Here is a 55,490-nt window from a genome sequence, read left to right as displayed (position 1 = left end):
GTGCCGCCGCGGTGGCCAGGTTGCGGCGGCTGCTGCCGTACGTGTCCAGGGTCAGTGGCGCTCTGCTCGTGCTGGCCGGGCTGTATGTCCTGTATTACGGCTGGTACGAGCTGCGCGTCCTCGCCGGACAGGTCACCGATGACCCGATCGTGAACGCCGCGACCACGGTGCAAGGCGTTCTCGCGGGCTGGCCGGCCATCGGCGCGGGCTGGATCGCCGCCGCGCTCGCCGCGCTCGCTCTCGCGGCGTTCGCGGTGCGCGTGGTGCGGCGGCGACGGGCTCGCGTGTCCGGCGGGGATGCCGAAGAGCTCGCGTCAGGCTGATCCCTGCGAGTCCAGGGCGATCAGGCGCCGCGCGGCGACTCTGGCTCCGTCGACGCGCGTCTCGGACGCGATGGGGCCGTTTCGGCTCCCGGCCTCGTGTTCCGGATCGGCAAAGGCTTCGTGCGCATCCAGATGACCGTCGCTGTCAACACGAGTGCTCCCACCACCGTGGCGATCGCCCTGAGATCGGCGCGGTCAGGAGCAGGGGGCTCCTGCTCGGCGTCCACGCGGGTAGGCGTTCCCAGGGCGGCGATCAGCTCCGGGGTGAGTTTCGTGCCCTGCGTCCGGTCAGAGAGCCGTAACGGCTGCTCCCCCGCCGGTAGTCGCAGGTTGCCCGAGCACAGCGTCGTGGCCGGTCCCGAGTCGGCGGAACGGGCGAACACCAGGTAGCGTCCGCCCTTCACGAACGTGTATCCGCAGGCCGATCCCTGTGCCCTGGTGGACACCTCGAATTCCGTTTCGGGCTCGCCCTTGTAAAGGTGGTCGGTGCGAAAGGTCGCGGTGATTAAGCCGCCGCCCAGCAGCGGTTCGTCGACCCGGACAGCTGTGGCGGTGGCTGAGAAAACGGCCGCCGCCTCGTCCACGTGCTGCTGCGGCGTCCGCGAAACGCATTGGCAGGCCGAGCGGGCCCCCGCTGTGCCCCCCGAAACCGCTGACAAGGCGGTAATCAGGAAGAGCGTGGCAAGTATCCGGAATATCACGCCCTTCAAACGTGGCACGGACCTGATCGGTTCACCCGACACCAGAGCGGCGGCTCACAGGCGCACGGTGACGCCCGCGGAGGCGACGGCCAGCTCACCGGAGTACGATCTGGCCGCCGCGGCCAGCGCGGGCTCGGGCGGGGTGCCGGGCCACAGGTGCGTGAGCAGCAGCCGCGCCGCGCCGGCCGCCGCCGCGGTGCGTCCCGCCCCGAGGGCGCTGGACAGGTAGGGCGCGTCCTCCTGCGGCACGTGCTCGGGATAGGTCGCCTCGGCCAGCAGCAGGTCGGCGTCCTTGGCGAGATCCACCAGCGCGTCGGCCGGGCCGGTGTCACCGGTGTAGGCGAGCGTCTTGCCGCCGCTGCTCAGCCGCAGCCCGGCGTTCGGCACGTGGTGCGGCAACGCCCAGGTGTCGAGCCGGAACGGGCCGATCTCCAGCGTCCGCGACGCCACCAGGTCGTGCGGCACGAAACTGCCGGCCAGCATCCGCGGCTTGTCCAGCAGCAGCACGGCGTCGAGGGCGCCGGCCGGCGCGTACACCGGCAGTGCCGGTGGGGGCTCGTCTCCCAGCGCGCGGGCGCGCAGCAGGGGGTTCAGGTCGGCGCAGTGGTCGGGATGGCCGTGGCTCACCAGCACCGCGTCGATCTCCTCGGCCGCGGTCGACTCCAGCAGCCTGGGCAGCGTGGCGTAGCCCGGATCGATCAGCACCCTGAACCCATCGGACTCGACGAGATATCCGCTGCACGCCTGCCCGGCTCCGGGCCACGCCCCGCAGCCTCCCAGCACCGTAAGCCTCAATGCGATCTCCTGACCCGCCTGGAACTCCCGTCAAGGACAATGCGGATCTTATTCGCACCGAGCCCCGAACGTGGCGGGCGGGGACTGCCGCGACGGACGGAATCCGGGTACCGGAGGGGGCCAAGCGGCACGACCGGGCCCGATCATGGGGAAGCCGGGGCGGCGTGGATCGGGACTATGCTGAGGCCTTGTGCGGTCGGTTGAGAACACGAACTCCGGGGACACCGGTCGCTCGTCGGCGCACGAAACCGGGCCTTCCGCCGACGAGGGGCAGACCAGCAGCGGCGTGGAGCGCGCCCTGCAGGTGATCTTCGCCGTGGCCGCGGCCAAGGAGCCCGACATCGGCGTGTCGGAGCTGGCGCGGTCGCTCGGGCTGAGCAAGGCCGTCGTGCACCGCGTGGTGCGCACCCTCGTCGCCGCCGACTTCTTCTCCTTCGACGAGCGCACCCGGCGCTACCGTCTCGGGCCCGGCGCGGTGAGCGTGGGCCTGGCGGCCATGGCGCAGATGGAGGTGCCGCGCATCGCCCAGCCACACCTCGAACGCCTCGTGGCCCGCACGAGGGAGACCGCGACGCTGTCCGTCCGCTACGGCTACCAGCGGATGTACCTGACGCAGGTGCTGTCTCCGCAGGAGATCCAGATGTCGGTGCAGCTCGGCCGGCTCTACCCCCTGCACGCGGGCGGCTCGTCCAAGGCCATCCTCGCCGCGATGGAGCCCGACGAGATCCGCTCCTACCTCGCCTCCGGGCCGCTCGACGCGCTGACCTCGATCACCATCCAGGAGTCCGACCGCCTGCTCGAGGAGCTCGAGCTCACCCGGCGGCGCGGTTACGCGGTGAGCCTGGGCGAGCGGCAGCAGGGCGCGGCCTCGGTGGCCGCTCCGGTCTACGAGGCCACCGGCCGTGTCTACGGCTCCATCTCGGTCTGCGGTCCGGTCAGCCGGCTCAGCGCGGGCGAGACCGAAGAGTACGGCCGGCTCGTCAGGCAGGCGGCGGCCGAGGTCTCACGGCAGCTCGGCTACCGTCCCGCCCAGCCGTAGCGCAACCCGCATCCCCGCAGGTCTAGGCCTTGCGCAGGGGATGCGTCGAGCCGGAGTTCAGCGCCCACATCGGGCGCTTCGCCTCCTGCGCGGCGACGCTCCCCGTTCCGTCGCCCTCGGGCGGCTCGATCACGCCGCTGATGTAACCGGTGAGCAGGCCCGCTTCCGCGAGCAGGCCCGCGACGTGGGGGTTGGCGGCTCGGTAGTAGATGCGGGTGCCGTCGCGGCGGGTGCTGACCAGCCCGGCGGCGCGCAGCTTGGCCAGGTGCTGGGAGATGGCGGCCACGTGTGCGCCGATCTTGTCGGCGAGCTGGCCGACGCCGTACTCCTGGATGGAGACCGCGTGCAGGATCTGGAACCGGGTCGGGTCGGCGATCGCTTTGAGCAGGTCCACGATCGCCTCGACGGACACGACCGGCGAATCTGAAGGAACTTGCGCAACCATGCAAGAATTCTAGACTGGAGCTCAGCCTCCCACCACTGCGCATCAGGAAGGCGGTGACACCAGTGACCACGACCGTGGTGATCGAACGCTTGCCTACGACGCCGACACCCGAAGCTCGCTGGATGAGGTGTATCAGCAGATCGGCATCTCGCTCGGCACCACCGCCATCAAGCAGGAGATCGGCTACCTCCTGCTGCGCTGGGCGCTGCTGCCCGCCTTCGCCATGGTCGCAGCCTCCCTGCTGTTCGCCGTGAAACCCCCCTGAAAGGTCGCTTCATGTCCGCCTCTCCCACTCGTCAAGCCTCCGCCTGCCGTACCCGCCTGTACCGCAACGGGGTCGTGGCCGCCGAAGGCTTCCCGATCGCCGAGGTCTCCGACCACCTGGCCGACCCCTCGGCCACCGTCTGGTTCGACCTGTGCGCCCCCACCCCGGCCGAGCTCGGTGCCATCAGCGAGGAACTCGGCCTGCACGAGCTGGCTGTGGAGGACGTGCTGCACGACCGGCAGCGGCCCAAGCTCGACGTCTACGACAGCCACCTGTTCCTGGCCGTCTACGCCGTTGGCCTGGACACCGACAGCGGCCTGCTGCGCTCCACCGAGATCGACATGTTCGTCACCCGCCAGGCGCTGGTCACCGTCCGCGAGAGCGACGACTTCGACATCGACGCGGTGGTCAAAGGCTGGGACGCCAGCCCCGACCTGGCCAAACACGGCGTCGGCTACCTGCTGCACGGCCTGCTCGATGCGGTCGTCGACGGCCAGTTCGAGCTCATCCAGGCTCTGGACGGCCAGGTCGAGCAGTTGGAGGAGTGCCTGTTCGATGACCGGCCTCTCGGCAAGGACTGGCAACAAGGCGCCTTCGCGCTGCGTAAGAACCTGGTCGACTTCCGCCGGGTGGCCCTGCCGATGCGCGAGGTGGTCAACAGCCTGCTGCGGCGCGACGTGCACGTCGTCGAGCCCACCCTGGTGCCCTACTACCAGGACGTCTACGACCACGTGCTGCGGGTGACCGAGTGGACCGACTCGCTGCGTGACCTGCTGGGCAACATCCGTGAGACGCACCTGACCCAGCAGGGTTACCGGCTCAACACCATCATGAAGAAGGTCTCCAGCATCGCCGCGATCATCGCGGTGCCCACGATGGTCTTCGGCTTCTATGGCCAGAACGTGCCCTACCCGGGCTCGGGACAGTCGATCGGGTTCTGGACCTCCACGATCATCACCGTCCTGGCGTGCTGCCTGCTGTATTGGGTCTTCCGCAAGAAGAACTGGCTATGACCAGCGTGCGGCTCACCCCCGTCAAGGGAGCCGATTTTTACTTGACCCGCTCCTCAATTGAATATAAGTATAACTCCATGGAAAATAAGGTCAGGCGTCCGTACCGCATGGGTGCCCGTGCCGCGGCCATGAAGGTCACGCGTACGCGCGTGCTGGAGGCGGCGGCCGCGCTGTGGATGCAGCGGTGGTACGACGACGTCACGCTGCAGCACGTCGCCGATGAGGCGGGTGTGTCGGTGCAGACGATCGTCAACCACTTCGGTGGCAAGGATGAGCTGGCCGAGGCCGTCACCGACTGGGTGGCGTCACAAGCGGCGGTCACCCGTCAGACGCCGACCGGTGATGTAGCGGCGATCGTGGCCACGCTGTTCGAGGACTACGAGCGGCACGGCGACGCCAACGTGCTCTGGATCGCGCAGGTCGACCGTGTCCCGGCGATCGCCCGGGCGGCCGCTCACGCGCGCGGCCAGCATCGGGCGTGGCTGGAACGGGTTTTCGCCGACCGCCTCCCGGCCCCGGGCCCCACCCGCGAGCACGCGCTGAACCTGCACTACGCCGCCACCGACGTCTACCTGTGGAAGCTGTGGCGGCGCGACCTCGGCCTGTCGCGTGAGGACGCCGAACGTGCCATGTGCGACCTGTTGATCTCGATCGACCCCGCGGAAGAGGAACCATGAGCAGCAATTTCCTGTTCGCCACCTGGGCAGGCGGCGGAGCCGTGCCACCCGTCCTGTCGGTCGCCCGCGCGCTGCGCGAACGCGGCCACGGCGTCCGGGTGCTGGCCGACAGGTCGCTGCACGAGGAGGTCGCCGCCAGCGGCGTGGAGCCGATCGCCTGGACGACGGCGCCCCAGGGCGACGTCACCGATCCGGTCAAGGACGTCATCAAGGACTTCGAGGCCCGCACGCCACTGGGCGAGTTCGCGCGGCTGAGGGATCGCATTGTCTGTGGCCCCGCGGCCGATTACGCCCGGGACACGCTGGCCGAGTTGCGTGCCCGCCCGGCCGACGTACTGGTCGCCGAGCACATGCTGCTCGGCGCGCTCACTGGCGGCGAGGCCGCCGGGATCCCCGTGGCCTCGCTGGCGACGAGCCTTTATCCGTTCCCCACTCCTGGGGCGCCACCGCCCGGTCCATGGCCTCGCCCCCGCCACGGGCGTGCTGGGGCGCCTGCGTGATCGGGTTCTGACCCAGCTGATCCTCAAACCGTGGGGGAAGGGACTGCCGGCGCTCAACGCCGCCCGCCTCGCCAACGGCCTAGCGCCGGTGGACTCGGTCATCGACGCGTTCGATCGCGTCGACCGGCTGCTCGTGCTGTCCCCGCGTGCACTCGACTACCCCAGCCGACGCTTGCCCGCCCACGTGCGGCACGTCGGCCCACGGCTCGACGACCCGGCCTGGGCCGGGGAACTGGAGCTGCCGGCGGGTGACGCACCGCTGGCGCTGGTCGGCCTGAGCTCATCGTTCATGGACCAGCGCATAGTGCTCGAGCGCATCGCCGAAGCCCTCGGCACGCTGCCGGTGCGCGGGCTGCTGACCACCGGCCCGGCCGTGGACCCGGCGACGGTCCGCGCGTCCGGCAACGTCCTGGTCACCGCGGCATCCCCGCACAGCATCGCGCTGCGCCACGCCGCGGTGACCATCACGCACGCCGGCCACGGGACGGCCGTCAAGTCCCTGGCCGCCGGGGTCCCCCTGGTCTGCGTGCCGCTCGGGCGAGACCAGCGCGAGGTGGCACGGCACGTCGAATTCGCCGGCGCCGGGATCACGGTGAGCAAGAGCAGCTCACCCCGCACAATCGCCCGCGCGGTCGACCGGGTCCTGCACGACCCGTCCTACCGCCGCGAAGCGCAGCGGCTGGCGGCCGAGATCGCCGCCGAGACGGCCACCGACCGAGCAGTCACCGAACTCGAGGCCCTCGCCGAACGAGCGACCGACAGAGACGAGGGCGCCCTCGGGTGCGAGACGGCCGAATCGTCCAAACCATCACAGACGTTGGCCGCCCGGTGGACGCGGTGCGTTGACCTGACAGGAATCACTGATTAGCCTCTGAGCGGACCAGCGTTCGCTATAGCGGAACATGGAGCGAAGGTGGAAGACGGCCCGCTGACCGGACTGAGGGTGCTGGACGTGTCCACCATCCTCGCCGGACCGCTGGGCTGTCAGATCCTCGGCGACCAGGGCGCCGAGATCATCAAGGTCGAGCACCCGGTCAACGGAGACGGCACGCGAGGGCACGGCCCGTCGAAGGACGGGGTGCCGCTCTGGTGGAAGGAGATCTCCGGCGACAAGCGGGCGCTCGGGCTGAGCCTGTCGGCTCCCGAGGGCGCCGGCATCCTCCGGCGGCTCGCCGCGACGGCCGACGTGCTGGTGGAGAACTTCCGGCCGGACACGCTCGAAGGCTGGGGGCTCGGGCCTGAGGTCCTCCACGAGGCCAACCCCCGGCTGGTCATCGTCCGGATCACCGGCTTCGGCCAGCAGGGGCCCTACGCGGCCCGCGCCGGGTTCGGCACGCCGGCCGAGGCGATGAGCGGCTTCGCCCACCTCACCGGCGAGGCGGCGGCCCGCCGACCCTGCGGGCGTTCGGCCTGGCCGACAGCATCTGCGGGATCACCGCGTCCTTCCGCTTCACCGGACGGCGCCTCGGCGCCGACACCGACGAGATCCTCCTGGACGAGCTCGGCCCCGACACCGAGACGGTGGAGGACCTGAGCGCCAGACGGGTGATCGCTTGACAGACGCCGGCCTCACCGGCGTCCAGACCAGTGACGAAGGACGAGAAGCGTTGAGCCGAGAAGAGTTGGGGCGAGAAGCGTTGAGCCGAGGAGAGTTGGGGCGAGGAGAGTTGGACGGTGCCACCACGACCGACCTGCTGCTGCGGGCGGTCCGCGACGGGATCCGGATCTACGATCTGGGGCGCCCCCTGACGATCGGGATGCCGCAGTCGCCCAACCACCCGGCCTTCTGGCACGCGCTGCCGCGCCGGCACGGCGACATGGTCCGGGCCGACGGCGGCTCGGCCGCCAACGACGTCATCACGATGGGCACCCACGTCGGCACGCACATCGACGCCTTCGCCCACGTGTCGCAGGACGGCAGGCTGCTCGACGGGTCCGACGCCGTGGAGGCGAGCCGGGGCGGCAGGTTCGCCGCCCTCGGGGCCCACACCATCGCCCCGATGCTCCGCCGCGGTGTCCTGCTCGACGTGCCCGCCACCCTCGGCACGCCGGAGGGCTGCGCGCCCGGCTACGAGATCACCCCTGACGACCTGGCGGCGACCGTCGAGCGGCAGGGCACACCCATCGGCGCCGGCGACGTGGTCCTCATCCGCAGCGGCTGGGGGCGCCTCTTCGGCGACCGCGACGCTTACACGGGCCTGGAGTCGGGCGTGCCCGGAGTCGGCGAGGCCGGGGCGGCCTGGCTCGCCGACCACGAGGCGCACGCCGTCGGCGCCGACACCATCGCCTTCGAGCGGCTCAAGCCCGGCAGCGGCCACGGCCTGCTGCCGGCGCACCGCGTGCTGCTCGTCGAGCGGGGCGTCTACATCATCGAGACGATGGCGCTCGACGAGCTCGCCGCCAACGGCGTGCACGAGTTCGTCTTCGTGCTGTCCCCGCTGCCCATCTTCGGCGCGACCGGGTCGCCCGTCCGTCCCCTGGCGGTGGTCGGCCATGGGTGAGACACCGGTGCTCGCGGCCGAACTTGCCCGCTTCGCGGCCGGGACCCTGGCCGGGCCGTTGCCGGACGAGGTGACCGACAGCGTGCGCCGGCGGATCCTCGACGTGCTCGGCCTCTGCGTCGCCGCCTACCGGCTGCCGACCAGCGCCGCCGCCGCCGGCTACGTGGCCGACCAGGGCGGGACCCCGGAGGCCGGCGCGGTCGGCGTGGCGGCCGGCCTGCCCGCCCCGCAGGCCGCCTTCGCCAACGGGGTGCTCGCCCACTCCCTCGACTACGACGACACGCACCTGCCGTCCGTGCTCCATCCGAGCGCGGCGGTCGTCCCGGCCGCGCTCGCCGCCGCCCAGGCGTCCGGAGCCTCGGGGGCCGACACGGTCGCCGCGGTGGCCGCCGGGCTGGAGGTCACCGTACGGCTCGGCATGGCCGGCTACGACAGCGAGCTCGGCAACTCGGTCTTCTTCGAGCACGGCCAGCACGCGACCTCCATCTGCGGCGCCATGGGCGGCGCGGTGGCGGCGGCCCTGCTGATGGGGCTGGGCGTCGACGGCGTCCAGCACGCGCTCGGGATCACCGCGTCGTTCGCGTCGGGCATCATCGAGGCCAACCGCACCGGCGGCACGGTCAAGCGGCTGCACTGCGGCTGGGCCGCGCAGTCGGCCGTCACCGCGGCGGGGCTGACGCGGCGCGGCTTCACCGGCCCGCCCACCGTCCTGGAGGGCCGCTTCGGGTTCTTCGAGGCGTTCCTGCGCGGCGAGACCGACCTCGGCCAGGTGCTCGACGGGCTGGGCGAGGAGTGGGCGGTGCCCGGGATCTTCTTCAAGCCCTACCCGGCCAACCACTTCACCCACACGGCCATCGACGCGGGCATCGCGCTGCGTGCGCGGGGTGTCCCGCTCGACCGGATCGAGCACATCGAGCTGCGCGTGCCGGCCGCGGTGATCCGTACCATCGGCCAGCCCCTCGACCGGAAGCGGGCCCCGGAGACGGGCTACCAGGCTCAGTTCAGCGGGCCGTACGCGGTGGTCGCCGGGCTGATCGGTGGGTCCGGGCTCGGCGTGGGCCTCGACGACTTCAGCGACGAGCTGGCCCGCGACCCGGCCCGCCGCGCGCTGATGGCCCTGGTCGACGTCGTCCCCGACGAGCGCTGCGACGCCATCTTCCCGCACCAGTTCCCCGCGGTGGTCAGGGTGCGCGCCGACGACGGCCGCGAGTGGACCGAGGAGGTGCTGGCCAACCGGGGCGGCCCGGCCCGGCCGCTCTCCGACGCCGACCTCGCGCGCAAGTTCCGCGAGAACGTGGCCGGACGGCTGCCGGAGGAGTCCGCCCGGACCGTGCGCGACCTCGTCATGCGACTCGACCGCCTCACCGGCGTGTCGGAGGTCATGCGCCCGCTCACCCGGCTGACCGAGATTCCCCCTTCTGCCCCCTAGGCCTTCTACCCGCCAGGCCTTCTACCCGCCAGGCCTTGTGCTCCCTAAGCCTTCTGCCCCAAGGCTTCTGCCCGCTAAGGAGAACCAAGTGGCATCGTTCGATGTGATCGTCACCAATGTCGGGGTCGTCCGGCACGACCGGCCCGAGCCGGAGACCGCCGACATCGGCGTCCTCGACGGCCGGATCGTCCGGGTCGCGCCGGGCCTCGACCCGGCCGGGGCCCACACCGTCGTGGACGGCGGCGGCAAGCTGGCCTTCCCCGGCGCGGTGGACGCCCACCAGCACTGGGGCATCTACAACCCGCTGGCCGTGGACACCGAGACCGAGAGCCGGGCCTGCGCCCAGGGCGGCGTGACCTCCGCCCTCACCTACATGCGCACCGGCCGGTACTACCTCAACAAGGGCGGCCCGTACGACGAAATCTTCCCCGAGGTCCTGGACGCCTCCGAGGGCCGCTCGTACGTCGACTACGCCTTCCACCTCGCGCCCATGATGCGCCGCCACATCGACGAGATCCCCGCCCTGGTGCGCGACCACGGGGTGACGTCGTTCAAGGTGTTCATGTTCTACGGCAGCCACGGCCTGCACGGGCGGTCCGCCGACCAGAACGCCTTCCTGATGATCCCCGAGGGCGAGCGCTATGACTACGCGCACTTCGAGTTCGTCATGCGCGGCATCCAGGCGGCCCGCGAGCGGTTCCCCGAGCTGGCCGGCGAGATCTCGCTCTCCCTGCACTGCGAGACGGCCGAGATCATGAGCGCGTACACGCAGATGGTGGAGGAGGAGGGCAGGCTCACCGGTCTGGAGGCCTACAGCGCCTCCCGTCCCCCGCACTCGGAGGGGCTGGCCGTCAGCATCGCCTCCTACCTGGCGCACGAGACCGGGCTGCCCACGATCAACCTGCTCCACCTGTCGTCGGCCAAGGCGATGGACGCGGCGCTGCGGATGGCCGAGGCGTTCCCGCACATCGACTTCCGCCGCGAGGTGACCATCGGCCACCTGCTCGCCGACATCACCACCGCCAGCGGCATCGGCGGCAAGGTCAACCCGCCGCTGCGCCCGCGCGAGGACGTCGAGGCGCTCTGGGCCCACCTGCTCGACGGCAAGGTCGACTGGGTGGTCAGCGACCACGCCTGCTGCCGCGACGAGCAGAAGTTCGGCGAGCCGCGCGACGACGTCTTCCTGGCCAAGTCCGGGTTCGGCGGCGCCGAGTATCTGCTGCCCGGCCTGATCAGCGAGGGCTCCCGGCGCGGTCTCTCCTACGGCGACGTCGCCCGGCTGCTCTCCTGGAACCCCGCGCGGAGGTTCGGCCTCCGGACCAAGGGCGCGATCGCCGAGGGTCTCGACGCCGACTTCTGCCTCGTGGACCCAGACTCGACCTGGACCGTGCGCGCGGAGGACTCCGAGTCCACCCAGGAGTACACGCCGTTCGAGGGCTTCGAGCTGACCGCGAGGGTGACCGACACCTTCCTGCGCGGCCACCGGGTGCTGGAGGACGGCAAGGTCGCGGGCGACCCGCAGGGCCGCTACCTGGCGCGGCCGGTCACCGGCTGACCCGCCACGCCGGGCGGGAACGGGCCGGGACCAGTCCGGTCGCGCGGGCGGGATCAGCGCGCGGGCGAGGCCTCCCGCGTCCCCCCAGCGTCGTCCCCGTCGGGTGCCGCGCCGGCGGCGTGGTCGAGCGGGTGCGCGACCTCGTCGGCCGGCATCCGGGCGAGCAGGATCGCCCCGACGGCGATGGGCAGCGGCAGGAGGCCCGCGATGACGAACGTGGCGCTGAGCCCGATCGCCACGCTGACCGGCCCGGCGAGCGCCATCGACACCGGCATGAACACGAGCGAGACGAAAAAGTCGAGGCTGGACACCCGGCCGAGCAGGGCCGGTGGCACCCTGCGTTGCAGCAGGGTGCCCCAGATCACCATCGGAGCGCTGAACAGGGCGCCGATCACGAACGCCCCGAGGGCGATCACCCAGACGTCGCGAGCCAGTCCGATCAGCACGAACGGCAGGCAGGCGAGGCCCCACATCAGGATCATCGAGGTCAGGTAGCGCTTCGGCAGCCGGCGGGACGCCATCGCCAGCGAGGCGAGCGCGCCGCTGACGCCGAAGGCGGCCATCACGATCGCGTGGTCCTTGGGCCCGCCGCCCGCGCCGTCCTTGACCGCGAACGGGATGAGCACCTCCATCGGCCCCATCGTCACGAGGATCATCAGCGAGGCGAAGACCAGCGTCGCGAGCAGCCAGGGTGTCCTGACCATGTAGGTGAAGCCCTCGCGCAGGTCCGCGAGCATCGACCGCGCCGGATGCACCGCCGGGTCGGCGCTCTGGTCGCGCCGCACCGGAACGGGGCGCAGCATGACCAGGAAGGTCGCCGCCACCACCTGCGTCACGGCCCCCACGGCCAGCGCGGCGCCCGGCGAGTAGGCCGCCACCACCAAGCTGGCGACCGCCGGGCCGGCGGCCTGCATGATGACCGGCCGCAACGTCCCCTCAAGGCCGTTCGCGGCGAGCAGGTGGTCGGCCGGCACGATCGAGGGCAGCATCGCGGAGTACGCCGGGTAGTAGAAGCCGCCGCCCATGCCGCGGATCAGCGAGACGACGGCGAGGTGCCAGATCTCGACCACACCGAGCAGCGCGAGCGCGGCGACCACGACGGCCGCGCCCGACAGGACCGCCTCGGTCACCAGCAGGATGCGCCGCTGCGGCACCCGATCGGCGACCACCCCGCCGAGCAGGGCCGTGGCGACCATGCCGACGGCGAAGCCGGTCGACACGATCGACAGCTCGCCGGCCGCGCCGCCGAGCGCGATCACCTGCCACACCATGGCCATCAGCCACAGGCCCTCGCCCAGCATGGACGCCGTCAGCGACCCGGCGAGCAGGCGGTACTGCCCGTGCCGGAACGGCCGGAGCGGCCCGCGCAGCCAACGCCCGGCGGTCGGTTCGGTCATGTCGGATTCCTCCAGCGCGCGCCATCGGGTCAAGGCCAGTAGACACGAGTGAAGACCGATCGGCCGTCAGGAACTCATCGCCCCGGGCCTCACGCCGTGTCCGGGCCCAGCGAAGTCAGGCGGGCCCGCGCGGCAGACCGGTCGTGAGGAAGGCTCGAGTGCTGGATGGCCAGCAGGCCCATGGGGCCTACCTGGATTCGAACCAGGGAAGAAGGAAGCCCTCGAATGGCCTCACGACCGGAACGCGAGGAGAGCGGGAAGACTGGAATCAAAGGTAATCGAGAAGGAAGCCTTCCCATGGCCTCGCGGGTCCTCACGCTATCAGGCGGGGATCAGTTCGTGCAGCGTCCCGGGCGCGTATACCCGTGAGCCCGGCGGGAGACCGGTCGGCGCCTCCAGCCCGATGTAGGTGACGTGCCCGGCCGAGGAGCCTTTCGTCCGCCACAGGTCGGCCAGGTGGCGGACGCGCAGGTAGTCGCGCTCCACGATCGAGCGCACCAGCAGAGAGGTGGTGATCCGGTTTCCCTCCACCTGGTTGAAGCCAGGATGCCCCTTCAGGTAGAGATGCAGCCATTTCACCCGCCACTCGCCGTCGTCGCCGCGGAGGAAGACGAGCGGCAGCGCGACCCGTCCGGAACCGCGCAGGTCAGACTTCATGCGCACGGTACGCGGCTCGAACGGCCGGCCCTCCTGCTCGGCGTCCCTGGTCATGTACCCGAAGAACGCCTCGGCGGCCTCGTCGAACCGCTCCCCGGCGTAGATGTCGACCTTGGGGATGATGATCGGCTGGGTCGCGTCGGCGAGCCGGATGTTGATGAACTCCGACGCGCCGTGAGGCGCCTCGGTGAGGTCGCCGGAGTACTCGGCGAAGCCGTTGGTGTAGTTCGTCCACGAGATGTGCGTCGGATTGTCGTAGGAGGCGTCGAGCATGAGCGCGGACAGGTCGTAGTCGGTGCGCCGCCCGGCCTGGCGCCAGTGGACGAAGAACCTGAGCAGGTCGCCGTCCACCGGGGAGAGCGAGCCGCGGGGCAGGGTGCCGAGCCCGGGCGAGACGGCCTTGCCGGAGAGCGGCAGGGCGACGTCGAGCACGCCGGGATCGACGATCAGCTCGCCGGGGTCGGGGAGGCGGCGGGTGATCTCCTCGTCGAGGATGGCGAGCGCCCTCGACAGGGTCTTCTCCTCGATCGGCGAGCGGAAGTCGGCCGTCGTCCATGCCCTGCCGTACCGGTTGGCGAAGACGCGGCCGGAGGCGGGGGCGAGCCGGTTCTGCAGGTGCTCGCGCAGGGACAGCAGGACGCGGCCGGAGGCGCCCGGCAGGGCCCTTTCCGCGGCGTCGAGCACGGCCGACGGGGAGAGCCCGGTCCGCAGCAGGTGGTCGAGGCGGCGCAGCAGCGCGCCGGGCGCCTTCTCCAGCAGTTCGACGGCGTCGGCGGTACGGCCCGCCGACAGGGCGGCCTCGACGCGGCTGTCGAGACCGGCGGCCCCGCGCGCGCCCCTGGCCGTCTCGAAGACGCGGGCGGCTCCCGGGAACCGCGGGTACTCGTGGGGATGCAGCCGTTCGCCGAGCCGCTTCCACTGCTCGCGGTGGCGCGGGACGTCACCGAGCTTGGCCGGGGAGGCGACCAGGTCCAGGGCGTGCAGGAGGGCGCGGCGCTCGGCGCGGCGGAACGAGCGGAACCTGGTGTGGGTGGCCAGCGTGACATCGCCGCCGGACAGGCCGCAGGCGAGCCGGAGCACGTCGGTCACCGTGTCGGCGAGCAGCGGCCGGCCGGCGGCCAGCCGCGCCTCGTTGACGACGGCGCGGTTCTCGCGCACGGGGACGTGCTCCGGCTGGTCGGCGCAGAACGAGGCCAGGCGGCGCAGCGCCGTCAGGTCCTCGGCGGCCGGCGGCGCTTCGGAGCCCGCCAGCGAGAAGTAGAGCGCACGCGCCTCCGACTCCAGGCTCCCGCCCAGCTCCAGCACGGTCACCCGGTCCCCGGCCAGCGGGATCAGCTCGGCGTGCGCGGCCAGCAGGTCGGCGTAGGCGTGCTGGTAGCGCCCATAGCCCGGCAGGGTCAGCAGGTCGAGCGTCGGCGGCCGGACGCGCTCGACGGCGACCGGGTCCAGCAGGGCCTCGCGCAGCAGGCCGGCCCAGAACTCCAGGGTCTCGGGCACGTTCGCGGGGAAATCGATGAAGTAGGCGTTGTGCTGGACATGGTCGCCCACCAGGCCGCGGACGGCGGCCAGGACCCTTACGCCGAGATCCACCACGGTCTCGCCGGGCAGCGTCGTCAGGCGTTCGAGCAGGTCCGCCGAGCACGTGAAACCGACGCTCAACAGCGCGGCGTCGAGCTGGCGGGCGGCCACCTCTCCCCAGCCTGGGGCCGAGCCGGCGGGAGCGTCGACGGGGACTCGTAACCGCCTGGCGATGACCAGGCTTTCCAGATTGTCCACGAGCGGCACTCTATAGCCGCAACACGCCCGTGTTCTGCGGGTTTTCCGGCGGGCGACCGAGTCACGGGCGCTGACGTGACGGCATGCCCGCCGGGCCGGCGCGCCGACCGCACAGGAGCTCCCCGCAGCGGTGCGACCGTCGCCGGCCGGCCGTCTCAGGGGATGAGGGCGATCTTGCCGGTGACGCGGCGGTGGAGGAGATCGTCGAGGATCCGCGCCCCGGACTCCAGCGGGGCGGTCGCCGGGGCGGCGGGGTTCAGGACACCTTCGGCGACGAGGTGAAGGAGCTCGGTGAGCAGGGCGCGCTGGGCGGCGGTATCGGCCATCGACCAGGCGCCCCAGTCGACCCCGATGACCGCGCGGTTGCGGAGCAGCACCTGGTTGAGCGGCAGCGACGGAATGGCCCCCGAGGCGAACCCGATCACCAGATAACGCCCGCCCGGCCGCAGCGACCGAAGTGCGGGTTCGGCCAGGTCACCGCCCACCGGGTCGTAGACCAGGTCGACCCCGCCGGCCGAGAACTCGCGGGCCGCCTCCTTGACGCTCTGGCCGGTGGTGTCGACCACGGCGACGGCGCCCGCGGCGCGCGCGGCCCGCCGCTTGTCCTCGCTCGACGCCCCGGCCAGGACCGTCGCGCCGAGCGCGGTCGCCACCCGCACCGCCGCCAGCCCGACCCCACCGCCCGCGCCCAGAACGAGCACGGTCTCCCCCGCGCTCAGACCGCCCCGGTTCCGCAACGCGAACAGCGCCGTGCAGTAGCTCTGGGCGAACGTGGCGGCCCGGGCGGCGTCCAGGGTGTCGGGGATCTCCACCGCGCCGGCGGCCGGAACGGCGACCTGCTCGGCGAAACCACCCAGCCCGCACACCGCCATCACCCGCGTGCCCACCGCGAGCCCGGTCACGCCCGGTCCGACGGCGCTGACCGTGCCGGCGACCTCGCTGCCCGGCACGAACGGCGGCGGCAGCTTGATCTGGTAGCGGCCGTGGACGAACAACCCGTCGACGTAGTTGACACCCGCGGCCTCGACGGCGATGACGATCTGGCCGGCGGCGGGCTCCGGGGCGTCCGTCTCGGCCACCGAGACCGAGCCCAACTTCTCACAGATCAACGCGCGCATCACGCCACCCTACGCGTCCACCGAACCGCGTTCTACCCGGTACGGCGGGCCGGTGAGTGTGTGCTTGACGGTCCACGGGGTTCCCCATCGGCCGGGCGCGTCGGCCGCGGCAGATCTCCGGGAACCTCCCGGCGCCGTCTTCCCCTCCCGAGCCCCGATCCTTCGCGCGGGCGGTCGCCCGTTCCGGCCGGAATTGGAGCACACGCGGCCATCGTGAGACGATCACCATCGTGACCGGCCTCCCCAGCTCGCCGTGCCGTCGCCTCTGTGCCTCCACGGCGGCCCCCCGCACCCACGCAGCCGCTGGGCGAGCGCCGATACCTGCCCGCGCTCACCTCGCGCATCCGCGCTCCGGTTCGCAGGGCGGCGACGTCGCCGTCATCGGCTCCGGCGGCCGTCTCCTCTCGACCGGGGCCTCCCTGCCGGACGTCAACACTGATCCGGACGTCAACAGTGATCCGGCCCTCACCCGGAGCGGGCGATGAACACGCATCCACTCGACGGGAGCAGGCCGGCCTCGGCGACGGTCCTGGCGCTCGATTCCGCGTCAGCCGGCAGAGGCCGAGGGCCGGCCGAGCCCGAGACCGCCGCCTCGCAGGCCGGCCCGCCGGTGACCAGCGTCGGGCAGCTCGCCGGGCTGCGTCCGCGCCGCCGTGCGCGCGACGGCGGGGAGGCGCCCGGCGCCGACGTCGACCTGGTCGACGCCCTGGACGCGCCGGTCTGGCGCACCGTCGCCGACTGGCTGGCCGACGCCCCCTCCCCGGCCGGTCGGCGGACCCGCCTGCGAGTGCTGGCCGCGTTCCTGCGCTGGCTCCACTCCCTGCGGCCCGCGGTCGAGTTGCTCGCGGTCACCGAGGACCACCTCGACTCCTACCGCGACGCCGCCGCCTCCGGCACGCTCGCCGTGGGCGTGCGCACACCCGGCAAGCCGCTGGGCAACTCCACGGTGGCCAAGAGGAGCGCCACCCTGTGGTCCTTCTACACGTACGCCCGGCTGCGCGGCGCGCCGCGGCCGGGTCCCGCCGCCGGCGCGGAGCCTGCCGAGTCCCGCCGCGCCGGCGTCAACCGGCCGCTCACCCGCGAGGAACGCCGGCTGCTGCGCGAAGGCGTCGCACAACTGGCCGGCGACGGCAGGCTGACCGCGGCCGCCGCCGTCGCGCTGCTGGAGGGCACCGGAGCCCCCATGGGGACCCTGGCCGGCCTGACCACCCGCGGGTTCCGTACCGTGGCCGAGGCCGATGGCACCGAGCACAGCGTCATCACCTACCGCAACCACGGCGGTGACATCGTCGCCGTCCCGGTGCCCTGGCCGGCGCGCCGGCTGCTGGAGGTGCTGCGCCGCAGCCGTCCCGCCGGTGAGCTGCTGATCACCAAGGACGACGGGCAGCCCGCCGACCCCGAGTGGATCGGCGCCGCGCTCACCGACGCCGCCCTCGCCGGCGGCATCCCGCGGGAGCGGGCCGAGCTGCTGCACCCGCACATGCTCTGCGCCACCACGATCGGCGAGCTCCTGACGGGATGGTGCTTCCCCGAACCTTCGCGATAGCGGCCTGCCGGACCCCACCCCCCGGCCGGCGCGCCCAGGACCGGCGCGGACGACGCGGACGACGATGACGCGGACGGGACGGCGTGTCAGTGCGGGAGCGGGCCGGTCGTCTCGATGAACGGCTGCTCGTCGCGACTGTCGTTGGCGCCGAACTGGCCGACGCCCCAGACGGTGGTCGTGCCCGGCACGTGGGCCAGGGCGTGCACCGTCGCCGTGCGCGCAGTCAGCGGGTGCGACAGTTCCAGGACGTTCCACCGGCTGCGGTCCCAGTGCCATACGTACTGGTGCTCGGCAGCGTCCGTCAGCAGCCACAGTCCGCCCCGTCCGTCGCCGGCCACGGCCTGGACGCGGTCCCACATCCGGATCGGAGACGAGGATCGCGCCCACCGGCGGCCGTCCCAGCGGGCCAGGACGACGAGGGGCGCGATGAAGGTCGCGTCGGGCTGGGGCCGGGTCAGCACCGCCCATGTCTCGCCGTCCACGACGGCGTTGCGGGTCACGGTGTAGCCCTTGGGCGGCCTGGGCAGGAAGTGCCAGCGGCCGCCGTCGTAACGGGCGTCACGGAAGCGTCCATCGCCCACCCACTCGTCCACCTTGGTGCTCATCCCCAGCACCCACACGTCATCGCCCGAACCGGCGGTGACGGCCGAACTGCCTGACGTGATGTGCCATCCGGCGGGCAGTTTCACCTGCCGCCAACGCCGGCCCTCCCAGTGGTACAGCCGCGAGCCGTCGAATCCCCAGACGTTGGAAGAGGTCACGCCCGACAGGAGGACATTGCCCGCCTTCAGTCCTTGGACGGCTCTCGACCAACGCCGTCCGTCCCAGTGGAAGGGGCCGTCGCCGCCGCCGATCCACACGTCGTCCTTGGACAACGCGACCACCGAGTCGAAGCCTTCGGTGTCCGGCACGCGCACCTGGGTCCATCGTCGCCCGTCCCAGTGCTGGACGATGCCGACACCGGGGGCGTCCAGGTTCTCGTTGTCGCACCCGACGCCCTCGGGGCCGCAGCTCCAGTCCGCGGACTCGCAGAGCCCGACGGCCCAGGCGTCGTCGGGACCGGTCGCGGCCACGGCAGCGAGATGGGCGATGCTGGGGCCGCCCTCCGGCCAGGCGCGGCAGATCGGCTCGGCGGCGGGCACGACCCGCCAACCGGGATGCGGGACCACGGCTACGGGCGACGGGCCCGGCCGTACGGCCACCCCGGGCCGCCCGGTCGCGGTCGATGGGCCCGTTGGGGCGGAGGAGGCGACGACCGCGGCCGCCACCACGACCATGGCCAGCCGAATCAACGGGCGCCATCGAGAAGGCGTCATGCCACGACACCCTAGAGCGAAAGATCATGAAATATCAGCCAAACCATGGTCCTGTCACTCGGCGAGGCGCGGCGGCTCGGGCTGCCCGTGCTCTGCGGCGCCTTCACCGCGACCGAGGCGGGCTGCCGGCGCGGGGCCGCGGGGTCTCAGCCGGCCGCCGCCGCTTCGAGCAGGTCGCGGACCTCCTCGGCGGTGGTCTCCTGAAGCTCCTCCGCGAGGAGCAGCCAGCGGGTGATGCCGGCCGATTCGAGGAAGGGCAGGTCGTGGCTGGCGATCAGGAGCGCCCCCTGGTAGGAGCCGAGAGCGCTCGTCAGCTGCCGCACGCTGGCCGTGTCGAGGTTGTTGGTCGGCTCGTCCAGCATCAGCAGCTGCGGGGCGGGCGTGGCGAGCATCGTCGCCGCGAGGGCCGCCCGGAAGCGTTCCCCGCCCGAGAGGGTGCCGGCCGGCTGCTCGGCTCGTGCCCCCTTGAACAGAAACCGCGCGAGCTGGGAGCGGATGTGGTTGTCGGTGATCCCGGGCGCCAGGCGGGCCACGTTCGCCGCGACGCTCAGCTCGTCGTCCAGCACGTCGAGCCGCTGTGGGAGGAACCGCAGCGGCACGAACGTCCTGGCCTCGCCCGACAGCGGCTCGAGCTCTCCGGTGAGGGTGCGCAGCAGCGTGGTCTTGCCGGATCCGTTGCGTCCGACCAGCGCGACGCGTTCGGGCCCGTGCACGTGGAGGTCGCCCCGGAGGAGCCGGCCGAACCTCGGGCGCAGCTCGCGCAGGCTCAGGACGGTGCGGCCCGCGGGCACGGCGGTGTGGGGCAGGCTCACCCGGATCTCGGCGTCGTCGCGGATCGCGTCCGCGGCCTCCTCGCGCCGCTCGCGCGCCTCGTCGAGACGTTCCTCGTGCAGGCCGCGCAGCTTGCCCGCCGACTCCTGCGCGGACCGCTTGCGTTCGCCGGCGACGATTCTCGGGGCCCGCCGCTGGGCGTCCATCTTCTTGTTGTGCCGCTGGCGCCGGGCCACCTTGATCTGGGTCTCCTCCAGTTCGCGCTTCTGCCGGCGCACGTCCGCCTCGGCGGCCCGCAGCGTCCGCCCGGCCGCCTCCTGCTGGATGGCCAGCGCCTCCTCGTAGGCGGACCAGCCGCCTCCGTACCAGGTCACCGATCCCGATCGCAGCTCGGCGATGCGGTCCACCCGTTCCAGCAGGTCACGGTCGTGGCTGACCACGATCAGCACGCCGGAGCGCCAGGAGTCGACGGCCTCGCAGAGCCGGCGGCGCGCGACCAGGTCGAGGTTGTTGGTCGGCTCGTCGAGCAGCAGCACGTCGGGACGCTCCAGCAGCAGCGCGGCCAGGCACAGCAGGACCGTCTCCCCGCCGGACATCCGCCCCACGGTGCGATCCAGCTCGACGTCGCCGAGCCCGAGCGAGCCCAGTGTCGCCAGGGCCCGCTCCTCGACGTCCCAGTCGTCGCCGACCGTCTCGAAGTGCTCCTCGCGCACGTCCCCGGTCTCGATGGCGCGCAGCGCGGCGCGCCGCTCGGCGATGCCCAGGGCCTGGTCGACGCGCGGGGTGGTGTCGAGGGTGATGTTCTGCGGAAGGTAGGCGAGGCCACCGCCGATCGTCACCGACCCCTGGGAGGGGCGCAGCCGGCCGGCCAGCAGTCGCAGCAGGGTGGACTTGCCGCTGCCGTTGGCGCCGACGAGGCCGACGCGGCCCCGGCCGACGCTGAGGGAGAGGCCGTCGAAGACGCTCGTGCCGTCCGGCCACTGGTAGGACAGGGCGGAGCAGGTCACGGAGGCGGTGGGCGTGGTGGGGTTGGCCATGATGGTTCTCGCAGTCGCACGGGGTGGATGGGGACTTCGTGTGCGAGCACCACGCGGCGACCGGGCCGGAAGAGGGTGCGGCGGCCCTCCGGAGGTGAGGACGGCTCATGCACCGAGGTCGCATCCACGCGGGGTCACGGGCGGCGGGAAGCCGGCTGCGTGACGCGTACGGACAGGGCCGTACCGCGCGATGGTCGCGGACCTCAGATGCGCAACGTCCACCTCTATCGGAGACGACAGGACCCTGGCACTCTACCCCGGCCGCTCGCCCCGAGTCGCCGGGTTTTCGCCGCCAGGTACGCGCGTCCCCACGGCGGGGCGGGGCGCGCAGCTCGGCGGGCCCGGGATACGTTCGAGGAAGAACCGCAACGCGAGCGGAAGGGGCCGTGCCATGGCCGTGCAGCTGAACCACACCATCGTCGAATCCACCGACCGTGACCGCACCGCGGCCTTCCTGACCGACGTCCTGGGGCTCCGGCCCGCGATTCTGTTCGGCCCGTTCCGCGTGGTCGAGCTGGGCAACGGCGTCTCCCTGGACGTCGTCCAGACCAACGGTCCGGTGCACGCCCAGCATTACGCCTTCCTGGTCTCGGAGGAGGAGTTCGACCAGATCTGGGACCGCATCAAGGACCGCGGCCTCACGTTCTGGGCCGACCCGCACCACGACCAGCCCGAGACCGTCAACACCAACGACGGCGGGCGCGGCCTCTACTGGTCCGACCCGGACGGCCACAACCTGGAGATCATCACCCGCCCGTACGGCGGCTGACATCCGTGCGGGCCGGGATGGGCGCGTCCCGACGGCCTTGGCGACGTCGGCCGGGGGCCACTCCGGCCATGGAGGGGCGGGTGTCTCAGCGCTCGCCCCGGATCCGGCCGGCCAGGTCCACCACGGCGCCGACCACCCGTGGGCCGTCCAGGAGGACCGGGTCGTTGTGGCCCGCTCCCGGCACCTCGACGAGCGTGACCTCTCCCCCTGCGGCCTCGGCGACCGCTCTGCTCAGCCGTGGTGGCACGATCGTGTCGCCCGCCCCGTACAGGATCGTGGTGGGGGCCCGTACGGCGGAGATCTGCTCGGCGAGCGGGAAGCGGTCGCGCAGCAGCGGCCGGACCGGCAGGTAGGGATAGTTGACCTGGCCCGCCGCCGCCAGGTCGGTGAAGGGCGAGCGGAGCACCAGCCCGTCCGGCGGACGCTCCGCGGCGAGCCGGGTCATCACCGCCGCGCCGAGGCTCTCGCCGAAGTAGACGACCCGGGAGTCCCCGACGAACCGCCGAGCCGCGAGGACGTCGAGGAACAGGCCCTCCTCGGTCGGGTCGCCGGGGTTGCCGCCGTAGCCGCGGTAGTCGATCAGCAGCACCGGCAGCCCGTGGGCGGCGAGCGCGCGGGCCAGCGGCGCCCGGTGCAGCCTGTTGCCCGCGTTGCCGCCCGCGATCAGCACGGTCACGTCGTGGTCGCCGGGGACGAACCAGGCGCCCAGCCGGATCCCGTCGTCGGTGGTGAACGACACGTCGCGCGCCCCGGGGATCACCTCGGCGGCGGGCGGCACCGCCTCCCCGTCGGGCAGGTAGATCAGCCGGCGCTGGAACACCCACAGCAGCCCGATCAGGACCGCCACCACCACCAGGACGACGACCAGGGTGCGCACCATCGACGGTCACTCCATCACGAGACGCGGTTTCGCCCCACGGTCGCACAAGTCAGTTCTGGCGTCCCGACGGCCGGTGTGGATCGGCGTGGAGATCGGCGCGGCCTGGCGGCACCTGGAGGCGGTCGGGGTGCTGGGGGCCTGGGCCGTGCCCGGCCTGTTCGTGGCGCCGATCGTGCTGCGCCGGATGGCGCGCGGGGAGTCGGGGTCGAGCGTGGCCGAGCGACGCGAGAAGGCTCTGCGGCGGATCGGGTGAGGCGTCTGCCAGGGGCAGGGCTCCGTCCCGGATCTTCTTGGGACCGGCCCGCGCCGGCTCCGGTGGCGGACCGGCTACCGATCAGATGAGACTTGATCGCTGATCATCCGCAGCAACGCGGTGTGCGTCTCTTGGTCGGCCGCCACGACCAGCCCGCCCGCACCGGTGTGCGGTGGCTGGCCGTGGAGGCCGGTCACCACGCATCCGGCGGCTTGGCACAGGGCGATCCCGCCGGCGAAGTGCACGCTGTCGCGCAGGTGGCCGTCGGTGACGTAGGCGGCTCGCCGGCCTGCGGCGACCCAGGCCACCGCCAGCGTGGTGGAGACGACGCGCGGCCGGAACCGCTCGGCGAACCGGTCGTCGGCGAGAAGGCGGACCGCCCGGAAGTCCGGCGCGTTCGGGAACGGTGGATCGAGGTTGACGTCCACCAGGCGCGAAGCGGGCGACGGCCTGAGCTCCTCATCCACTCCGTCGCTACGGACGCAGGCGCGTTCGCCGTCGGTCCAGAACACCTCGTGGGTGAACGGGTCGGCCGATGCCGCCGCCGTGATGCCGGGCCCCACACGCAGGGCGACGTTCACCGCGACCAGCGTGTTCCGTACGGCGTAGTTCAGCGTGCCGCACAAGGGATCGACCAGCCACATCCGCTCCGTGCCGTGGGCGCCCGCGCGCCCGCTCTCCTCGCCCGTGACGGCGTCATCCGGCCGGGCGGTTCGAATGACGTCCAGGATGACCCTCTCCGCTTCGAGATCGGCGTCTGTGGCGAAGTCACCGGCGGACTTCTCAAACCGTGTCAGCCGAGCGCCGTACATCCCGCGCACCACGGCAGCGCCCGCCAGCGCTGCCGTCACGGCCAATTCCGCATCGGTCCAGTGCTCGGTGGAATGAGGGTCCGGAGCGAGATCGGGGTCGATCCGGCGTCGGGCGAGGTCGACTTGAACGATCTTCACGCTGAGAATGGTATCGACCTTCACGGTGGCCGGCCGGTTGCGCAACGGCCCGGACGGGGCCTCCCCGCCGGTCCGCAACAGACCGCCCGATGACCGGTTGGACGCGGCTTGCCGGCCGGTCTCACCGAGTGGGCGGTGCATCCCGGCCCGGGCGACGAGGAGTCCCGGGCGATCGACGACGGCTGGCGCGTGCGGCGCACCGTCCAGTTCGGCTTGCACGTGCCAGGGCTGGGCTGCGTCGTTGTTGCCGAGGCCGTCCAGGAGGTCCCGCAGCCTGAGCAGGATCTCGCTGACGATCCGGTGGTCGTGGGGCACCCGTCAAGCCGGCCATGGGAGCCGGGGGAAGGGATGGTGTTCGTCCGCCCGAACCCGGGGCGCGCGCCGGCCTGCCGTCAACGAAGCCGGCGTGCTGCTGTTCCCTTCGGGAAGGGCGGCTGGACGCCCGAAACGGGCGGGCCGCTGCGCCCAGCGCGTTGACGACAGGCCGCGTCGCGGAGCGGGCTAATGTCTGGTGGATGGGTGACGCGCGCAGGGCGACGGCGGCGGACGCCGCGGAGCTGGTACGCCTTCGAGGAGTGATGCTGGCCGGCATGTCGGGGCAGGAGCCGGTCGGCGAGGAGTGGCGGGAGAGCGCAAAACAAACGCTGCGCCGGCGGCTGGACGAACCCGACCCGACGATGGTCGCCTTCGTCGTGGAACGGCCCGACCGGCCGGGCGAGCTGGCGGCCTGCGCGGTGGGCGCCGTGGAGTTCCGGCTCGGCGGCCCGAGAAACCTCAGCGGCGTGTCCGGGTACGTCTACAACGTCGTGACCGACGAGGCCTACCGGCGGCGGGGCTACTCCCGGCTCTGCGTGACGGCCCTGCTCGATTGGTACCGCGAGCGCGGGATCGGGACCGTCCACCTGCGCGCCTCCCGGGACGGCGAGCCGCTCTACCGCTCCCTGGGCTTCGTCCGCACGCCCGATCCCGCGATGCGGCTCGGGGATTGACGGACGCCGGCTTGCGGTTCGGCGCCTGACCCTGGCGAGGGTTCACACGAGGCCTGTCCTCGCCTCATTGACAAAATAGATTTTTATGTTCAAGCTTCTTTTGAAAATACATCCACCGAAACGAGTGAGACCTCCATGAGTCACCCCCCGAAAGCACCCGAGACCGTCCCCCTCGCCGCCTCCTCCAGCACGACGGCGCTGCTGTGGTGCGGCGTCGCCGCCGGGCCGCTGTTCGTCGCCTCGGTCGTCGTCCAGGAGCTCACCCGCGACGGGTTCGACCCCGCGCGTCACGCGCTCAGCCAGCTGAGCCTGGGTGAGCACGGCTGGATCCAGACGGCCACCTTCGTCGTCGCCGGCGTGCTGGCACTGGCCTCCGCCCTCGGCCTGCGGCGCCTCCTGCATCGCGGGCCCGCCGGAACGTGGGGACCATTACTGATCGGCCTGTACGGGTTCGGAATGATCTGGGGCGGCGTGTTCCCCACCGATCCGGCCGCCGGCTTCCCTCCCGGCACCCCCGACACGGCGAGCGAGCAGAGCTGGCACGGCATCCTGCACAACCTGGCCCCGGTCTTCACCGGCCTGACCCTCATCGCGGCCTGCCTGGTCTTCGCCCGCCGCTTCGCCCGGCAAGGGCGGCACGGCTGGGCCGGCTACAGCCTGCTGACCGCGCCGGCCTACCTCGTCGCCGGGTTCGCCGCCTTCCCGCTGGAGGACATGCGGTGGCTGCTGATCGGCGGGGCGCTGCTCTGGCTGTGGGCCTCGGCGGTGACGCTCCGGCTCATCACCGAATCCCAGGCCGCCGGCGGTCAGCAGTAGCCGGTCTCGCCGTCGAGCAGCTCCCGGACGACGTCGAGGTGCCCGACGTGGCGGGCGGTCTCCTCGACCATGTGGATCAGCATCCACCACAGCGTCGCGGTGGCGGAACGGAAGTCGGGGTGCCGGCCCACCTCGTCCAGCGAATGGGCGGCCACGATCTCGTTCGACACCGCGCACTGCCGCTCGTACTCGTCGAGCAGCCGGGCGAGCCGGACGCCCTCGACCCGCATGTCGGCGTCCTCGGGCTCCTCCTCGACCTGCGGCCCCTCGGCCGGCCGGCCCAGGAAGAGCACCTCGAACCAGGCGTGCTCCGTCCAGCGCAGGTGGGACACGACACCGGCCATAGCCGCGAACCCCGGCGCACCTCGTTTTCCGGCCGGCGGCTTCGCCGGCGATCCCGGTCGCCGACTCCCTTGGTCGCATCGGCCCTCACCGGTTCGATTGGCCGCCTTCGTCAGTCGCCTCACTCGCTTCCCCGGCCCAGGGGGCCGAACGCCACGTTCCTCTCCTGCCCCAGGACCTGGCCACTCGGGCCGTACGCGGTCACCGTGACCGGTGGGGAATCCAGGATGGTGAGCGGCTCGCCCAGCGCGTCCCGGCCGCCGGAGGCGTCCGGGACCGGCCTTCCGGGCACCCGGGCGAGATGAAGAAACCGTTGGCGAGCCTGATCAGGCTGTCGGAGCGAGTGGCGACGAACGCGGTGAAATCTCGTTGCTGGTCGGGGTGCAAAAGGCTCTCCTCGGGTCTCACCCGCATAGATGGCGGCGAGCCCGTGAATCTATGGCGTCGCGAAGCCCCGGCGATCCGGATCCCACTTTATTAAGGATTGACTTATATAAGTTAAAAGTGGCATTCTCGGAGCCGTGCGGGCCTTCGACGTCGACATCTGGCTGGAACGCTTGCGCCGGTTCTGGAGCCAGGGCCTGAACGCGCTGGGCGCCGAACTCGCGCGCGGCGAGCGCGAGCGGCGCGAGCGGCGCGAGAACACCGCCGGGCCCCCCTCCCCGGGCAGGCAACCGCCTACGAAGAACGAGGAGAACACGTGATCGACATCGTCAACCAGATCAACGCCACCCACCGGGAGATCGGCAACCAGGCGGTCGCCACCGGCGAAGAGCGGTCACTGCTGCCGCGCCGCGCCTACGACGCCCCGATCGAGGACGTGCGGGACGCCTGCACCGACCCCTGCCACACCTGGGGACCCGTGATCCAGACCGCCTGGGGCACCGGTGACGACGACGTCGCCGCGGCCGTCTTCTCCGCCGACCCCGTCGACGGCTTCCCGCCGGGGACGCCGGTCGGCCCGCCCTCGAGCATCAGCTGGCACGGAATGGTGCACTTCCTCGTCGCCGGGGTCGCCTTCCTCGCACTGATCGCCGCGTGCTTCGTGTTCGCCCGGCGGTTCGCCGCGGCCGGCCGCCGCGGCTGGGCGGCCTTCAGCACGACGACCGGCGCGCTCTTCCTGGCTGACCCGCACCGGCTGACCCGCACCGGCTGACCCCGCGAGAGACGGGTCGTCGGGCGTGGGTCAGTCAGGAGCGGCACAGCCACCAGGCGTCCACCGCGCCGAACCCTTCTCCACCGAGCACGTCTTCGGCGACGGCGGCCTCCGAGCTCTCCGACCCTCATCCCCTGTCCCTGATCGGGTCAGCGGCCCACCGCGGTGGCCGGGCCGCCGTCGCGGGCGGCCTGCCCGAACACCTCGTCCCTGACCCGGGCGAGCGCCAGGTCCATCGCGCCCACCAGCACCGGGTTGCCCCGGACGGCGGACAGCCGCACTCGCAGCCGCTCGACGTCGAGTGCCCGCAGCTCGCGCTCGACGAGGTCGCGCAACCGCTCGCCCCCGGCGGACACCAGGCTCCCGGCCAGTACGACGAGCCCCGGGTCGACGACCGAGGCGATGGTCGCCAGACCGAGGGCGACCCGGGCGGCCACCGTCCGCAGGCCCGCGACCGCCTCCTCGGCGGCCCTCCCGGTGCCCTCGGCCAGGCGCACCGCGGTCGCCACCGACTCCTGGAAGTCGGCCCCGTGGACGCCGTAGGAACGCAGCAGGTCCTGCACCGCCGGCCCGCCGGCCAGCGCCTGGTAGCCGTGGTGGCCGAACCGGCCGGCGTCGCGGGCCGTGGCGGCGCCGGGGATGGGCATGTAGCCCACCTCGCCGGCGCCACCGAAGAAGCCGCGGTGCAGCCGCCCGCCGATCACCAGGGCGGCGCCGAGCCCCTCACCGGCCCACAGCAGCACGAAGTCCGGGCAGCCGGCCGCCGCGCCGTGCGCCTGCTCGGCGAGGGCGACGAGGTTGACGTCGTTCTCCACGTCGACGGTGACGCCGAGCCCGTCGGCGAGCGTGGGCACCAGGTCGGGGATCTGCCAGCCGGGCATGTCCTCGGCGGTGGCGTAGTCGAGCCTGCCGGTCGTGGGGTCGACGGCGCCCTGCACGCCGATGACGACGCGGCGCAGCGGGCCGGGCGGTTGTGCCGCCCCGACCGCCTCCCGCAGCCGCTCGACCAGGCCGCCGCCGCCCGCCGGCGTCGGGGCGGGTGAGCGGGCCGCGCCGACGACGGCTCCGGTGATGTCGGCCACCTGTACGCCGATCCGCTCGGGTGTGACGTCCAGCGCGGCCACGTACGCGGCGGCGGCGTTGACCCGGTAGACCTCGGCCGTGCGTCCGGGCTGGCCCGCCCGGACACCGTCGTTGACCACCAGGCCCGCCTCCTGCAAGCGGGCCAGGAGCTGGAACGCCGTCGGCTTGGACAGGCCGGTCAGCTCGCTCAGCTCGGGACGGGTCAGCGGGCCTTTCTCCAGCAGGATGCGCAGCGCGGCGCGGTCGTTGATCGCGCGCATCAACCTCGGCGTCCCGTGGACAGGGGGCTTCATGTCACCTCCGTGTCAGGGGCGTCATGTCGACGTCAACGTGAGAGCGTACAGGGCGATGGCCGCGAAATCGTCGGCCGGCTCGGAGGCCTGCCAGGAGCGCACGTCGTCGACGAAGCGGCCGCCGTGCCCGGTGAACCGCTCGTAGCGGTCCACGCGGTCCGCCGGACAGGGTGGCATCTCCTCGAAGTGCCCGCCCAGCCCGTCCTCGAACAGTTTCGCGTCGTTGGGCCCGTTGACGACCGCGCCCGTGGCGGGCTCGCCGGTGATGTTGGCGATCTGGTGGTGCGGGCAGGCGATCGAGCGCTCGCCGGCCCCGGCGACGAAGGACACGCCCCACGGGTTCGCGCCGAGCGCCCAGTTGCGCTGCCGGGTGCCGAAGGCGTCGTAGGCGCCGTCGCCGGTCACCGACCGGTACAGGCGCGCGGTGGCGGCCAGGCCGAACGCGTGCGGGACGGAGTCGAACGTGTCGTAGCGCGCTCCGGCGCGGAACGGGTCCGCGGCGGCGCGGCGGGCGCCGATGTCGAGCTGGGCCTTGAGCCCGGCGATCAGGTCGGCCTCGGAGACGGCGAGCCCGCCGGTCCCGGCCGCGCGCATGGCCTTGACGAGGTCGGCGTGGGCCAGGGCGCTCACGTCGTACAGGTTGAGCGTGTCGCCCGGCTCCTCGTCCAGGTAGCCGCGCGCCCAGCGGGCCGCCTCCGCCAGCCACCGCCCGGCGCGCGGGTCGCGCAGGCGCTGCGCGGCCAGGGCCAGCTCGGCGCCGCCGAGCTGCATGTCGTCGCGCCACACGGTTTCGGGGTAGAAGGCGTGCGGCAGGGAGGTCACCAGCCGGTCCACGCCGGTGGTCCTGGCCATCGCGTAGATGGAGGCGGCCTGGTCGAGCAGCTGGGTGGCGCGCCGGTGGGAGGGTTCGAGCTGGGCGGCCAGGGCGAAGGCGGCGGCCGTGCGCCCGGCCAGGTTCGGGCTGATCGGCTCGCCGGGGGCGGCGGCGCGGAAAACCGGGCGGTGGCGGATGAACCGGTGTCCTGCGGCGTCGTCGCCGTCGTCGGCCTCGGGCAGGCGCCAGATGTCGTGGTCGCCGGCGAACGTGCCCTCGGCGTTGCCGGCGCCGATGCCGACCTGGATGTAGAGGGTCTTCGACTCCTCATCCCACATCTTGTCCAGATATTTCAGGCCATGAGCTGCTTCGTTCCTCAGGGCAGGGCTGGGGGCCTTCCCGTCCCGCTGCGCGGCCCACAGCAGCGTGTCCACGTACGCCAGGATGTGGGTGAACTTGAGGTAGTCGCCCGCGTCGAACCAGCCGCCCTCGACGTCGACCGGCCCGCCGATCTTCGTCAGCCCGCCCTTGATCTGGTCGGTGCCGGGGCCGGTGAACTCGGGCCAGTCGTAGACGGAGGCGGCCCGGTCGTTGAGGTGGCTCGGCCCGCGCGGCGCGTCGGCGCCGTCGCGCTGCAGGCCGAAGAAGCCCAGCACGTCGGCCGCCGTGTTCCGCGACGGCGCGATCTCGAACTCGGCCGACGTCGCGCCGCCGGCCTTGACCCGGTAGCGGCCGGGGGTGCGCAGCCGGGTCAGGTCGAGGTCGTGGACGTGCGGGTAGCGGCTGTTCCAGGCGCCCCGGTCGCGGCCCGCCCGCCCGGTCAAGACCACCCGCCCGCGGCGGTCGACCACGGTGAAGCGCCCCGCCCGGCCGCGCGTCATCAGGTAGGCGTGCTTGCTCTCGTCCGGCCGGTAACCGACCTGGTCCACCCGGACGAGCCCGGGCGCGGCGGCCTGGACGGGGGCGGCGTTCGCGGACGCCAGCAGCGCCAGCGCGAGCGTGGCGGGGATCAGCCTTCTCAACTGCTCCTCCTGAAGTGATCGCGAACCCGGGTCCGCGCGGTCTCGGCCGCGCCGAGCAGGTCCAGTCCGGCCAGGGCGGCGCCCACGACGGGGGGGAGGGTGCTGACCACGACACGCGCGTCCGGCGCGCTCGCGCCGATCGCGGCCTCGATCAGGCCGTGCATGTACGGGTCCCGAGCGGTCAGCACGCTCCCGCCGAGCACCACCTCGGCAGGCGTGTTCAGCAGGTCGAGCCGCTCCAGGCACACCCTGGCCATCACGGCCACCTCCTCGGCCTGCCGCGCGACCACGCGCCTGGCCACGGCGTCGCCGCCGGCCGCGACGGCGAACAGGCCCGGCACCAGCTCGTGCAGCCGGGCCGGGTCCAGCTCACCGAAGTGCAGGGCGAGCACCACCTCCGCGACGCCGGCCGTGCCGAAGTGCGTGACGACCAGCTCGGCCAGCGCCGTCGCCGGGCCGCGCCCGTCCTCCATCCGGGCGGCGTGCCAGAGCACCCATTCGGCCAGCTCCTCGCCGCCGCCCCAGTCGCCGCTGCGCCTGCCGAGCGCGGGGAAGCGCGCCACCTCGCCGGACGGGGAGACGCCGGCGGCGTTCATGCCGGCCCCGCACACCACGACGACGCCCCACGGCCGGGAGGCGCCCGCGCGCAGCACGGCGAAGGTGTCGTTGGCCACCGACACCTCGCCCGCGCAGCCACGCGCCAGGAACTCCCCGCGCAGCGCCTCCTCCTCGGCGGGGAAGTCGGCTCCGGCCAGGTAGGCCGCCATCGCGTCGGCGTACGGCGCGGTCATGCCGTCGCGCAGCGCCCTGGCCCCCCGCTCCACCACGTCCGCGGCGGGGCCCACCCCGGCGCTCTGCGGCACGAACGGGCCGGTCCGGCCCGTGGCGAGCACCGTGCCGTCCTCGGCCACCAGCGCGAGGTCGGTCTTGCTGTTGCCGCCGTCCACCGCCAGGATCGTCCTCACCGCGCTTCCGCCCAGCGCAGGTGCGGTCGGTTGGCCTCCAGCAGCAGCCCGGTCAGCTCACGCGCCAGGTGCTCCTGGCCGACGAGCGGGTGGGCGAGCAGCGCGCCGGCGACCCGGTCGCGCCCCCCGTGCAGGGCGGCTTCGAGGGCGAGCGTCTCGTACGCCGACACGTGCGCGACGAGCCCGGCGTACAGCGGCTCGACGGGGGCGACGGGCAGCGGCACGGCCCCCGAAGCGGTGATCCTGGCCGGGACCTCGACGACCGCCTCGTCCGGCAGGAACGGCAGGACGCCGCCGTTGCGCACGTTGACGACCTGGGTGTCGCTGCGGTCGCCGAGCAGCGAGGCGATGAGCGCCACCGCGGCCTCGGAGTAGAACGCGCCACCCCGCTTCTCCAGCAGCGCGGGCTTGGCGTCGGCGGACGGCGAGGCGTACAGCTCCAGCAGCCGCCGCTCCAGGGCGGCGACCTCGGACGCCCGCGACGGCCCGGTCCGCTGCTCCTCGACGACGAGGTCGTGGGCGTAGAAGTAGCGCAGGTAGTACGACGGCACCGCGCCCAGCCTGGTGATCAGCTCGACCGGCAGGCCGATCTCGCCGGCGATCTCCGGGCCGTGCCGCCGGATCAGCTCCGGCAGCACGTCCGTCCCGTCCAGGCGCACCGAGCGCACCCACGTGAGGTGGTTGAGCCCGGCGTGCCCGAGCGACACCCGCGACGGCGCGACGCCGAGCATGGCGGCGAAGCGGCGCTGGAGGCCGATCGCCACGTTGCACAGCCCGATCGCGCGGTGCCCGGCGTCCAGCAGCGCCCTGGTGACGATGCCGACCGGGTTGGTGAAGTCGACGATCCAGGCCTCGGGCGCGTGCTCGGCGATCACCTCGGCGATGTCCAGCACCACCGGCACCGTGCGCAGCGCCTTGGCCAGGCCGCCCACGCCCGTCGTCTCCTGGCCGACGCAGCCGCAGCGCAGCGGCAGCGTCTCGTCCACCTCGCGGGCCGCTTGCCCGCCCACCCTGAGCTGCAACAGGACGACCGCCGCCCCCGCGACCCCTTCTCGCACGTCGGCGGTCGCGGTCACGGTGGCCGGGTGCCCGGCCGCGCGCAGCATCCGGCGGGCCATGCCCGCGACCGGCTCCAGCCGCTCAGCGGCCGGATCCACCAGGGCAAGCTCGGTCAGCGGCAGGTCCTCCCGCAACCGCGCGAACCCGTCGACCAGCTCAGGCGTGTACGTCGAGCCGCCCCCGACCACGGCGAGTTTCAACCTTTCACTCCCGTCAATGTCACGCCCTCGATGAAGACCCGCTGGGCGAAGAGGAAAACGATGATCACCGGGGCGGTCACCAGCAGGGTGGCGGCCATGGTGAGGTTCCACTGCACGCTGTGAAAGGCCTTGAAGGTGGCCAGCCCGAGCGACAGGGTCCAGCCCTCCTGGTCGACCCCGGCGTACAGCAGCGGCCCGTAGTAGTCGTTCCAGCAGTAGAAGAACGAGAACAGCGCCACCGCCGCGATCGCGGGGCGGGCCATCGGCAGGATGACGGTGAACAGGATCCGCACGTCCGAGCAGCCGTCCACTTTCGCCGCGTCGGTGTAGTCGCGCGGGATCGTGAGGAGGAACTGGCGCAGCAGGAAGATCGAGAAAGCGTCACCGAAGAGCATCGGCAGGATGAGCGGCCACAGCGAGTCCGTCAGGTCCAGCCGCGCCCACACCAGATAGATCGGCACCGCGACGACCTGCGGCGGCAGCATCATCGCGCTGATCACGACGAGGAAGGCCGCCTTGCGCCCGCGGAAGCGGAAGCGGGCCAGGGCGTAGGCCGCGGGGACGGACGAGACGAGCATGAACAGCGTCGCCAGCGAGGCGTAGACGAACGTGTTGACCGTCCAGGTGAGCAGCTCCGAGCGGGCGAAGACCTCGCCGAAGTTGGCCCAGTTCCACTGCTCGGGCCACAGCCGGCTGGTGAGCGCCTGCTCGTCGGTCATGAGCGCGGTCAGCGCCACGAACACGACCGGGCCGAGGAACGTCAGCGCGAGCGCGATGGCCAGCGCGTGCTGCGCGATCCACATCAGGGCGCGCCTGCGCGTCATGACGTTCCCTCCGCCCGGCTGAACTGGCGCAGCAGGATCAGCGTGAACAGCATCGCGACCGCGAACAGCAGCAGCGCGTGCACGCAGGCCAGCCCCATCGACCAGTCGCGGAAACCGGTGTGGAACAGGTGCTGGGGCAAGGTGAGCAGCGAGCCGTCCGGGTAGCCGGGGGTGAACGTCGTGCCGGCCGAGTCGGTCGCGCCGGAGGCCACCCGGGAGGCGATCATCGCCTGGGTGAAGTACTGCACGGCGTAGATCACGCCGGTGACCGCCGAGAACATCAGCACGGGGGAGATCACCGGCAGCGTGACGCTGCGGAACTGCCGCCAGCTTCCCGCGCCGTCGATCGCGGCCGCCTCGTACAGGTGCCTGGGCACGTCCAGCAGCGCCGCCAGGAAGATCATGATGGTGTTGCCCGCGCCCCACAGGGCGAGCAGGGTGAGGCTGGGCTTGGCCCAGGCGGCGCTGCCGAACCAGTCGGGGCCGGTGATCCCGAACCTGGCCAGCAGCTGGTTGACCGGGCCGGTCGCCGGGTTGAGCAGGTACACGAAGGCGACCGTGCCGGCCACCATCGGCACCAGCGACGGCAGGTAGAAGATCGTCCGGAGGATTCCGCCGCCGATCTTCAGCTTGACCAGCAGCTGCGCCACACCGAGCGCGAACAGAACCTGGGCCGGGACCATGAACACCACGAGCCAGAGGGTGTTCAGGGCCGACTGCAGCACGCGGGCGTCGGAGAAGGCGTAGCGGTAGTTGTCCAGGCCGACGAACTCCAGCGTGAACAGGTCATACCGGTGGAAGGAGAAATACACCGTGGACAGCAGAGGGTAGACGAAGAAGACCGCGATGCCGATGATCCACGGCGACAGCCACAGGAGGGCGCGCACGCCCTCGCCGCGCCACCGGCGGGGCGGCGCGACGCGGGTGGAGACCATCATCAGCCCCCGGAGAGCTTCAGCTTGTCGTTGATCCGCTTGTCCACCCCGGCCAGCCCGGCGTCGAGGTCCTTGACCGTGCCCTTCTCCCACTGGATGAGGAAGGTGGAGAAGGCGTCCTGGTTGAAGACGCTGTTGACGTTGGCCGGCAGCGTCGAGGTCTTGGGGTGGGCGAAGATGTCGAGGAAGGTGGCGAAGTTGTCGTCCCTGGCCAGGTCCGGGTGTTCCATGGCGGCCTGGGTGGTGGGCACGTTGCGCAGGGCGTTCGACAGCGTCACCAGCGACTCGGTGTCGGTGGTGAGGTGTTTGACCAGCTCCCAGGCCTGCCGCGGGTGCTCGGCGCCTCTCGGCACGCCGATCACGGTCCCGGCGGTGAAGCCGCTGCCGTACAGGTCGGGCTGGTCGTCGGCGACGGGCAGCGGGGCGGTGCCGTAGTCCATGTCCTTCGCCACCGAGTCGTTGGCGATCATGGCGTTGCGCCACTCGCCGTCGAGCACCATGGCGACCTTGCCCTTGAAGAACGGGTGCTCGGCGCCCCACTCGTCGCCCAGCCCCTTGCGGAACTTCTCCAGCTTGTCGTAGCCGTACCAGTCGACCAGGTCCTTCTGCCAGCGCAGGAGCTGCTTCCAGGCGGGGTCGGCGCCGATGGCCGAGGTGCCGTCGTCGTTGTACCACCGGGCGCCGACCATGGGGCCGAGGTGGCTGGGGGAGTTCTCGTAGTACTGGAAGCTCGGGATGAACCCGGCGACCTTGATGTCGCCGTCGGCGTCGCGGACCGTGAGCTTCTTGGTCAGCTCGGTCAGCTCCGACAGGGTCTTCGGCGGCTGCTCGCCCTTCATCAGCGCCTTGTTGTAGTAGAGCCCGTACGCGTCGGCCAGCAGCGGCATCGTGCACCGCCTGCCCTCGAACTCGGTGTAGGCGCGAGACGCGGCCGGCAGCACGCTCAGGTCGATGCCGTCCTGCTCGATGACCGGGGTGAGGTCCTGGAACGCGCCGCTCTTGCACCACTGGGCGACGTTGTCGGTGGTGAACGAGGCCGCCACGTCGGGCGCCTTGCCGCCGCGGATCGCCTGGGTGATCTGGTCGTCCTGGATGCCCTTCTTCATGGTGACCTTGATCTGCGGGAACTTCTTGGTGAAGCCCGCGACCGCCTCCTCGAACGCCTTCGTCTCGACGTCGGTGGAGAAGCCGTGCCACAGCTCCAGCGTGGCGGCGGGCAGCGCGGCGGCGGCCGGGCCGGTGCCGCTCGTCGTGGGTCCGGGCTGGGCGCCGAGCGACGGCGGCGCCTCCTTGCCCGCGGTGCATGCGGTCAGCGACAGGGCCAGCAACCCGGCCGCCGCGAGAGGGACGAAGCGCACGAGGGTCTCCTATGAGCTGGTGTGTGGGGGGTTACGTCGTCCGCCGGAGGATTAGTAAGGATTCCTAACTTGCTAGGGACCGTAAGCGGGAAGCGGGGCATGGTCAAGCCCCCGAAATCAACTCGTGACGTCACACGGACACCGTGATCTGCATCCGTCAGGGTAGGACCCTTAACTAACTAGGAGTGATACGGCCCGCTCGGAACGCCGAGCGGCGCCGTCACGCCGAACGCGTTGCGGGCGCCCCCGTACGAAGAGCGCTCGCTCATGCCGGGTACGCATGCGTCTCGGTGGCCTTGACCGACGCCCAGACCTGCTGGCCCGCGCCCAGATCCAGGTCGGCCACCGCGGCGGGAGTGATGTCGGCGAAGACGGGGATGGGGCCGTCGAGGTGGACGCGGACGTTGTCGCCGTGGCGTTCGATGCCGTCGATCGTGGCCTGCCACAGGTTGCGCGGGCTGCCGTCGGGTTTGACGCGGTAGAGGGCGACGGCGGCGGGCGGGAAGGCGACGAACGCGGGTCCGTCGAGGTGATCGGCGGTGCTGAACAGCAACTCGTCCACCTTGACCCGTGAGCCGTCGGCGAGGCCCCGATACAGGTTGAGCCCGACGAGCCGCGCGACGTAGTCGGTGCGCGGCCTGCGGGCCACCTCGGCGGGAGTGCCCTGCTGGACGATGGCGCCGTTCTCGATGACCACCAGACGGTCGGCCAGCACCATCGCGTCGAGCGGATCGTGGGTGACCAGAACGGTGGCGCCGTCGAAGTCGGCGAGATGGCGGCGCAGGTGGGAACGGATCTCCAGCCGGGTGTGGGCGTCGAGCGCGGCCAGCGGCTCATCCAGCAGCAGCAACCGTGGCCCCACCGCCAGCGCGCGGGCGAGCGCGACACGCTGGGCCTGGCCGCCGGACAGATGACGCGGCTTGGCTCCGGCGTGCTCGGTGAGGCCGACCCGTTCCAGGAGGGCGGCGGCGGCGCGGCGGGCCTCGGCTTTGGAGGCGCCGTGGCAGCGGGGACCGAACGCGACGTTGTCCAGGGCGGACAGGTGCGGGAACAGCAGGTAGTCCTGGAAGACCATGCCGATCGGGCGCTGCTCGGCGGCCATCGTGTGCAACGGGCGGCCGTCCACGACGATCTCGCCCTCCGACAGGGAGATGAGTCCGGCCAGGGCCCGCAGCGCCGTGGTCTTGCCCGCGCCGTTGGGACCGAGCAGCGCGACCACCTCACCGGGGGCGGCCCGCAGGGTGAGGTCGAGAGTGAAGGCGGACCGGACGACGACCAGCCGGGCGTGGAGGGTCATGGACTGTTCACCCACCGGTCGCGCAGGCCGGCCAGAATGATCACTGAGACCGCGAGCAGCACCAGGCTGAGCACGATCGCGGCCTCCGGCTCGGTCTCCAGCGCCAGATAGACCGCCAGCGGCATGGTACGGGTGGTGCCGGGGAAGTTGCCGGCGAAGGTGATGGTCGCGCCGAACTCACCCAGCGCCCTCGCCCAGCACAACACCGCCCCGGCCACCACGCCCGGCATGATGAGCGGCAGCGTGACCCGGCGGAACACCGTCCAGCGCGAGGCGCCCAGGGTCGCGGCGGCCTCCTCGAAGCGCTGGTCGGCGGCGCGCAGCGCGCCCTCGACACTGATCACCAGGAACGGCATCGCGACGAACGCCTCGGCGACGATGACCCCGGCCGTGGTGAACGGCAGCGTGATGCCGAAGGTGGAGTCCAGCCACTGCCCGACGAGCCCACGCCGGCCGAGCACCAGCAGCAGCGCGACCCCGCCGACCACGGGAGGCAGCACCAGGGGCACGGTCACCAGCGCGCGCACCAGACGCCGCCCCGGAAACGACACCCGGGCCAGCAGCCAGGCCAGCGGCACCCCGAGCAGCAGGCACACGGCGGTGGCGACGGTGGCGCACACCAGCGACAGCCGCAGCGCCTCCAGCACGTGAGGTTCGGTCAGCCGCCGCAGCAGCGTCGTCCACGGTGCCCGGATCAGCAGCCCCGTCAGCGGCAGCACCAGGAAGGCCAGCCCGAGCACGGCCGGGACCACCAGAAGCCACGGCGGGCGGCCGGAGATCCGGTCAGACGAGACGGGACGCCCACCGGCCCCGCCGGCCCCGCCCTGCGGAGCCGCCGGGCCGGCACGTTCCGGAGTCGAAGAGGTCATCCGGATCAGGGAGCCTCGAAGCCGGCCTTGGTCAGCACGTCCTTGCCCTGCCGCGACAGCACCAGATCGACGAACCGCTGGGCCAGGTCACCGGCGGGAGCCTTGGCCAGGGCGGCGATCGGGTAGTCGTTGATCGCCTGGTCCGCCTCCGGGAAGGAGATGCCCCGCACCTTGCCCGCCGAGGCGATCACGTCGGTCCTGTAGACCAGCGCCGCGTCCACCTCGCCCAGCTCGACCTTGGTCAGCGTCGCCTTCACGTCCTGCTCCAGCGTGACCGGGGTGACCTTCAGCCCGGCCGCGTCCAGCGCCTTGACCGCCGCCGCCCCGCACGGCACCTGCTCGGCGCACAACGCCACCTTCACCTCGCTGTCGGTCAGGTCCTTCAGCTCGTCCACCTTGGCCGGATTGTCCGCCGGAACGGCGATCTGCAGCTTGTTGCGGACGAACGTGGCCGGCGTGCCCGCCGGCGACGCGTCGGTCACGATCTTCATCGTGGCCGGGCTGGCCGCGGCGAACACATCCGCTGGCGCCCCCTGCGCGATCTGCTGGGCCAGCGTCGCGCTGGAACCGAAGTTGAACCTCACGGTCGTGCCCGGATGGGCGGCCTCGAAGATCTTACCCAGCTCGGTGAACGTCCCGGTCAGCGACGCCGCGGCGAACACCGTCACCTCCCCGGCCCCGCCACCGGCAGGAGCCGGCGTGGAGCCCGTGGACGTGGCCGGCGCGCCGGAGCCGCAGCCGGACAGCCCGGCGATCGAGAGCGCGACGGGCAGGGCGATCGCCCATCGGGGCAGACGCATGAACGCCAAGGGGGGCTCCTCACGAATGACTGGCCACGCGCTCGTGACCGGGGATCTCCACGACGACGTTGGTGGACTTGATCACGGCGACCGCCACCACCCCCGCCTCCAGGCCCAGCTCGTCAGCGGCCTGCCGGCTCATCAGCGACACCACCCGGTACGGGCCGGTGGCGATCTCCACCTGCGCCATCACCGCGTCCTTGATCACCTCGGTGACGATCCCGCGAAAGCGGTTGCGCGCCGAGGAGCGGCCGTCTCCGGTCACCTCGATCTGGGACCGGGCGAAGGCGGCCAGATCGGCGCCGCTCACCTGCCGGTGGCCGTGCTCATCCCGCTCGGCCGCCAGCCGGCCGGCGTCCACCCAGCGGCGGACGGTGTCGGAGCTGACCCCGAGCAGCGCCGCGGCCTCGCTGATCCGGAACGTCGTCACAAGCCCCACCATACCCTTCGCACATTCCAGCCCGAATACCCCATTACCCCTGCAGCAGCGGGGACATCTACCTGTCTGCCATGGCATCCACGAGACCGGCCTCAAAAGCCGGCGATCACACGGGTCAGGGTGGCGTGCAGACCGGCCAGGCCATCCTCGCCCAGCAGGGCCGCGAGGCGGCGCTCGACCTCGTCGATCGCGGCGTAACCGGCCCGCAGCGCCTCGTCGCCCCGCTCGGTGAACACGATGAGCTTGGCCCGGCGGTCGGCGGGATCCGGCACCCTGCGCAGGTAACCCAGCTCCTCGAGGTCGTCGACCAGCTCCCCCATCGCCTGCGGCGTCATCTGGGCCTTGTCGGCGAGCCTGCCGAGCCGGATGCCCTCGTGCTCCATGTGGAAGAACACCGCCGAGTGGGCCGGCCGCACCCGCTCGTCGAACGCCCTGCCCGCCTCGCTGACGACATCCTGCAGACGCAGGTAGGCCTCGTACAGCAAGGCGACGATGTGCGGCGGATGGGTCGCGGACAAAGGACTTCCCCATTTACTAAGGCAGCATTATATTAAGGCTACCTTACATGAGAGGCTCGTCATGAACCAGGAAGAGATCTGGGCGGCCATCCAGACCGAACGCAACGACCTGGCCGACCTGCTCGGCACACTGTCCCAAGACGACCGGGAACACCCCTCCCTGTGCGCGGGCTGGCGCGTCCGCGACGTGGCCGCCCACCTCGCCCTCGCCACCGACATCCCCACCACCCGGGCACTGGCCGAATTCGCCCGGGCCCGCTTCAGCTTCAACCGCATGATCCACGACACCGCCGTCCGGCACGCCGGACACCCCTACGCCGAGATCATCCAGCAGATCCGCCGCTCCGCCACCTCCCGCCGCCTCGCCCCCACCACCAAACCGCTCGACCCGCTGTTCGACGCGCTCGTGCACGGCCAGGACATCGCCGTACCCCTCGGCATCAAACGCCCCATGCCCCTCGAACCCGCCCGCGCCGCCGCCACCCACATCTGGGAACGCGGCTTCCCCTTCCACCCCCAGCGGCGGCTGCGCGGCCTGCGACTCGTCGCCACCGACATCGACTGGACCGCCGGCGAAGGAGACCCCGTACAAGGCCCCATCCAGGCCCTGCTCCTGCTGCTCAGCGGACGCCCCGCCGCGCTGCCCGACCTCAGCGGCACCGGCACGACCGCACTCACCTCCCGCCTCGCCTGACCCCCGGCCACGAAACCACCCGCCGAGCCGTTCGCCATCCCGCCCGCCAAAGGACCGACCTCACCCGCTCGAAGGCCGGGCCCGCACATGCATCCGCTCCCCCTGCGGGCCGAACAGAGCGAGGAACTCCACCGGCTCCGAACCCCCATTGACCATGGCATGCGGCACCCGGGTGTCGAACTCCGCCACCTCGCCCGCCGTGAGCACCAGATCATGCTCACCCAGCAACAACCGCAACCGGCCCGACAACACGTACAACCACTCATAACCCTCGTGAACCCGCAGCTCCGGATCCACACTCCCGCCCCGCCGAGCGGGAATCACCTGCTTGTACGCCCGCAACCCACCCAAATGACGAGCCAACGGCACGAACGTCACGCCGTGCCGGCGAAACGGCCGCAGATGCACACGAGGATCACCCGTCTCCGGCGCACCCACCAACTCGTCCAGCTGCACACCGTGCGCCTTCGCCAAAGGCAGCAGCAACTCCAGAGTCGGCTTCCGCCGGCCCGACTCCAGACGCGAAAGAGTGCTCACCGAGATCCCGGTGGCCTCACTCAACCGAGCCAACGTGACGCCACGCTCCCGGCGCAGAGACCGCAACCGCGGCCCCACAGCGCTCAGCACCTCCGCCACATCATCATCCGCCATCCTCCTATTTGCCATCCCAGCAAGAAACTTTGTCAAGCGCGCCGAGGTGGGCCCACCATCGAAACCGGAGGTAACACCACATGACCGCAGCGAAACAACAGCACTACGACGTCCTCGTCATCGGCGGCGGGGCCGCCGGACTCAGCGGCGCCCTGACCCTGGCCCGAGCCCGGCGCACGGTGCTCGTCATCGACGCCGGCCAGCCGCGCAACGCCCCGGCCACCCACGTCCACACCTACCTCGCCCGCGAAGGCACACCACCCGCCGAACTCCTCGCCACCGGCCGCGCCGAAGTCACCGGCTACGGCGGCGAGATCATCCACGACACCGCAGTCAGCGCCGAACGCCTCAACACCGGACAATTCCGCGTCACGCTCCACGACGGCACCGCGATCACAGCCCACCGGCTCCTCGTCACCACCGGTCTCACCGACGAGTTGCCCCCCGTGCCCGGCCTGACCGAACGATGGGGACGCGACGTGCTGCACTGCCCCTACTGCCACGGCTGGGAAGTACGCGACCAGGCCATCGGCATCCTCGCCACCGGGCCCCTCGCCGTCCACCAAGCCCTCCTCTGGAGGCAATGGACGTCCCAGGTGACCATGTTCCGGCACACCTCGCCCCAACCAGCCCACGAGGAGCGCGAGCAACTGGCCGCCCGCGACATCACCGTGCTCGACGGCGAGGTGACAGCGCTGGAAGTGACGGACGACCGGCTCACCGGCATCCGGCTGGCCGGCGACCGGGTGATCCCCTGCCAGGCCCTCGTGGTGGCCCCGCAATTCACCGCCCGCGCCGGCCTCCTCACCGGCCTCGGCCTCAAGGCGATCGACCACGAACTGAACGGACACGTCATCGGCAGCCACATCGCCGCCGACCCGTCGGGCGCCACCGACGTCCCCGGCGTGTGGGTCGCCGGCAACGTGACCAACCTGACCGAGCAGGTCATCGGCGCCGCCGCGGCCGGGGTCCGGGCCGCCGCGGCCATCAACGCCGACCTGATCGCCGAGCAGACCCGCCGCGCCGTCGCCGCCCGCCGCCCGCCGTTCTCCGCCGAGCTCGAACGCGAGAACTGCGAGCGCGTGGTGGGCGACCCTCGTCACGGACTGTGACCAGGGCCGGTTCCTGGACGCCCAGGCCCCAACTCGGAGTCCTGACTGTTGACGGGCGCCTGGAGTCGAGGACTCTCAGAGGATCTCGCGTACGCGGCCCGCCGGCGTCACGACACCATGTCGCTCGCGTAGAGGGCGTACACGGCGGCGCAACGGCGCATGGCGGCCTCGTCGATGTGCTCGCCGGGGCCGTGTGAGACGTCCAGGCGGCCCGCGCCGTAGCCGAAGGCGGGGATGCCGAGCTGGGCGTACCAGCGGATCTCCAGAATGCCCGCGCACATCTCGAACCGGGCCGGTGCGCCCTGAACCTCGCTGACGACGCGGGCGAGCGCCACGGCCGCGGGATGGTCCGCGTCGGTGCCGGCCGAGGGCTGCGACTGGGTCGTGCGGATCGACACGTCGGCCCCGATCTCGCGGGCGGCGTCCTCGATGAGGCCGGTCAGGCGCTTGAGCTCGCCCTCCAGATCCTCTTCGGGGTTGTAGCGGCCGTCGACGGTGAAGAAGGCCGAGCCGGGCACGACGTTGAAGTTGGAGCCGCCGCCGGACAGGCCGCCGACGACGAGCATGCTGCCGGGGGCGTCGTCGGCGTTCATCGGGAAGCCGGTGTGACGTCCGGCCATTTCGGCGGCGTACCGCTCGACGGGGCGGGCGATGTGCAGCATGTGCTGGAAGGCGTTCACGCCGAGGTTCGCCTGTCCGACGTGAGCCTCGCGGCCCCGGACGTCGACACGGACGGAGAGGGCGCCGCGGGCGGCGTTCCAGATGCCGCCGCCGCTGGGCTCCGCGGTGACCATGGCCAGCGCGACCGGCTCGATCAGCCCCGCGGCGCGCAGGTGCCCGGCGCCCACGACGCTGCCGGTCTCCTCGTCGCACACCAGGTGCACGACGATCCGCCCGCCGCCGAGCAGCCCCAACTCCTTGGCAGCCGCGGCGCCGTAGAGCATGCTGACGATGCCGCCCTTCATGTCCGCCGTGCCGCGCCCGAAGATCTTCCCATCGCGGCGCACGGCGGTGAACTGCCCGCGGTGCTGGGCGGGCACCACGTCGAAGTGGCCGTGGAAGTAGACGAGCCTGTCACCGTCGCCGGCGGTGCCGCGGACGACGCACGGCTCCTCGAGCTCGCCGGACGGGTCGGCGATGTCGACGATCTCCGGAGACAGGCCGAGACGGTCCATCGCGTCGCGCAGGACCCGCGCGCAGCGGCCCAATGCGCGCCCGGGCGGGTTCTCGGAGTCGACGGCCACGAGACGTTCGACAAGCAGCGCCATCTCTTCGGCCCGCTCGTCGAGCCAGGCCTCGACCCGCGCGGCACGGTGCGACATGAGCTTCACCTTTCGTCGGACGGTGTCACGATCTCTGGCACGCCGCCCGGCATCGGCCCGGCAGGAGCGGGGAACCGCACGGTCAGGCAGCGGGGACCATGGGGAGTAATTCTAGGTCGAAATCGACCTCATATGGTTTCCGGTTCTGGCTCTAGAATCGCGATGTGAGCAATGAATATGCACTTGATGCCCTTGACAGGGAAATTTTGTTTCACCTCCAACAGGACGGCCGGTTGACCAACGTCGAGCTCGCCAGACGCGTGGGGCTCACCCCGCCTCCGTGCCTGCGCCGGGTGAAGCGCCTGGAGGAGGCGGGTGTCATCACCGGCTACCGGGCGACCGTCAACCACGAGGTCCTCGGCGGCGGGCTGGAGGTCATCGTCTCCATCGAGGTCGGCGTGAGCGACCTGAAGACCTTGGCGGAGCTCGAGAAGACCATCGCCGCCTACGACGAGGTCATCGAGTTCCGCCGCCTGTTCGCCACCCCCGACTACCACCTGCGGGTCCTCGTCGCCGACTACGCCGCGTACGAGGCGTTCCAGACCGGAAAGATCATCGGTATTCCCGGGGTGGCCCGGGTGATCTCTCAGCCGACCATGAAGAAGATCAAGGTTCTCGACTGATCCCGGGCCGACCGCCCTCCGGGGAGTCTCACCGCCGCGTCCCGCCCGGCTCAACCGCGTGGCACGTACATGATCACGGCGACGTCCCGCCCGCCTTTACAATGTAGATTTCTGCTCGGCCGGCCACGACTCCCACCGGGCGGCGTCCGCGACGTGCGCTATCGGCCCAGGATCTGCAGATAGTGCGGGTTGTACATGATGCCCAGCACGTTGCCGAACGGGTCGGTCACCGCGGCGGTGACGAAACCCGCCCCGCGCTCGGTGAGCGGAATGTACGGCGTGGCTCCCATGGACAGCAGCCGGTCCAGCGCGGCCCGCACGTCGTCGACGTGCCAGTGGATGACCGCGCCCCCGGGATCGGCGGGCGCGGCCGGCGGGGCGTAACGCCGGTCGATGAGGCCGAATTCGGCCTGGTAGTCACCGATCCTGAACTCGTAGTAGGCGGCGGGCTGCCCGTCGCCCGGGCGTTCGAAGTACGGCTCGACACCCAGCAGGTCGGCGTACCACTTCCTGGCCGCCTCCAGATCGTCGGCCCAGAAGTTGACGGTGGCCGGTCCTCGCAACATGTGGTGCTCCCTTCCTCTCCCCCGAACCTTAGGAGCAATTGAGGAACGTGCGGTTCCTCAATGCCCGGCGACGGGCAACCGGCCGCGCTTGGAGGTCTCGCTCAGCCGCCGGCGCAGCAGGCAGAACTCGTTGCCCTCCGGGTCGGCCAGCACGTGCCAGGTCTCCTCGCCCGTCTGCCCGACGTCGGCGGGGCGGGCGCCGGCGGCGAGCAGGCGGGCGAGCTCGGCCTCCTGATCGCGGTCGGTCGGGTTGACGTCGATGTGCAGGGGGAGCTTGCCCATCCTGGGATCGTCGGTGGGGTTGAAGCAGATCGTCGGCTGGAGGCCGCCGAACCCCTCCTTCTCCGGACCGATCTCGACGCTGCCGTTGAGCCGGTCGAGGACGACGAAGCCCAGCACCTCGCACCAGAACGCGGCGAGGCGCTCCGGGTCGCGACTGTCGATCACGAGTTCACTGATTCTGCATGCCATGCGATCGTTCGTACCCCTTCGGGGCGAAAACCGGCAAGCGGGCCGGGGGGCTCAGCGGCCGAACGTGCGCCGGTACGCCACGGGTGTGGTGCGCAGGGCACGGCGGAACCTGCGCCGGAGGTTGGCCGCCGAGGACAGACCGACCCTGGCGGCGACGGTCTCGACCGGCAGGTCGGTCTCCTCCAGCAGGGCCTGAGCCGCCGCGACGCGCCGGTCGAGCAGCCACTGCCCCGGGCTGACGCCGAGCTGCCCGGCGAACCTGCGGGCCAGGGTGCGCGGGGAGACCCCGGCCCGGGCCGCGAGGTGGTCGACGGTGAGGGGTTCGTGCAGTCGTTCGGCGGCCCAGTCGAGCACCGGCGCCAGCGAGTCGGGCGGGCGGACGGGCACGGGCGCCGCGGCGTACTGCAGCTGGCCGCCCTCCCGGTGGGGCGGCATCACCATGTGCCGGGCGACCTGTGCGGCGTAGGCGGCGCCGTGGTCGGCGCGGACCAGGTGCAGGCACAGGTCGATGCCCGCGGCCGTGCCGGCGCTGGTGGCCACGTCGCCCAGGTCGACGTAGAGGGTGTCGGCGTCGACGTCGACGAGCGGGAAGCGGTCTCTCAGCTCGGCGGCCATCCGCCAGTGCGTGGTGGCCCTGCGGTGGTCGAGCAGCCCCGCCTGGGCCAGCAGGAAGGCGCCGGAGCAGATCGCGACCAGGCGCGCGCCCCGGCCGTGGACCCGGCGCACCGCGTCGAGGACGGCCGGCGGCGCGGGCACCCGTGGCGACTGCCAGCCCGGGATCACGACGGTGTCCGCGTGGTCCAGCGCCGCCAGGCCCTCGGTCACCGCCATGTCGTAGCCGGCCAGGGTCGGCACCGCGCCCGGACGTTCGGCGCAGACCCGGAAGTCGTAGTGCGCGGGCAGCCCGGGACGGCGCACCCCGAAGACCTCGGCGGCGCACGCCAGCTCGAACGTGGACTGCGGCGGCAGCGCCAGCGCGACGACCCGGTGAACTCCCATGGCAGGAAAGTACCTGAGGATGTCAATCCAGTCACTGTGCCGGCGAGGCCGTCCCGGCCACGATGGGAGCCATGGAACACGACGACATGCAGGTCCTGAACGTCGACGAGGTCGAAGCCGTGGAGGTCGTGCCCGGAATCGTCCGGCGCCGGCTCCCCGCCACCACGTGGGCCCGTGGCTGGATGTACGACTTCGCGCCGGGGACCGAATGGCCGGAGGTGGACGTGCACGACGGGGAGGAGCGCTATTACGTCGTCTCGGGAGAGTTCATCGACAGGGGGCACGTGCTCGGGCCGGGCGGCTACGTGGTGTTCGCGCCGGGCAGCGCCCACCGCCCGCGCACGGAGACGGGCGCGCGCATGATCGGCATCAGCATCCCCACGCGCTGAGAGTGGCCGCCGGCCCTGGTGAACACCGACGTGATCACTGTCGAGACCCGCTTCAGCGGATGGGGAAGCCGGATCCGGATCACCCCGCCTCCCGCGGGCACGGTGGCGAGCCGAACGGTCTTTGGACCCGGGGCAACAGGGACCAACGCCTCTGCCAGACAGGTCAGGTGTCACGCACGCTGAGGACACGGGCCGCGGAGGAGGACAGGATGAACGACGCCACGGGCACCCCCCGCATCGTGGTCGGGATGAACGACTCACAGGGCGCGCGCTGGGCCCTGGCCTGGGCCATCGGCGAGGCCCGGCTGCGCCGCATGCCGCTGTTCGTCGTCCACGCCCTCGACATCGCCGCCCGCACCGGGCGGCGCGCGGGTTCGCGGGGCCCCTCGACCATGGCCGAGGCGGGCGCGCTGCTGGCCGCGATCGTCGACGAGGTCGCCGACGGCCCGCCCGAGGGGATCGAGACGCGCGCGGGCGTCAGCCTCGGAGCGCCGGGGCCCGTCCTGGTGCGGACGGCCCGGGAGAACGATCTCCTGGTGATCGGCAGGGGATCCCGCGCTTTTCACACCTCCGGGGTCGCCAGGCACTGCCAGCGGCACGCCCGGGCCACGGTCGTGTCGGTCGCCCGGCCGTGCACCGCGGACCTCGCCGGCCCCGGCGCCGGGCAGGGTCACCGCTTCTGGGACGTGCTGCTCGGCTGGTCCAGGTCGGCCCTCGGCTGAGCTGCCCCGGCCGACGGCCTGACGCCCGGCGCCGCCACTGCGGGGATCGGCCCCAGGGTGGCACCCGGGACCGCGGCTCCTAGGAGGGATGATCCCGGTCCTGGAGCCGGTTCCGGTGCTGGCGCCAGCGGCGCAGGAGCGCGGAGACGACGGGCAGCCGGGGCGGGGCCGGAGGCTTGGCGACCCTGAACCTGATCCCCTGGTTCACGGCGGCCGACGCCTCCTCGGGCTTCACCCCGGCGAACACGAGCACGTCGATGGCGGTCATGTGCAGGGCCGCGACGGCGTCGCGCCCGGTGGCCTCGGCTTGCATGCCCTCCACGTCGAGCTCGGAGATCGCCTCGAGGACCTGGTTGGCGGCCCGCTGCCGGTCCGCGCGCACGCCGAGCCCGGTGGACAGGTCGCGCAGGATGCCGGCGAGCCGGGCCACGCTCGGCGCCAGGGCGAGGCGCTCGTCCTGGTCGGCGGCCAGCGCGGTGCGCATGAGCATGAAGCAGCTGCCGCCGAGCAGGTCGAGGTAGCCGGCGTTCTCTCTCTCCTGCACCGACGGCGCGGCCCGGGCCCGCCAGGTCACGGTGTACTGCGTCACCATCGTGCTGACGTGCCTCACCCGGCCGACCTCGGAGAGCTGGTCGATCAGGTCGCGCAGCTTGTTCATCGCCTTGTCGGCGAACTGCCCGGTGTCGCCGCTCAGCGCGCGGGAGGTGAGTTCGAGGCCGTCGGCCATCTGCTCCAGTGCCACGGCCTCCGCCCGCCGCAGCAGGGCGACGGGCTCGGGGGCGAACAGCAGCTGGCTGAAGACGAGCGCGACCCCGGCGCCGATCAGCGCGTCGATGATCCGGTTCGATCCGGCCATGCCCCTGGCCGAGGCGATGGTCAGGATCGCGCCGGCGGCGCTCTGGCCGACCACCAGCCGGGTCCCGCCGAGGGCGCGGGCCGCGAACGTGGCGATGAAGACGGCCACGGCCAGGCTCGCGTACCCGCCGCCCATGCGTGAGATCGTGAACTCGCCGGCCAGGATGCCGAGCACCACCCCCGCGAGCAGCCGCAAGGACTGCAGTCCGCGCTCCCCGGGCGCGGCGTTGAGCGCGACCACGGCGGCGATCGGCGCGAAGAACGGATTCTGGTGATCGCCGATCTGGGTCGCGATCACCCACGCGAGGGTGGCGGCGGCGGTCTGCTGCAGCAACGACCACCCGTGGGTCACCACGCGGCGCCAGGCTCCGGTCGCGGCCTCCAGGAGCCGCCGCCGCAGCTCGGCGGGCGGCGGGATCCGCGGGCGTCCCATCCGCGAGGCGGTCAGGCCTGGAGGTCGACGACGACCTTGACGTCTTCGGGACGCTTGTGCAGCCCGTCGACGAACCCGCTCATCGGGACCCGCCTGGTGATCAGCCGCTTCAGCCAGCCGAGGTCGGCCTTGGCCAGCGCGTCGGCGGCCTGCCCGAAGTTGCGGGGAGAGGCGTTGACCGACCCGAACAGCACGGTGTTCTTCAGCACCATCCGCTTGTTGATCTCGTCGAGCCCGGCCTTCTCCCGGCGGGTCGAGGGTGAGATGCCGAGCAGGCAGATCACCGAGTCGGGCGCCACCAGCTCGGCCAGCTCGAAGACGAGCGGGCCGTGGCCGGTGGTCTCGATCACCACATCGGGGATGACGCCCATGTCACGGGCCTCCCCGAGGTGGAAGGCGGCGCCCAGATCCGTGACCAGCCGTCTCTTGGGCCCGTGGTCGCCGATGTCGAGGACGTGCACCTCCAGGCCGCGCTGGACGCCCAGCAGCGCGGCGAGCAGCCCGATCGGGCCGGCGCCGGTCACCAGGGCGATCCTGGGCCGCCAGGTGGCGCGGCCGAAGATGCGCTCGGTCTGCTCCCATGCTTTGGCCAGCACCGACGCGGGCTCCAGCAGCACTCCGCAGTCGCCGAGCGCGGGATCCAGTTTGATCGCGTACTGGGTGTCGACCACCCAGCGCTGCGAGCCGTAGCCGTCGAGCTCCTTGATGCCGCGCTCGGTGTAGAGGCCGTTGCGGCAGAAGTCCGGCTCGCCGTGCCCGCACGGTTCGCACGGGACCGGGTCGGGGCGCCGCACCATGCCCGCGACCAGGTCGCCCGGGACGAACGGGGTGCCCGGCGGCGCCTGGAGCACGGTGCCCAGCGACTCGTGGCCGATCACCAGCCGGTCCCGGCCCGGCGGCGGCCAGCCGTAGTCGTGGCTTTCGACGATGTCGGTGTCGGTGCCGCAGATGCCCAGGAGCCTGCCCTCCACCAGCAGATCGTCGGGGCCCGGTCGTGGCTCGTCGAGGTCGCCGACCCGTACCTGGTCGGGCCGGCCCGGTATCACCGTGATCGCCTTCATCTTCGCCGTCTTCCTGTCTCGGACCGCCCGCTTGTCCCTTGGGCCGATCTGTCCAGCGCCACCTACCCGTCGAGGTTTCTTCGATACGTAGTGTGATGATTCCTTGCGAAATCTTCGCTTTTCTCCTCCGCTGACCCTTGGGGCAACCTTGGCAGGACACGGCCGGGAGAATCCTGGGCAAAGTTCCGTCGCCGATGGACCCTGTGATCGACAGGATCGGCTGACGGACGGGAATGGCGATGGGACAACAGGCACGGACCGCCCCGCTCGACGAGGCCGCCGCGCGCCGCGCGGGACCCGGCAGGGCGCTCGCGGCGGACGCCGAGCGGATCGTCATGTGCGCTCTCGACATGGCCGAGCGCTTCCACCGCGAAGGCCGGCTGCTCACCTTCGGCAACGGCGCCTCGGCGGCCGACGCCGGGCACCTGGCCGTGGAGTTCACGCACCCGGTGATCGTGGGCAAGCGTGCGCTGCCGGCGATCTCGCTGGCCAACGACGCCGCGACGGTGACCGGCATCGCCGCCGCCGGCGGCTACGACTCCGTCTTCGCCACCCAGCTGCGGCTGCTGGGGCGGCCCGAGGACATCGCGGTCGGCTTCCTCACCGGCGACGAGGGCGACGGCGAGGGCGAGGGCGACGGCAGCGTGCGCGCCGCGCTCGCGGCGGCCCACGAGCTGGGCATGCTGACGGTCGCGCTGACCGCGACCGGCGGTCCGGCCGCCACGGAGGGGACGGACCCCGGCGAAACCGGCGTGAGCGGCCTGGAGATCCACCATGTGCTGCCGGCGCGGTCCGGCGATCCCCGGATCGCGCGGGAGATCCACGTCACGATCTACCACGTGCTGTGGGAGCTGGTCCACGTGTTCTACGAGGATCCCGTGTTCTCCCTGACCCCGGCGGCCTGCCACGACGACGACACCTGCGTGACGTGCGCCGACACGGCGGTGCCGGTGCGGGTCACCGAGGTGCGTGAAGGAGGGCTGGCGATGGTCGACACGGGCGCCGGAACCGAGGAGATCAGTGTGGCGCTGGTGGAGGCGCGGGTCGGCGACCTGGTCCTGGTGCACGCCAAGGAGGCCATCGCGGTGATCGGCGGTGACGGCGCATGACCGGGACCCTCTACCCGTTCCTGGGCACCGGCCAGGTCACCGTCGAGGACGTGACCCGCTCCACCGTGGAGAAGGCCGGGGAGAGCCTGGCACTGCGCCTCCAGGTGCTCGAACGGCTCGGCCCGGCGCTGGCCGCCTGCGCCGCCGCGCTCGCCGAAGCCCTCCGGTCCGGGGGAAGGTTGTTCAGCTTCGGCAACGGCGGCAGCAGCACCGACGCGCAGTCGGTGGCCCAGCTGTTCCTGACGCCCGGAAAGGACGGCCGGAGCCTGCCGGCGATGTCGCTGACCGGTGACGCCGCGCTGCTGACCGCGCTCGGCAACGACGTCGACTTCGACGTGATCTTCGCCCGCCAGCTCGCCGCCCTCGGTCATCCCGGCGACGTCGCCGTGGCCCTGTCGACCAGCGGCGGCTCGGCGAACGTGCTGCGCGGCCTGGAGGAGGCGCGGCGCCGGGGCATGGTGACCGTCGGCTTCGCCGGATCGGGGGGCGGACGGATGGCCGCCGAGGGACTCGCCGACCACCTGTTCGTCATCCCCTCGTCGTCGGTGCACCGCATCCAGGAGGCCCAGACCACCGCCTGCCACGTGCTGTGGGAGCTGGTGCAGCGCTCAGCGGCCGAGGCGTGACCGGCCGGGTCCGCTCGCGCATCCAGGTCGAGGGCATCGTCCAGGGGGTCGGCTTCCGGCCGTTCGTGCACGCGCTCGCCTCCCGGTACGGCCTGGCGGGGCTGGTCGGCAACGACGCCACCGGGGTGTTCATCGAGGCGGAGGGCCCGCCGGCCGCGGTGACCGCGCTGGTCGAGGCGGTGCGCGACCGGGCGCCCGCGCTGGCCGTGGTTGAACGGGTCAGCGTGACCGAGGTGCCGCCGACCGGGGCCCGCGGGTTCGAGATCGCGCCCAGCGTGGCCGGCGGGCCCCGGCAGGCGCTCGTCCCCCCGGACGTGGCCACCTGCGACGACTGCCTGGCCGAGCTGTTCGACCCGGCCGACCGCCGCCACCGGTACCCGTTCGTCAACTGCACGAACTGCGGCCCCCGGTTCACGATCATCACGGGGGTGCCGTACGACAGGGGCGCGACCACCATGGCCGGCTTCACCATGTGCCCGCCGTGCGCGGCGGAGTACCGGGACCCGGGCGACCGGCGTTTCCACGCCCAGCCGGTGTGCTGCCCCGCCTGCGGCCCGGCCCTCGTGCTGCGCACGTCGGACGGGGCGGAGGTGCCCGGTGATCCCGTCAGGGCGGCGGCGGCCTGGCTCGCGGGCGGCGCCGTCGTGGCCGTCAAGGGACTCGGCGGCTACCACCTGGCCGTCGACGCCGCCGACGAGACGGCCGTCGCGACCCTGCGGGCCCGCAAGCGGCGGGAGGGCAAGGCGTTCGCGGTGATGGCCGCGGATCTGGCCGCCGTGCGCGGGCTGTGCGAGGTGGACGACGCCTCGGCGGGGCTGCTCACCGGTCCGCGCAGGCCCATCGTGCTGCTGCCCCGCCGCGCGGACGCGCCGGTCGCGCCCTCGGTGGTGCCCGACGGCCCCGAGCTGGGCGTGCTCCTGCCGTACACGCCGCTGCACCACCTGCTCGCCCGCGAACTCGCCCGGCCGTACGTGCTGACCAGCGGCAACGTGTCCGACGAGCCGATCGCGCACCGCGACGAGGACGCGCGGCGGCGGCTGGGCGGGATCGCCGACGCCTTCCTCTGCCACGACCGGGCGATCTACACGCCCGCCGACGACTCGGTGGTCCGGGCCTTCCGGGGTGCCGTGCTGCCGATCCGCCGGGCCCGTGGATACGCCCCCGAACCGCTCGCGCTGCCCCGCGCCGCCTCCCGTCCGGTGCTGGCCTGCGGCGCCGAGCTCAAGAGCACGTTCTGCCTGGTCAGGGGGCGGCACGCGTTCGTGTCGCAGCATCTCGGCGACCTGGAGAGCTACGAGACGCTGCGCGCGTACACCACCGGGATCGAACGCCTCCGGCGGCTCCTCGGCGTCGAGCCGGAGGTCGTCGCCCACGACACGCACCCCGCGTACCTGTCGACGACGTACGCGCTCGGCCTCGAGGGGGTCGAGTTCGTCGCGGTCCAGCACCACCACGCGCACATCGCCTCCTGCCTGGCCGACAACGGCGAGGCGGGGCCGGTCATCGGCGTCGCGTTCGACGGCACGGGGTACGGCGCCGACGGCACGATCTGGGGTGGCGAGCTGCTGGTCGCCTCCCTCACCGGTTTCCGCCGGGCCGGCCACCTGGAGCCGGTGCCGATGCCCGGCGGCGTCACGGCGATCCGCCAGCCGTGGCGGATGGCCGCGTCCTTCCTGCACGCGGCGTCGGAGCCGGCGGCCGGTCTCGGCGTGGCCCGCCGCAACGCGGCCCGCTGGCCGGCGGTCTCCGCGCTCGCCGCCCGCGGCGGTCGCGACGTGCCCGTCACCTCGAGCGCCGGCCGCCTGTTCGACGCGGTGTCGGCGCTGCTCGGGCTCCACGACACGGTGACGTACGAGGGACAGGCCGCCGCGGCGTTGGAACACCGCGTGGACCCTGCCGTCCGGGACGGTTATCCGGTGACCGTGACCCCTTCGGCGGATGATGGTCACCCGGCGGCCGTTGCCTCGCCCGTGGACGTCGAGGACGGTCGTCCGGCCGTGGTGATCAGGAGCACCGACCTGGTCCGGGCGGTCGCCGGAGACCTGCGCCGGGGCACGCCGTCCGGGGTGATCGCGGCGAGGTTCCACCACGGGCTCGCCGCGGCGGTGGTGAAGGCGGTCCTGCTGGTCGCCGAGTCCACCGGACTCGGCACCGTGGCCCTGTCGGGAGGCGTGTTCGCCAACCTGGTCCTGCTCGGCGGCGTGAGCGACGGGCTGCGCGGCCACGGCCTCCGCGTGCTGACCCACCGCGCGGTGCCCTGCAACGACGGCGGCATCAGCCTCGGCCAGGCGGCGGTGGCCGCCGCCCGCGGCTGACATCGGTCGACGACCCGCGTCTCCTGAAAGGCGGGAACCGGCGGCGCGCGCCGGGCGTCTCGGACGGCGGGTGGTGGTCAGCAGATGCGCGGGAGCGGGTCGCCGACGAGGAGGTCGACGATGCGGGTGCCGCCGAAGGCGGTGCGGAGCAGGACGAGTCCGGGCGGATCGTCCTTCACGGCGCCGATGACGGCGGCGCCCGCGCCGAGCGGATGCCGGCGCAGCGCCTCGACCGCGCGGCCGGCGTACGCGCCGTCGACGACCGCGACGAAGCGGCCCTCGCAGGCGACGTAGAGCGGGTCGATGCCGAGCAGCTCGCACACGCCCGTCACCTCGGGCCGCACGGGCAGCGTCTCCTCGTCGACGACCACGGCCACGTCGGAGGCGGTGGCCACCTCGTTGAGGATGGTGGCGACCCCGCCCCGGGTGGCGTCGCGCAGGGTCCGGACCTGCCCGGGCAGGCTGTCCAGCAGGCCGGACACGAGCTCGTGCAGGGGCGCGGTGTCGGAGTGGAGCGTGGCCTCGATGCCGTAGTCGCCGCGGGCCAGCATGATCGCGGCGCCGTGCTCGCCGATGGGCCCGGAGACGATGACCGCGTCGCCGGGCCGCGCGCCGGAGGCCGACAGGCTGACGGGCCGCTCGATCAGGCCGACGCCGGTGGTGGTGACGTAGCAGCCGTCGGCCTTGCCGCGCTCGACGACCTTGGTGTCGCCGGTGACGATCGACACGCCCGCGGCGCGGGCCGCGGCGGCCATCGAGGCGGCGATCCGGCGCAGGTCGGCGACGGGGAAGCCTTCCTCCAGGATGAATCCGGCGGCCAGGTACTCGGGGCGGGCCCCGCACATGGCGAGGTCGTTGACGGTGCCGTTGACGGCCAGGTCGCCGATGTCGCCGCCGGGGAAGAACAGCGGCGAGACCACGAAGGAGTCGGTGGTGAAGGCCGCCCGCGCGCCGTCGAGCCGCAGGGTCGCCCCGTCCTCCAGGGGCGCGAGCAGCGGGTTGCCGAACTCCTCCAGGAAGACCGCCTCGATCAGCGTGTGGGTCGCCTTGCCGCCCGCGCCGTGGGCGAGCGTGATGCGCTCCTCCCTGACGACCGCCTTGCGCCGCCTGGCGCGGGCGATGCGGTCGAGGACCTGCTGCTCGCGGCTCTTGTGGGGCGCGCCGGGGACGGCGTGCCCGAGGTCCGGCGGCGTCTCGCGCACCGGCCGTTCGGTGGTCACGCGCGGGTCGCCTCTCTCACGCGGTCGCGGCTGAAGCGGCCGAAGTTGTAGTAGGCCGCGCAGGCGCCCTCGGAGGACACCATGCAGGTGCCGATCGGCGTCTCGGGGGTGCAGGCGGTGCCGAACACCTTGCACTCCCACGGCCTGAGCACGCCTTTGAGGACCTCGCCGCACTGGCACGCCTTGGGGTCGGCGACGCGTACGCCGGGCAGCTCGAAGATCCGTTCGGCGTCGAAGGCGGCGTACTCGTCGGCCAGCATGAGCGCGGACTGGGAGATGAAGCCGAGGCCGCGCCACTCGAAGTGCGGCCGGAGCCGCATCACCCTGGCGATGGCCTCCATCGCGGTGCGGTTGCCCTTCCACGGCACCACCCGGGCGTACTGGTTGGCCACCTCGGCCCGTCCTGAGGCGAGTTGGCCGAGGAGCATGTGGACCGACTGGAGAATGTCCAGCGGTTCGAACCCGGCGACCACGAGCGGCTTGCCGTAGTCGCGGGCGATGAACTCGTACGGCTCGCAGCCGATCACGGCCGACACGTGGCCGGGGCCGATGAAGCCGTCGAGCCGGAGGTCGGGCGAGTCAAGAATGGCCTTGATAGCCGGAATTATCATGACGTGGTTGCAGAAGACGGAGAAGTTGCAGACGCCTTCCGCGGCGGCCCGCAGCACGGTCATCGCGGTGGACGGCGCGGTGGTCTCGAACCCGATGGCCATGAAGACCACGCGCCGGTCGGGATTCGCCTGGGCGATCCTGAGCGCGTCGAGCGGTGAATAGACCATCCGGATGTCGGCCCCGGCCGCCTTGGCGTCGAGGAACGAGCCCCGGCCGCC

General features: G+C 72.3%; 59 protein-coding genes (2 of these 59 cut by a window edge). 26 read left to right on the top strand and 33 right to left on the bottom strand.

Annotated features, from left to right (window positions below):
- Positions 1-323, top strand: the 3' portion of a protein-coding gene (locus AB0C16_RS10820) for a cytochrome c biogenesis protein CcdA (protein ID WP_357681219.1). It extends 562 nt beyond the left edge of the window; only the last 323 of its 885 coding nucleotides appear in the window; the start codon falls outside the window, past its left edge; the stop codon is at positions 321-323.
- 20 nt (positions 324-343) lie between these two features.
- Here AB0C16_RS10820 and AB0C16_RS10815 read toward each other — a convergent pair whose 3' ends face one another.
- Both AB0C16_RS10815 and AB0C16_RS10810 read right to left on the bottom strand, forming a co-directional pair.
- Positions 344-907, bottom strand: a complete 564-nt coding sequence (locus AB0C16_RS10815) for a hypothetical protein (RefSeq protein WP_357681217.1) — start codon at positions 905-907, stop codon at positions 344-346.
- Between the two features lie 171 nt (positions 908-1,078).
- On the bottom strand, positions 1,079-1,819 hold the full coding sequence (locus AB0C16_RS10810; protein WP_357681215.1) for an MBL fold metallo-hydrolase: 741 nt from the start codon (positions 1,817-1,819) through the stop codon (positions 1,079-1,081).
- A 190-nt stretch (positions 1,820-2,009) separates the two neighbouring features.
- Between AB0C16_RS10810 and AB0C16_RS10805 the strand changes: the two genes are divergently transcribed.
- The gene (locus AB0C16_RS10805) at positions 2,010-2,858 is read left to right on the top strand and encodes an IclR family transcriptional regulator (protein ID WP_357681213.1); all 849 of its coding nucleotides are present in this window, start codon (positions 2,010-2,012) and stop codon (positions 2,856-2,858) included.
- A 22-nt stretch (positions 2,859-2,880) separates the two neighbouring features.
- Here AB0C16_RS10805 and AB0C16_RS10800 read toward each other — a convergent pair whose 3' ends face one another.
- Positions 2,881-3,303 carry a metalloregulator ArsR/SmtB family transcription factor gene (locus AB0C16_RS10800; RefSeq protein ID WP_357681211.1) on the bottom strand — a complete coding sequence of 141 codons (423 nt, stop codon included), beginning with the start codon at positions 3,301-3,303 and terminating at the stop codon, positions 2,881-2,883.
- Positions 3,304-3,430: 127 nt separating this feature from the next.
- On the opposite strand from AB0C16_RS10800, the gene AB0C16_RS10795 reads away from it, so the two are divergent.
- From AB0C16_RS10795 to AB0C16_RS10755, 9 genes are all read left to right on the top strand, one after another.
- A complete protein-coding gene (locus AB0C16_RS10795; RefSeq protein ID WP_357681209.1) occupies positions 3,431-3,568 on the top strand; it encodes a hypothetical protein in 138 nt (45 codons plus the stop codon).
- Between the two features lie 11 nt (positions 3,569-3,579).
- A complete protein-coding gene (locus AB0C16_RS10790; RefSeq protein WP_357681207.1) occupies positions 3,580-4,581 on the top strand; it encodes a magnesium transporter CorA family protein in 1,002 nt (333 codons plus the stop codon).
- Positions 4,578-5,258, top strand: a complete 681-nt coding sequence (locus tag AB0C16_RS10785) for a TetR/AcrR family transcriptional regulator (RefSeq protein WP_357681205.1) — start codon at positions 4,578-4,580, stop codon at positions 5,256-5,258. Before AB0C16_RS10790 ends, AB0C16_RS10785 begins: the two co-directional genes overlap by 4 nt.
- Positions 5,255-5,758 carry a hypothetical protein gene (locus AB0C16_RS10780; protein ID WP_357681203.1) on the top strand — a complete coding sequence of 168 codons (504 nt, stop codon included), beginning with the start codon at positions 5,255-5,257 and terminating at the stop codon, positions 5,756-5,758. The genes AB0C16_RS10785 and AB0C16_RS10780 overlap by 4 nt, the downstream gene beginning before the upstream one ends.
- Entirely contained in the window at positions 5,739-6,626 is an 888-nt protein-coding gene (locus tag AB0C16_RS10775) for a nucleotide disphospho-sugar-binding domain-containing protein (protein ID WP_357681201.1), read from the top strand. The genes AB0C16_RS10780 and AB0C16_RS10775 overlap by 20 nt, the downstream gene beginning before the upstream one ends.
- 45 nt (positions 6,627-6,671) lie before the next feature.
- A complete protein-coding gene (locus AB0C16_RS10770) occupies positions 6,672-7,292 on the top strand; it encodes a CoA transferase (RefSeq protein WP_357681199.1) in 621 nt (206 codons plus the stop codon).
- 133 nt (positions 7,293-7,425) lie between these two features.
- Positions 7,426-8,259, top strand: a complete 834-nt coding sequence (locus AB0C16_RS10765) for a cyclase family protein (protein ID WP_357681197.1) — start codon at positions 7,426-7,428, stop codon at positions 8,257-8,259.
- Positions 8,252-9,688, top strand: coding sequence for an MmgE/PrpD family protein (locus AB0C16_RS10760; RefSeq protein WP_357681195.1), 1,437 nt, complete (start codon positions 8,252-8,254; stop codon positions 9,686-9,688). The genes AB0C16_RS10765 and AB0C16_RS10760 overlap by 8 nt, the downstream gene beginning before the upstream one ends.
- 88 nt (positions 9,689-9,776) lie before the next feature.
- The gene (locus AB0C16_RS10755; RefSeq protein ID WP_357681194.1) at positions 9,777-11,243 is read left to right on the top strand and encodes a dihydroorotase family protein; all 1,467 of its coding nucleotides are present in this window, start codon (positions 9,777-9,779) and stop codon (positions 11,241-11,243) included.
- A 53-nt stretch (positions 11,244-11,296) separates the two neighbouring features.
- Here AB0C16_RS10755 and AB0C16_RS10750 read toward each other — a convergent pair whose 3' ends face one another.
- The 3 genes from AB0C16_RS10750 to AB0C16_RS10740 form a co-directional block, all read right to left on the bottom strand.
- A complete protein-coding gene (locus AB0C16_RS10750; RefSeq protein WP_357681191.1) occupies positions 11,297-12,640 on the bottom strand; it encodes an MFS transporter in 1,344 nt (447 codons plus the stop codon).
- A gap of 321 nt (positions 12,641-12,961) precedes the next feature.
- Positions 12,962-15,073 carry a hypothetical protein gene (locus AB0C16_RS10745; RefSeq protein ID WP_357681189.1) on the bottom strand — a complete coding sequence of 704 codons (2,112 nt, stop codon included), beginning with the start codon at positions 15,071-15,073 and terminating at the stop codon, positions 12,962-12,964.
- Positions 15,074-15,228: 155 nt separating this feature from the next.
- Positions 15,229-16,191: an NADPH:quinone oxidoreductase family protein gene (locus AB0C16_RS10740; protein WP_357681187.1), complete on the bottom strand. Its 963-nt coding sequence runs from the start codon at positions 16,189-16,191 to the stop codon at positions 15,229-15,231.
- A 481-nt stretch (positions 16,192-16,672) separates the two neighbouring features.
- Here AB0C16_RS10740 and AB0C16_RS10735 point away from each other — a divergent pair, with 481 nt between their 5' ends.
- Positions 16,673-17,737 (top strand): hypothetical protein, encoded by a 1,065-nt coding sequence (locus tag AB0C16_RS10735; protein WP_357681185.1) that lies wholly within the window; start codon positions 16,673-16,675, stop codon positions 17,735-17,737.
- 86 nt (positions 17,738-17,823) lie between these two features.
- On the opposite strand, the gene AB0C16_RS10730 is transcribed toward AB0C16_RS10735, so the two are convergent.
- Together AB0C16_RS10730 and AB0C16_RS10725 are read right to left on the bottom strand one after the other, a co-directional pair.
- On the bottom strand, positions 17,824-19,053 hold the full coding sequence (locus tag AB0C16_RS10730; protein WP_357681182.1) for a hypothetical protein: 1,230 nt from the start codon (positions 19,051-19,053) through the stop codon (positions 17,824-17,826).
- A 146-nt stretch (positions 19,054-19,199) separates the two neighbouring features.
- On the bottom strand, positions 19,200-20,861 hold the full coding sequence (locus AB0C16_RS10725; RefSeq protein WP_357681180.1) for an ATP-binding cassette domain-containing protein: 1,662 nt from the start codon (positions 20,859-20,861) through the stop codon (positions 19,200-19,202).
- Positions 20,862-21,252: 391 nt separating this feature from the next.
- Here AB0C16_RS10725 and AB0C16_RS10720 point away from each other — a divergent pair, with 391 nt between their 5' ends.
- Entirely contained in the window at positions 21,253-21,630 is a 378-nt protein-coding gene (locus tag AB0C16_RS10720) for a VOC family protein (RefSeq protein ID WP_357681178.1), read from the top strand.
- A gap of 85 nt (positions 21,631-21,715) precedes the next feature.
- On the opposite strand, the gene AB0C16_RS10715 is transcribed toward AB0C16_RS10720, so the two are convergent.
- Entirely contained in the window at positions 21,716-22,510 is a 795-nt protein-coding gene (locus AB0C16_RS10715) for an alpha/beta hydrolase (RefSeq protein ID WP_357681176.1), read from the bottom strand.
- A 73-nt stretch (positions 22,511-22,583) separates the two neighbouring features.
- Here AB0C16_RS10715 and AB0C16_RS10710 point away from each other — a divergent pair, with 73 nt between their 5' ends.
- Positions 22,584-22,763, top strand: a complete 180-nt coding sequence (locus AB0C16_RS10710) for a hypothetical protein (RefSeq protein WP_357681174.1) — start codon at positions 22,584-22,586, stop codon at positions 22,761-22,763.
- Positions 22,764-22,837: 74 nt separating this feature from the next.
- Here AB0C16_RS10710 and AB0C16_RS10705 read toward each other — a convergent pair whose 3' ends face one another.
- The gene (locus AB0C16_RS10705) at positions 22,838-24,028 is read right to left on the bottom strand and encodes an inositol monophosphatase family protein (RefSeq protein ID WP_357681172.1); all 1,191 of its coding nucleotides are present in this window, start codon (positions 24,026-24,028) and stop codon (positions 22,838-22,840) included.
- A gap of 200 nt (positions 24,029-24,228) precedes the next feature.
- On the opposite strand from AB0C16_RS10705, the gene AB0C16_RS10700 reads away from it, so the two are divergent.
- Complete coding sequence (locus tag AB0C16_RS10700) at positions 24,229-24,702, top strand: GNAT family N-acetyltransferase (protein WP_357681171.1); 474 nt, start codon at positions 24,229-24,231, stop codon at positions 24,700-24,702.
- 135 nt (positions 24,703-24,837) lie between these two features.
- The gene (locus tag AB0C16_RS10695; RefSeq protein ID WP_357681169.1) at positions 24,838-25,518 is read left to right on the top strand and encodes a DUF998 domain-containing protein; all 681 of its coding nucleotides are present in this window, start codon (positions 24,838-24,840) and stop codon (positions 25,516-25,518) included.
- On the opposite strand, the gene AB0C16_RS10690 is transcribed toward AB0C16_RS10695, so the two are convergent.
- Positions 25,509-25,985, bottom strand: coding sequence for a DUF664 domain-containing protein (locus AB0C16_RS10690; protein ID WP_357681167.1), 477 nt, complete (start codon positions 25,983-25,985; stop codon positions 25,509-25,511). The genes AB0C16_RS10695 and AB0C16_RS10690 overlap by 10 nt on opposite strands.
- Entirely contained in the window at positions 25,982-26,152 is a 171-nt protein-coding gene (locus AB0C16_RS10685; protein ID WP_357681165.1) for a hypothetical protein, read from the bottom strand. The genes AB0C16_RS10690 and AB0C16_RS10685 overlap by 4 nt, the downstream gene beginning before the upstream one ends.
- Before the next feature lie 229 nt (positions 26,153-26,381).
- Here AB0C16_RS10685 and AB0C16_RS10680 point away from each other — a divergent pair, with 229 nt between their 5' ends.
- Both AB0C16_RS10680 and AB0C16_RS10675 read left to right on the top strand, forming a co-directional pair.
- Positions 26,382-26,564, top strand: a complete 183-nt coding sequence (locus tag AB0C16_RS10680) for a hypothetical protein (RefSeq protein ID WP_357681163.1) — start codon at positions 26,382-26,384, stop codon at positions 26,562-26,564.
- Positions 26,561-27,016 (top strand): DUF998 domain-containing protein, encoded by a 456-nt coding sequence (locus tag AB0C16_RS10675; protein ID WP_357681161.1) that lies wholly within the window; start codon positions 26,561-26,563, stop codon positions 27,014-27,016. The genes AB0C16_RS10680 and AB0C16_RS10675 overlap by 4 nt, the downstream gene beginning before the upstream one ends.
- 149 nt (positions 27,017-27,165) lie before the next feature.
- Here the strand turns inward: AB0C16_RS10675 and AB0C16_RS10670 are convergent, their stop codons facing one another.
- The 12 genes from AB0C16_RS10670 to AB0C16_RS10615 all read right to left on the bottom strand — a co-directional run bounded on the left by AB0C16_RS10670 (position 27,166) and on the right by AB0C16_RS10615 (position 39,492).
- Positions 27,166-28,392: an ROK family transcriptional regulator gene (locus AB0C16_RS10670; protein WP_357681159.1), complete on the bottom strand. Its 1,227-nt coding sequence runs from the start codon at positions 28,390-28,392 to the stop codon at positions 27,166-27,168.
- 21 nt (positions 28,393-28,413) lie between these two features.
- Entirely contained in the window at positions 28,414-30,228 is a 1,815-nt protein-coding gene (locus tag AB0C16_RS10665) for a glycoside hydrolase family 9 protein (protein ID WP_357681157.1), read from the bottom strand.
- Positions 30,225-31,193: a BadF/BadG/BcrA/BcrD ATPase family protein gene (locus AB0C16_RS10660; RefSeq protein ID WP_357681155.1), complete on the bottom strand. Its 969-nt coding sequence runs from the start codon at positions 31,191-31,193 to the stop codon at positions 30,225-30,227. Before AB0C16_RS10660 ends, AB0C16_RS10665 begins: the two co-directional genes overlap by 4 nt.
- Positions 31,190-32,452: a 6-phospho-beta-glucosidase gene (locus AB0C16_RS10655; RefSeq protein ID WP_357681153.1), complete on the bottom strand. Its 1,263-nt coding sequence runs from the start codon at positions 32,450-32,452 to the stop codon at positions 31,190-31,192. The genes AB0C16_RS10660 and AB0C16_RS10655 overlap by 4 nt, the downstream gene beginning before the upstream one ends.
- Entirely contained in the window at positions 32,449-33,276 is an 828-nt protein-coding gene (locus AB0C16_RS10650; protein ID WP_357681150.1) for a carbohydrate ABC transporter permease, read from the bottom strand. The genes AB0C16_RS10655 and AB0C16_RS10650 overlap by 4 nt, the downstream gene beginning before the upstream one ends.
- Positions 33,273-34,214: a sugar ABC transporter permease gene (locus AB0C16_RS10645; RefSeq protein ID WP_357681148.1), complete on the bottom strand. Its 942-nt coding sequence runs from the start codon at positions 34,212-34,214 to the stop codon at positions 33,273-33,275. The genes AB0C16_RS10650 and AB0C16_RS10645 overlap by 4 nt, the downstream gene beginning before the upstream one ends.
- Positions 34,214-35,569 (bottom strand): extracellular solute-binding protein, encoded by a 1,356-nt coding sequence (locus AB0C16_RS10640; RefSeq protein WP_357681146.1) that lies wholly within the window; start codon positions 35,567-35,569, stop codon positions 34,214-34,216. Before AB0C16_RS10640 ends, AB0C16_RS10645 begins: the two co-directional genes overlap by 1 nt.
- Positions 35,570-35,834: 265 nt before the next feature.
- Positions 35,835-36,866 carry an ABC transporter ATP-binding protein gene (locus tag AB0C16_RS10635; RefSeq protein WP_357681144.1) on the bottom strand — a complete coding sequence of 344 codons (1,032 nt, stop codon included), beginning with the start codon at positions 36,864-36,866 and terminating at the stop codon, positions 35,835-35,837.
- Positions 36,863-37,735 (bottom strand): molybdate ABC transporter permease subunit, encoded by an 873-nt coding sequence (modB, locus tag AB0C16_RS10630; protein ID WP_357681142.1) that lies wholly within the window; start codon positions 37,733-37,735, stop codon positions 36,863-36,865. The genes AB0C16_RS10635 and modB overlap by 4 nt, the downstream gene beginning before the upstream one ends.
- Before the next feature lie 5 nt (positions 37,736-37,740).
- A complete protein-coding gene (gene modA, locus AB0C16_RS10625) occupies positions 37,741-38,544 on the bottom strand; it encodes a molybdate ABC transporter substrate-binding protein (protein ID WP_357681140.1) in 804 nt (267 codons plus the stop codon).
- A 10-nt stretch (positions 38,545-38,554) separates the two neighbouring features.
- Positions 38,555-38,965 (bottom strand): helix-turn-helix transcriptional regulator, encoded by a 411-nt coding sequence (locus AB0C16_RS10620; protein ID WP_357681138.1) that lies wholly within the window; start codon positions 38,963-38,965, stop codon positions 38,555-38,557.
- A 101-nt stretch (positions 38,966-39,066) separates the two neighbouring features.
- Positions 39,067-39,492: a MarR family transcriptional regulator gene (locus tag AB0C16_RS10615; RefSeq protein ID WP_357681136.1), complete on the bottom strand. Its 426-nt coding sequence runs from the start codon at positions 39,490-39,492 to the stop codon at positions 39,067-39,069.
- A gap of 61 nt (positions 39,493-39,553) precedes the next feature.
- On the opposite strand from AB0C16_RS10615, the gene AB0C16_RS10610 reads away from it, so the two are divergent.
- Positions 39,554-40,186 carry a maleylpyruvate isomerase family mycothiol-dependent enzyme gene (locus AB0C16_RS10610; protein ID WP_357681134.1) on the top strand — a complete coding sequence of 211 codons (633 nt, stop codon included), beginning with the start codon at positions 39,554-39,556 and terminating at the stop codon, positions 40,184-40,186.
- A 60-nt stretch (positions 40,187-40,246) separates the two neighbouring features.
- On the opposite strand, the gene AB0C16_RS10605 is transcribed toward AB0C16_RS10610, so the two are convergent.
- The gene (locus AB0C16_RS10605; protein WP_357681132.1) at positions 40,247-40,837 is read right to left on the bottom strand and encodes a helix-turn-helix domain-containing protein; all 591 of its coding nucleotides are present in this window, start codon (positions 40,835-40,837) and stop codon (positions 40,247-40,249) included.
- An 80-nt stretch (positions 40,838-40,917) separates the two neighbouring features.
- Here AB0C16_RS10605 and AB0C16_RS10600 point away from each other — a divergent pair, with 80 nt between their 5' ends.
- Positions 40,918-41,949 (top strand): NAD(P)/FAD-dependent oxidoreductase, encoded by a 1,032-nt coding sequence (locus AB0C16_RS10600; protein WP_357681130.1) that lies wholly within the window; start codon positions 40,918-40,920, stop codon positions 41,947-41,949.
- A gap of 107 nt (positions 41,950-42,056) precedes the next feature.
- On the opposite strand, the gene AB0C16_RS10595 is transcribed toward AB0C16_RS10600, so the two are convergent.
- The gene (locus AB0C16_RS10595; protein ID WP_357681127.1) at positions 42,057-43,271 is read right to left on the bottom strand and encodes a M20/M25/M40 family metallo-hydrolase; all 1,215 of its coding nucleotides are present in this window, start codon (positions 43,269-43,271) and stop codon (positions 42,057-42,059) included.
- A gap of 164 nt (positions 43,272-43,435) precedes the next feature.
- Here AB0C16_RS10595 and AB0C16_RS10590 point away from each other — a divergent pair, with 164 nt between their 5' ends.
- Positions 43,436-43,894: an Lrp/AsnC family transcriptional regulator gene (locus AB0C16_RS10590; RefSeq protein ID WP_357681126.1), complete on the top strand. Its 459-nt coding sequence runs from the start codon at positions 43,436-43,438 to the stop codon at positions 43,892-43,894.
- Positions 43,895-44,052: 158 nt separating this feature from the next.
- Here AB0C16_RS10590 and AB0C16_RS10585 read toward each other — a convergent pair whose 3' ends face one another.
- Genes AB0C16_RS10585 through AB0C16_RS10575 form a run of 3 tightly spaced genes read right to left on the bottom strand, consistent with a single transcriptional unit; the run spans position 44,053 to position 45,930 of the window.
- On the bottom strand, positions 44,053-44,460 hold the full coding sequence (locus tag AB0C16_RS10585) for a VOC family protein (protein ID WP_357681124.1): 408 nt from the start codon (positions 44,458-44,460) through the stop codon (positions 44,053-44,055).
- A 57-nt stretch (positions 44,461-44,517) separates the two neighbouring features.
- Entirely contained in the window at positions 44,518-44,931 is a 414-nt protein-coding gene (locus AB0C16_RS10580) for a VOC family protein (protein ID WP_357681122.1), read from the bottom strand.
- A gap of 51 nt (positions 44,932-44,982) precedes the next feature.
- A complete protein-coding gene (locus AB0C16_RS10575; RefSeq protein WP_357681120.1) occupies positions 44,983-45,930 on the bottom strand; it encodes a helix-turn-helix domain-containing protein in 948 nt (315 codons plus the stop codon).
- A 71-nt stretch (positions 45,931-46,001) separates the two neighbouring features.
- Here AB0C16_RS10575 and AB0C16_RS10570 point away from each other — a divergent pair, with 71 nt between their 5' ends.
- Positions 46,002-46,319: a cupin domain-containing protein gene (locus AB0C16_RS10570; RefSeq protein WP_357681119.1), complete on the top strand. Its 318-nt coding sequence runs from the start codon at positions 46,002-46,004 to the stop codon at positions 46,317-46,319.
- Positions 46,320-46,528: 209 nt separating this feature from the next.
- Complete coding sequence (locus AB0C16_RS10565) at positions 46,529-47,041, top strand: universal stress protein (RefSeq protein WP_357681118.1); 513 nt, start codon at positions 46,529-46,531, stop codon at positions 47,039-47,041.
- Between the two features lie 79 nt (positions 47,042-47,120).
- On the opposite strand, the gene AB0C16_RS10560 is transcribed toward AB0C16_RS10565, so the two are convergent.
- A complete protein-coding gene (locus AB0C16_RS10560) occupies positions 47,121-48,329 on the bottom strand; it encodes an FUSC family protein (protein ID WP_357681116.1) in 1,209 nt (402 codons plus the stop codon).
- Between the two features lie 11 nt (positions 48,330-48,340).
- Entirely contained in the window at positions 48,341-49,390 is a 1,050-nt protein-coding gene (locus AB0C16_RS10555; RefSeq protein ID WP_357681114.1) for a glucose 1-dehydrogenase, read from the bottom strand.
- Between the two features lie 239 nt (positions 49,391-49,629).
- Here AB0C16_RS10555 and AB0C16_RS10550 point away from each other — a divergent pair, with 239 nt between their 5' ends.
- The 3 genes from AB0C16_RS10550 to hypF are packed head-to-tail and all read left to right on the top strand — an operon-like array spanning position 49,630 to position 53,440.
- Complete coding sequence (locus AB0C16_RS10550) at positions 49,630-50,499, top strand: HypC/HybG/HupF family hydrogenase formation chaperone (protein ID WP_357681112.1); 870 nt, start codon at positions 49,630-49,632, stop codon at positions 50,497-50,499.
- Entirely contained in the window at positions 50,496-51,125 is a 630-nt protein-coding gene (locus AB0C16_RS10545) for an SIS domain-containing protein (RefSeq protein ID WP_357681110.1), read from the top strand. Before AB0C16_RS10550 ends, AB0C16_RS10545 begins: the two co-directional genes overlap by 4 nt.
- A complete protein-coding gene (gene hypF / locus AB0C16_RS10540; protein ID WP_357681108.1) occupies positions 51,122-53,440 on the top strand; it encodes a carbamoyltransferase HypF in 2,319 nt (772 codons plus the stop codon). Before AB0C16_RS10545 ends, hypF begins: the two co-directional genes overlap by 4 nt.
- A gap of 77 nt (positions 53,441-53,517) precedes the next feature.
- Here the strand turns inward: hypF and hypE are convergent, their stop codons facing one another.
- Both hypE and hypD read right to left on the bottom strand, forming a co-directional pair.
- The gene (gene hypE / locus AB0C16_RS10535; protein ID WP_357681106.1) at positions 53,518-54,660 is read right to left on the bottom strand and encodes a hydrogenase expression/formation protein HypE; all 1,143 of its coding nucleotides are present in this window, start codon (positions 54,658-54,660) and stop codon (positions 53,518-53,520) included.
- On the bottom strand, positions 54,657-55,490 hold the 3' portion of the coding sequence (hypD, locus tag AB0C16_RS10530; protein ID WP_357681104.1) for a hydrogenase formation protein HypD. Its footprint extends 294 nt past the window's final position; 834 of the gene's 1,128 nt are visible here — the last part of the coding sequence; its start codon lies beyond the right edge, outside the window — the gene reads right to left on this strand; it ends in the stop codon at positions 54,657-54,659. The genes hypE and hypD overlap by 4 nt, the downstream gene beginning before the upstream one ends.

The organism is Nonomuraea sp. NPDC048916 (assembly GCF_040649575.1).
In the GTDB taxonomy this organism is placed as follows: Bacteria; Actinomycetota; Actinomycetes; order Streptosporangiales; family Streptosporangiaceae; genus Nonomuraea.
The sequence above is the reverse complement of the archived record's forward strand: the minus strand, read 5'-3'. Positions and strand labels throughout refer to the sequence as shown.

Bases quoted from the DNA above. Each gene is read 5' to 3' on its own strand.
- AB0C16_RS10650 (WP_357681150.1), bottom strand. From the start codon at position 33,276: ATGACGCGCAGGCGCGCCCTGATGTGGATCGCGCAGCACGCGCTGGCC.
- AB0C16_RS10555 (WP_357681114.1), bottom strand. From the start codon at position 49,390: ATGAAGGCGATCACGGTGATACCGGGCCGGCCCGACCAGGTACGGGTC.
- AB0C16_RS10645 (WP_357681148.1), bottom strand. From the start codon at position 34,214: ATGATGGTCTCCACCCGCGTCGCGCCGCCCCGCCGGTGGCGCGGCGAG.
- modB (WP_357681142.1), bottom strand. From the start codon at position 37,735: ATGACCTCTTCGACTCCGGAACGTGCCGGCCCGGCGGCTCCGCAGGGC.
- AB0C16_RS10550 (WP_357681112.1), top strand. From the start codon at position 49,630: ATGGGACAACAGGCACGGACCGCCCCGCTCGACGAGGCCGCCGCGCGC.
- AB0C16_RS10725 (WP_357681180.1), bottom strand. From the start codon at position 20,861: ATGGCCAACCCCACCACGCCCACCGCCTCCGTGACCTGCTCCGCCCTG.
- AB0C16_RS10780 (WP_357681203.1), top strand. From the start codon at position 5,255: ATGAGCAGCAATTTCCTGTTCGCCACCTGGGCAGGCGGCGGAGCCGTG.
- AB0C16_RS10760 (WP_357681195.1), top strand. From the start codon at position 8,252: ATGGGTGAGACACCGGTGCTCGCGGCCGAACTTGCCCGCTTCGCGGCC.
- AB0C16_RS10580 (WP_357681122.1), bottom strand. From the start codon at position 44,931: ATGGCATGCAGAATCAGTGAACTCGTGATCGACAGTCGCGACCCGGAG.
- AB0C16_RS10545 (WP_357681110.1), top strand. From the start codon at position 50,496: ATGACCGGGACCCTCTACCCGTTCCTGGGCACCGGCCAGGTCACCGTC.
- AB0C16_RS10575 (WP_357681120.1), bottom strand. From the start codon at position 45,930: ATGGGAGTTCACCGGGTCGTCGCGCTGGCGCTGCCGCCGCAGTCCACG.
- AB0C16_RS10610 (WP_357681134.1), top strand. From the start codon at position 39,554: ATGAACCAGGAAGAGATCTGGGCGGCCATCCAGACCGAACGCAACGAC.
- AB0C16_RS10800 (WP_357681211.1), bottom strand. From the start codon at position 3,303: ATGGTTGCGCAAGTTCCTTCAGATTCGCCGGTCGTGTCCGTCGAGGCG.
- AB0C16_RS10585 (WP_357681124.1), bottom strand. From the start codon at position 44,460: ATGTTGCGAGGACCGGCCACCGTCAACTTCTGGGCCGACGATCTGGAG.
- AB0C16_RS10600 (WP_357681130.1), top strand. From the start codon at position 40,918: ATGACCGCAGCGAAACAACAGCACTACGACGTCCTCGTCATCGGCGGC.
- AB0C16_RS10570 (WP_357681119.1), top strand. From the start codon at position 46,002: ATGGAACACGACGACATGCAGGTCCTGAACGTCGACGAGGTCGAAGCC.
- AB0C16_RS10735 (WP_357681185.1), top strand. From the start codon at position 16,673: ATGAACACGCATCCACTCGACGGGAGCAGGCCGGCCTCGGCGACGGTC.
- AB0C16_RS10670 (WP_357681159.1), bottom strand. From the start codon at position 28,392: ATGAAGCCCCCTGTCCACGGGACGCCGAGGTTGATGCGCGCGATCAAC.
- AB0C16_RS10720 (WP_357681178.1), top strand. From the start codon at position 21,253: ATGGCCGTGCAGCTGAACCACACCATCGTCGAATCCACCGACCGTGAC.
- AB0C16_RS10605 (WP_357681132.1), bottom strand. From the start codon at position 40,837: ATGGCGGATGATGATGTGGCGGAGGTGCTGAGCGCTGTGGGGCCGCGG.
- AB0C16_RS10740 (WP_357681187.1), bottom strand. From the start codon at position 16,191: ATGCGCGCGTTGATCTGTGAGAAGTTGGGCTCGGTCTCGGTGGCCGAG.
- AB0C16_RS10700 (WP_357681171.1), top strand. From the start codon at position 24,229: ATGGGTGACGCGCGCAGGGCGACGGCGGCGGACGCCGCGGAGCTGGTA.
- AB0C16_RS10565 (WP_357681118.1), top strand. From the start codon at position 46,529: ATGAACGACGCCACGGGCACCCCCCGCATCGTGGTCGGGATGAACGAC.
- AB0C16_RS10785 (WP_357681205.1), top strand. From the start codon at position 4,578: ATGACCAGCGTGCGGCTCACCCCCGTCAAGGGAGCCGATTTTTACTTG.
- AB0C16_RS10715 (WP_357681176.1), bottom strand. From the start codon at position 22,510: ATGGTGCGCACCCTGGTCGTCGTCCTGGTGGTGGTGGCGGTCCTGATC.
- AB0C16_RS10560 (WP_357681116.1), bottom strand. From the start codon at position 48,329: ATGGGACGCCCGCGGATCCCGCCGCCCGCCGAGCTGCGGCGGCGGCTC.
- AB0C16_RS10635 (WP_357681144.1), bottom strand. From the start codon at position 36,866: ATGACCCTCCACGCCCGGCTGGTCGTCGTCCGGTCCGCCTTCACTCTC.
- AB0C16_RS10790 (WP_357681207.1), top strand. From the start codon at position 3,580: ATGTCCGCCTCTCCCACTCGTCAAGCCTCCGCCTGCCGTACCCGCCTG.
- AB0C16_RS10730 (WP_357681182.1), bottom strand. From the start codon at position 19,053: ATGACGCCTTCTCGATGGCGCCCGTTGATTCGGCTGGCCATGGTCGTG.
- AB0C16_RS10695 (WP_357681169.1), top strand. From the start codon at position 24,838: ATGAGTCACCCCCCGAAAGCACCCGAGACCGTCCCCCTCGCCGCCTCC.
- AB0C16_RS10595 (WP_357681127.1), bottom strand. From the start codon at position 43,271: ATGTCGCACCGTGCCGCGCGGGTCGAGGCCTGGCTCGACGAGCGGGCC.
- AB0C16_RS10750 (WP_357681191.1), bottom strand. From the start codon at position 12,640: ATGACCGAACCGACCGCCGGGCGTTGGCTGCGCGGGCCGCTCCGGCCG.